This is a genomic window from Pedobacter sp. ASV1-7, from assembly GCF_040203335.1.
GTDB lineage: Bacteria > Bacteroidota > Bacteroidia > Sphingobacteriales > Sphingobacteriaceae > Pedobacter.
Window position 1 is genome coordinate 1 of sequence record NZ_JBEHBV010000008.1, and the last position, 57,671, is coordinate 57,671.

Annotated in this window: 50 protein-coding genes (1 of these 50 running past the window's edge); 25 read left to right on the forward strand and 25 right to left on the reverse strand. The window is 36.6% G+C overall.

Annotated features, from left to right (window positions below; genetic code table 11):
- The 6 genes from ABDJ41_RS17390 to ABDJ41_RS17415 form a co-directional block, all read left to right on the forward strand.
- A partial coding sequence (locus ABDJ41_RS17390) for a protein-disulfide reductase DsbD family protein (protein ID WP_349787354.1) occupies positions 1-1,404 on the forward strand: 1,404 nt, incomplete at its 5' end.
- A 269-nt stretch (positions 1,405-1,673) separates the two neighbouring features.
- The gene (fabF, locus tag ABDJ41_RS17395) at positions 1,674-2,927 is read left to right on the forward strand and encodes a beta-ketoacyl-ACP synthase II (RefSeq protein WP_349787355.1); all 1,254 of its coding nucleotides are present in this window, start codon (positions 1,674-1,676) and stop codon (positions 2,925-2,927) included.
- Between the two features lie 162 nt (positions 2,928-3,089).
- Positions 3,090-4,718, forward strand: coding sequence for an acyl-CoA carboxylase subunit beta (locus tag ABDJ41_RS17400; protein WP_349787356.1), 1,629 nt, complete (start codon positions 3,090-3,092; stop codon positions 4,716-4,718).
- A gap of 122 nt (positions 4,719-4,840) precedes the next feature.
- Positions 4,841-5,803, forward strand: a complete 963-nt coding sequence (trxB, locus tag ABDJ41_RS17405; RefSeq protein WP_349787357.1) for a thioredoxin-disulfide reductase — start codon at positions 4,841-4,843, stop codon at positions 5,801-5,803.
- 115 nt (positions 5,804-5,918) lie between these two features.
- Positions 5,919-7,823 carry a beta-N-acetylhexosaminidase gene (locus tag ABDJ41_RS17410; protein WP_349787358.1) on the forward strand — a complete coding sequence of 635 codons (1,905 nt, stop codon included), beginning with the start codon at positions 5,919-5,921 and terminating at the stop codon, positions 7,821-7,823.
- 39 nt (positions 7,824-7,862) lie between these two features.
- Positions 7,863-8,498 carry a hypothetical protein gene (locus tag ABDJ41_RS17415; protein ID WP_349787359.1) on the forward strand — a complete coding sequence of 212 codons (636 nt, stop codon included), beginning with the start codon at positions 7,863-7,865 and terminating at the stop codon, positions 8,496-8,498.
- Here ABDJ41_RS17415 and ABDJ41_RS17420 read toward each other — a convergent pair.
- Positions 8,495-9,127, reverse strand: coding sequence for a response regulator (locus ABDJ41_RS17420; RefSeq protein ID WP_349787360.1), 633 nt, complete (start codon positions 9,125-9,127; stop codon positions 8,495-8,497). The genes ABDJ41_RS17415 and ABDJ41_RS17420 overlap by 4 nt on opposite strands.
- Positions 9,128-9,190: 63 nt before the next feature.
- Positions 9,191-12,085, reverse strand: a complete 2,895-nt coding sequence (locus ABDJ41_RS17425) for a ligand-binding sensor domain-containing protein (protein ID WP_349787361.1) — start codon at positions 12,083-12,085, stop codon at positions 9,191-9,193.
- A gap of 142 nt (positions 12,086-12,227) precedes the next feature.
- On the opposite strand from ABDJ41_RS17425, the gene ABDJ41_RS17430 reads away from it, so the two are divergent.
- The gene (locus tag ABDJ41_RS17430) at positions 12,228-13,085 is read left to right on the forward strand and encodes a helix-turn-helix domain-containing protein (RefSeq protein WP_349787362.1); all 858 of its coding nucleotides are present in this window, start codon (positions 12,228-12,230) and stop codon (positions 13,083-13,085) included.
- 159 nt (positions 13,086-13,244) lie between these two features.
- On the opposite strand, the gene ABDJ41_RS17435 is transcribed toward ABDJ41_RS17430, so the two are convergent.
- Both ABDJ41_RS17435 and ABDJ41_RS17440 read right to left on the reverse strand, forming a co-directional pair.
- A complete protein-coding gene (locus tag ABDJ41_RS17435; RefSeq protein ID WP_349787363.1) occupies positions 13,245-13,841 on the reverse strand; it encodes a hypothetical protein in 597 nt (198 codons plus the stop codon).
- Positions 13,828-14,325, reverse strand: a complete 498-nt coding sequence (locus ABDJ41_RS17440; RefSeq protein WP_349787364.1) for an RNA polymerase sigma factor — start codon at positions 14,323-14,325, stop codon at positions 13,828-13,830. The genes ABDJ41_RS17435 and ABDJ41_RS17440 overlap by 14 nt, the downstream gene beginning before the upstream one ends.
- 132 nt (positions 14,326-14,457) lie before the next feature.
- Between ABDJ41_RS17440 and ABDJ41_RS17445 the strand changes: the two genes are divergently transcribed.
- The 4 genes from ABDJ41_RS17445 to rpmA all read left to right on the forward strand — a co-directional run bounded on the left by ABDJ41_RS17445 (position 14,458) and on the right by rpmA (position 17,274).
- Positions 14,458-15,888 carry a dicarboxylate/amino acid:cation symporter gene (locus tag ABDJ41_RS17445; RefSeq protein WP_349787365.1) on the forward strand — a complete coding sequence of 477 codons (1,431 nt, stop codon included), beginning with the start codon at positions 14,458-14,460 and terminating at the stop codon, positions 15,886-15,888.
- Positions 15,889-15,891: 3 nt separating this feature from the next.
- Complete coding sequence (locus tag ABDJ41_RS17450) at positions 15,892-16,416, forward strand: hypothetical protein (protein ID WP_349787366.1); 525 nt, start codon at positions 15,892-15,894, stop codon at positions 16,414-16,416.
- 82 nt (positions 16,417-16,498) lie between these two features.
- Positions 16,499-16,810, forward strand: a complete 312-nt coding sequence (gene rplU / locus ABDJ41_RS17455; RefSeq protein WP_048904572.1) for a 50S ribosomal protein L21 — start codon at positions 16,499-16,501, stop codon at positions 16,808-16,810.
- 56 nt (positions 16,811-16,866) lie between these two features.
- Positions 16,867-17,274, forward strand: a complete 408-nt coding sequence (rpmA, locus tag ABDJ41_RS17460) for a 50S ribosomal protein L27 (protein ID WP_349787367.1) — start codon at positions 16,867-16,869, stop codon at positions 17,272-17,274.
- Positions 17,275-17,352: 78 nt separating this feature from the next.
- Here rpmA and ABDJ41_RS17465 read toward each other — a convergent pair whose 3' ends face one another.
- The 3 genes from ABDJ41_RS17465 to rnr form a co-directional block, all read right to left on the reverse strand.
- Positions 17,353-17,718 carry a helix-turn-helix domain-containing protein gene (locus ABDJ41_RS17465; RefSeq protein ID WP_349787368.1) on the reverse strand — a complete coding sequence of 122 codons (366 nt, stop codon included), beginning with the start codon at positions 17,716-17,718 and terminating at the stop codon, positions 17,353-17,355.
- A gap of 140 nt (positions 17,719-17,858) precedes the next feature.
- Positions 17,859-18,827, reverse strand: coding sequence for a polyprenyl synthetase family protein (locus ABDJ41_RS17470; RefSeq protein WP_349787369.1), 969 nt, complete (start codon positions 18,825-18,827; stop codon positions 17,859-17,861).
- A gap of 35 nt (positions 18,828-18,862) precedes the next feature.
- A complete protein-coding gene (gene rnr, locus ABDJ41_RS17475; RefSeq protein WP_349787370.1) occupies positions 18,863-20,995 on the reverse strand; it encodes a ribonuclease R in 2,133 nt (710 codons plus the stop codon).
- 101 nt (positions 20,996-21,096) lie between these two features.
- Here rnr and ABDJ41_RS17480 point away from each other — a divergent pair, with 101 nt between their 5' ends.
- Positions 21,097-21,978, forward strand: a complete 882-nt coding sequence (locus ABDJ41_RS17480; RefSeq protein WP_349787371.1) for a mechanosensitive ion channel family protein — start codon at positions 21,097-21,099, stop codon at positions 21,976-21,978.
- A gap of 34 nt (positions 21,979-22,012) precedes the next feature.
- On the opposite strand, the gene ABDJ41_RS17485 is transcribed toward ABDJ41_RS17480, so the two are convergent.
- Positions 22,013-23,698, reverse strand: a complete 1,686-nt coding sequence (locus tag ABDJ41_RS17485) for an ABC transporter ATP-binding protein (RefSeq protein ID WP_349787372.1) — start codon at positions 23,696-23,698, stop codon at positions 22,013-22,015.
- Positions 23,699-23,794: 96 nt separating this feature from the next.
- Between ABDJ41_RS17485 and ABDJ41_RS17490 the strand changes: the two genes are divergently transcribed.
- Positions 23,795-25,108 (forward strand): nicotinamide mononucleotide adenylyltransferase, encoded by a 1,314-nt coding sequence (locus ABDJ41_RS17490; protein WP_349787373.1) that lies wholly within the window; start codon positions 23,795-23,797, stop codon positions 25,106-25,108.
- Here the strand turns inward: ABDJ41_RS17490 and ABDJ41_RS17495 are convergent.
- Both ABDJ41_RS17495 and ABDJ41_RS17500 read right to left on the reverse strand, forming a co-directional pair.
- Positions 25,105-25,548 carry a GNAT family N-acetyltransferase gene (locus tag ABDJ41_RS17495; protein WP_349787374.1) on the reverse strand — a complete coding sequence of 148 codons (444 nt, stop codon included), beginning with the start codon at positions 25,546-25,548 and terminating at the stop codon, positions 25,105-25,107. The two genes, ABDJ41_RS17490 and ABDJ41_RS17495, sit on opposite strands and share 4 nt — an antisense overlap.
- On the reverse strand, positions 25,549-26,040 hold the full coding sequence (locus tag ABDJ41_RS17500) for a YajQ family cyclic di-GMP-binding protein (protein ID WP_349787375.1): 492 nt from the start codon (positions 26,038-26,040) through the stop codon (positions 25,549-25,551).
- Positions 26,041-26,131: 91 nt separating this feature from the next.
- On the opposite strand from ABDJ41_RS17500, the gene ABDJ41_RS17505 reads away from it, so the two are divergent.
- The 3 genes from ABDJ41_RS17505 to ABDJ41_RS17515 all read left to right on the forward strand — a co-directional run bounded on the left by ABDJ41_RS17505 (position 26,132) and on the right by ABDJ41_RS17515 (position 30,002).
- A complete protein-coding gene (locus ABDJ41_RS17505) occupies positions 26,132-26,923 on the forward strand; it encodes a hypothetical protein (protein WP_349787376.1) in 792 nt (263 codons plus the stop codon).
- 128 nt (positions 26,924-27,051) lie between these two features.
- Positions 27,052-29,109: a polyphosphate kinase 1 gene (ppk1, locus tag ABDJ41_RS17510; protein ID WP_349787377.1), complete on the forward strand. Its 2,058-nt coding sequence runs from the start codon at positions 27,052-27,054 to the stop codon at positions 29,107-29,109.
- A gap of 5 nt (positions 29,110-29,114) precedes the next feature.
- Positions 29,115-30,002 carry a Ppx/GppA phosphatase family protein gene (locus ABDJ41_RS17515; RefSeq protein ID WP_349787378.1) on the forward strand — a complete coding sequence of 296 codons (888 nt, stop codon included), beginning with the start codon at positions 29,115-29,117 and terminating at the stop codon, positions 30,000-30,002.
- Here the strand turns inward: ABDJ41_RS17515 and ABDJ41_RS17520 are convergent.
- The 11 genes from ABDJ41_RS17520 to ABDJ41_RS17570 are packed head-to-tail and all read right to left on the reverse strand — an operon-like array spanning position 29,965 to position 39,772.
- Complete coding sequence (locus ABDJ41_RS17520; protein WP_349787379.1) at positions 29,965-30,459, reverse strand: 4'-phosphopantetheinyl transferase family protein; 495 nt, start codon at positions 30,457-30,459, stop codon at positions 29,965-29,967. The two genes, ABDJ41_RS17515 and ABDJ41_RS17520, sit on opposite strands and share 38 nt — an antisense overlap.
- Positions 30,456-30,710, reverse strand: a complete 255-nt coding sequence (locus ABDJ41_RS17525) for an acyl carrier protein (protein ID WP_349787380.1) — start codon at positions 30,708-30,710, stop codon at positions 30,456-30,458. The genes ABDJ41_RS17520 and ABDJ41_RS17525 overlap by 4 nt, the downstream gene beginning before the upstream one ends.
- Complete coding sequence (locus tag ABDJ41_RS17530) at positions 30,711-31,979, reverse strand: beta-ketoacyl-[acyl-carrier-protein] synthase family protein (protein WP_349787381.1); 1,269 nt, start codon at positions 31,977-31,979, stop codon at positions 30,711-30,713. It abuts the gene before it with no gap.
- Positions 31,972-32,418, reverse strand: coding sequence for a 3-hydroxyacyl-ACP dehydratase FabZ family protein (locus ABDJ41_RS17535; protein WP_349787382.1), 447 nt, complete (start codon positions 32,416-32,418; stop codon positions 31,972-31,974). Before ABDJ41_RS17535 ends, ABDJ41_RS17530 begins: the two co-directional genes overlap by 8 nt.
- Before the next feature lie 43 nt (positions 32,419-32,461).
- Positions 32,462-33,514, reverse strand: a complete 1,053-nt coding sequence (locus ABDJ41_RS17540; protein WP_349787383.1) for a type III polyketide synthase — start codon at positions 33,512-33,514, stop codon at positions 32,462-32,464.
- 1 nt (position 33,515) lies between these two features.
- The gene (locus tag ABDJ41_RS17545) at positions 33,516-34,256 is read right to left on the reverse strand and encodes a methyltransferase domain-containing protein (RefSeq protein WP_349787384.1); all 741 of its coding nucleotides are present in this window, start codon (positions 34,254-34,256) and stop codon (positions 33,516-33,518) included.
- Positions 34,253-35,380, reverse strand: a complete 1,128-nt coding sequence (locus ABDJ41_RS17550) for an NAD(P)/FAD-dependent oxidoreductase (protein WP_349787385.1) — start codon at positions 35,378-35,380, stop codon at positions 34,253-34,255. The genes ABDJ41_RS17545 and ABDJ41_RS17550 overlap by 4 nt, the downstream gene beginning before the upstream one ends.
- Positions 35,381-35,409: 29 nt before the next feature.
- Entirely contained in the window at positions 35,410-36,393 is a 984-nt protein-coding gene (locus tag ABDJ41_RS17555; RefSeq protein ID WP_349787386.1) for a PorP/SprF family type IX secretion system membrane protein, read from the reverse strand.
- A 2-nt stretch (positions 36,394-36,395) separates the two neighbouring features.
- Positions 36,396-37,343, reverse strand: a complete 948-nt coding sequence (locus tag ABDJ41_RS17560) for a T9SS type B sorting domain-containing protein (protein WP_349787387.1) — start codon at positions 37,341-37,343, stop codon at positions 36,396-36,398.
- A 19-nt stretch (positions 37,344-37,362) separates the two neighbouring features.
- Positions 37,363-38,082, reverse strand: coding sequence for a hypothetical protein (locus tag ABDJ41_RS17565; protein WP_349787388.1), 720 nt, complete (start codon positions 38,080-38,082; stop codon positions 37,363-37,365).
- Positions 38,083-38,113: 31 nt separating this feature from the next.
- Positions 38,114-39,772, reverse strand: coding sequence for an immunoglobulin domain-containing protein (locus tag ABDJ41_RS17570; RefSeq protein WP_349787389.1), 1,659 nt, complete (start codon positions 39,770-39,772; stop codon positions 38,114-38,116).
- A gap of 469 nt (positions 39,773-40,241) precedes the next feature.
- On the opposite strand from ABDJ41_RS17570, the gene ABDJ41_RS17575 reads away from it, so the two are divergent.
- Positions 40,242-40,556, forward strand: a complete 315-nt coding sequence (locus ABDJ41_RS17575; protein ID WP_349787390.1) for a hypothetical protein — start codon at positions 40,242-40,244, stop codon at positions 40,554-40,556.
- The gene (locus tag ABDJ41_RS17580) at positions 40,514-40,909 is read left to right on the forward strand and encodes a DUF6266 family protein (RefSeq protein WP_349787391.1); all 396 of its coding nucleotides are present in this window, start codon (positions 40,514-40,516) and stop codon (positions 40,907-40,909) included. Before ABDJ41_RS17575 ends, ABDJ41_RS17580 begins: the two co-directional genes overlap by 43 nt.
- 138 nt (positions 40,910-41,047) lie before the next feature.
- Here the strand turns inward: ABDJ41_RS17580 and pgl are convergent, their stop codons facing one another.
- The 4 genes from pgl to ABDJ41_RS17600 are packed head-to-tail and all read right to left on the reverse strand — an operon-like array spanning position 41,048 to position 45,481.
- Positions 41,048-41,773 carry a 6-phosphogluconolactonase gene (pgl, locus tag ABDJ41_RS17585; protein ID WP_349787392.1) on the reverse strand — a complete coding sequence of 242 codons (726 nt, stop codon included), beginning with the start codon at positions 41,771-41,773 and terminating at the stop codon, positions 41,048-41,050.
- Entirely contained in the window at positions 41,774-43,285 is a 1,512-nt protein-coding gene (gene zwf, locus ABDJ41_RS17590) for a glucose-6-phosphate dehydrogenase (RefSeq protein ID WP_349787393.1), read from the reverse strand.
- Positions 43,286-43,297: 12 nt separating this feature from the next.
- The gene (gnd, locus tag ABDJ41_RS17595; RefSeq protein ID WP_349787394.1) at positions 43,298-44,713 is read right to left on the reverse strand and encodes an NADP-dependent phosphogluconate dehydrogenase; all 1,416 of its coding nucleotides are present in this window, start codon (positions 44,711-44,713) and stop codon (positions 43,298-43,300) included.
- A gap of 3 nt (positions 44,714-44,716) precedes the next feature.
- On the reverse strand, positions 44,717-45,481 hold the full coding sequence (locus tag ABDJ41_RS17600; RefSeq protein ID WP_349787395.1) for an ROK family protein: 765 nt from the start codon (positions 45,479-45,481) through the stop codon (positions 44,717-44,719).
- 186 nt (positions 45,482-45,667) lie between these two features.
- On the opposite strand from ABDJ41_RS17600, the gene ABDJ41_RS17605 reads away from it, so the two are divergent.
- From ABDJ41_RS17605 to ABDJ41_RS17635, 7 genes are all read left to right on the forward strand, one after another.
- Entirely contained in the window at positions 45,668-46,354 is a 687-nt protein-coding gene (locus tag ABDJ41_RS17605; RefSeq protein WP_349787396.1) for a sterol desaturase family protein, read from the forward strand.
- Between the two features lie 168 nt (positions 46,355-46,522).
- Positions 46,523-48,031, forward strand: coding sequence for a PQQ-dependent sugar dehydrogenase (locus ABDJ41_RS17610; RefSeq protein ID WP_349787397.1), 1,509 nt, complete (start codon positions 46,523-46,525; stop codon positions 48,029-48,031).
- A gap of 128 nt (positions 48,032-48,159) precedes the next feature.
- Positions 48,160-51,324, forward strand: a complete 3,165-nt coding sequence (locus ABDJ41_RS17615; RefSeq protein WP_349787398.1) for a SusC/RagA family TonB-linked outer membrane protein — start codon at positions 48,160-48,162, stop codon at positions 51,322-51,324.
- A gap of 12 nt (positions 51,325-51,336) precedes the next feature.
- Complete coding sequence (locus ABDJ41_RS17620; protein WP_349787399.1) at positions 51,337-53,196, forward strand: RagB/SusD family nutrient uptake outer membrane protein; 1,860 nt, start codon at positions 51,337-51,339, stop codon at positions 53,194-53,196.
- A 16-nt stretch (positions 53,197-53,212) separates the two neighbouring features.
- Positions 53,213-54,199 (forward strand): DUF5017 domain-containing protein, encoded by a 987-nt coding sequence (locus ABDJ41_RS17625; RefSeq protein WP_349787400.1) that lies wholly within the window; start codon positions 53,213-53,215, stop codon positions 54,197-54,199.
- Between the two features lie 351 nt (positions 54,200-54,550).
- The gene (locus ABDJ41_RS17630; RefSeq protein ID WP_349787401.1) at positions 54,551-57,535 is read left to right on the forward strand and encodes a SusC/RagA family TonB-linked outer membrane protein; all 2,985 of its coding nucleotides are present in this window, start codon (positions 54,551-54,553) and stop codon (positions 57,533-57,535) included.
- Between the two features lie 21 nt (positions 57,536-57,556).
- Positions 57,557-57,671, forward strand: partial view of a SusC/RagA family TonB-linked outer membrane protein gene (locus ABDJ41_RS17635; protein ID WP_349787402.1) — the 5' end (the start) only. The gene runs 3,143 nt beyond the window's last position; 115 of the gene's 3,258 nt are visible here — the first part of the coding sequence; the start codon lies at positions 57,557-57,559; its stop codon lies beyond the right edge, outside the window.

The window sequence follows — 57,671 nt, forward strand, 5'->3', positions numbered from 1 at the left end:
GGCTTTCTGGCTTTCCTGATGCCTTGTATATTCCCAATGGTACCTTTAACCATTAGTTACTTTACAAACAGGGCCGGGAGCAAAAGTAAGGGGGTTGGTCAGGCTTTAATTTATGGACTTTCTATTATTGTGATTTATGTAGCTTTCGGCTTGCTGATCACTGTGATCTTTGGTTCTGCAGGGTTAAACGCTTTAAGTGCCAGTGGATTATTTAACTTCCTGTTCTTTATCTTGCTGGTGGTATTTGCGGTTTCCTTTTTTGGTGCCTTTGAGATTACTTTACCAAGCTCTATTGTTAACAAGATAGATAGTAAGGCCGACAACAGTAAAGGTTTAGGCGGTATTTTCTTTATGGCCGCTTCTTTAGCTTTGGTATCTTTCTCTTGTACAGGTCCAATCATCGGTACTTTATTAGTGCAGGCCAGCTCTAAAGGGGAGTTGTTAGCTCCGGCAATAGGTATGTTCGGATTTGCATTGGCTTTAGCTTTACCATTTACTTTATCTGCAATCTTTCCAGGCTTTTTAAGCAGCATGCCTAAATCAGGTGGATGGTTAAACAGTGTAAAAGTATGTCTGGGTTTCCTGGAACTGGCTTTAGCTTTAAAATTCCTTTCATCGGCAGATCTGGCCTGGCATTGGGAATGGTTCGACAGAGAAATTTTCCTGGTACTGTGGATTGTGATCTTTATCCTGATGGGGATCTACCTATTGGGCAAACTCAAGTTTGCACACGATAGCGAGCTGAAATATGTTTCTGTACCGAGGTTGTTCTTCGCTATCCTGTCGTTCTCATTCGCTGTATACATGGTTCCCGGATTATGGGGAGCTCCTGTAAGTGTACTAAGCGGACTTGCACCTCCAATGAACACTCAGGACTTCATTTTAAATGCACATGGATCTGCAGCTTCAGCTGGATCAGCAGATTTCCCAACTAAGGTGAAACATAGCGAATCATTAAAAGCACCTGTAGGCTTCAATGTATTCTTCGATCTGGATGAGGGAGTTGAATATGCCAAGAAAGTGAACAAACCTGTTTTGTTAGACTTTACCGGACATACCTGTGTAAATTGTCGCAGAATGGAAGATCTGGTATGGATTGACCAGGAGGTTGGACGACTGATTAAAGAGGAATATGTACTTATTCAATTATATGTTGATGACCGTAACATTAAGATGCCTGCAGAGAAAGTTCATTATTCTAAGATCCTGAAACGCAATACCGATGACCTGGGTTATTGGAACCTGGACTTTCAGGCTACAAGATATGCTTCCAATGCACAACCTTTATACGTACTGGCCGGACAAGATCTTAATCCTTTAGTGGCCCCACAGGGTGCTAATTTTAACGCAAAAGAATACGCAGATTATTTAAGAAGCGGTGTTACTGCCTTCAAGAATAAGTAAACGATACTATCCATAAAAAAACTAAAATGGTAGTTAATAATTAGACAATGGCCGGCATCCACCGGCCTTGTTTATTTTATAAGTTTTCGATTTGATATAATTTGTCGCTAATTCATTAAAAATCAGCCCGAAAGAGATAAGGGGTAAAGTGGTAATAGCTTTAATGGTGAAAAACAACTATTTTTGGCTTGGGAAAGAGTTGGCAGGGTGATAAATATTAAGATAAATTGTTCAAAGCACATTGTTTTGACATAATGTAACAAGTAAATATGAAAAGAGTAGTAGTGACAGGATTAGGTGCTGTAACTCCGGTGGGAAATACAGTAGAAGAATTTTGGAAGAACATTGTAGCCGGTAAAAGCGGTGTAGGTGCGATTACAAAATTTGATACTTCAAAATTCAAAACTAATTTTGCTGCAGAAGTTAAAGATTTTGATGCTGAGGCATATATCGACAAAAAGGAACTGAAAAAATACGATGTATATACTCAGTATGCTATTGCTGCGAGTGATCAGGCTATCAAAGATGCCGGACTGGACTTTGAAAATATGCCAGAAGTGGAACGTTATGAAGTGGGGGTAATCTGGGCATCTGGTAACGGTGGTATCGGTACATTTGAGCAACAACTTAAAGAATATCACTTAGGTGATGGTACGCCAAGATTCAGTCCTTATTTTATTCCTAAAATGATTGTTGATATCGCTGCGGGTGTGATTTCAATCAGACATAAATTACATGGGCCAAATTATGCAACTGTTTCTGCATGTGCATCTTCAAACACAGCAATCATCAGTGCATTTGATACTATTCGCTTAGGAAAAGCAACTATTATGGTTGCTGGTGGATCAGAAGCGGCTATTACTGAGTCATCAGTAGGTGGATTTAGTTCTGCGCAGGCATTATCGAAAAGAAATGATGACCATGCTACAGCGTCTCGTCCATTCGATAAAGACAGAGATGGCTTTGTGATTGGTGAAGGTGCAGGTGCATTGATTCTGGAAGAATATGAACATGCAATTGCTCGTGGAGCAACTATCTATGCTGAAATGGTAGGAGGTGGTATGGCTGCAGATGCTTATCATTTAACAGGTACGCCTCCGGATGGTTTGGGAGCCTCTTTAGGTATATCTAAGGCATTGGCTGATGCAGGAATTACTGCAGATAAAATTGATTATATCAATGCACATGCTACTTCAACTGGTTTAGGCGATATTGGCGAATTGAACGGTATTAAAAAGATCTTTGGTGATCTGCCTGTTGCCATCAGTGCGACAAAATCTATGACGGGTCACCTTTTGGGTGGAGCCGGTGCGATAGAAAGTATCATTAGTGTTATGTCTGTAAAGGATGATATTATTCCAGGTACGATTAATACACAGGAGCTGGATGAGGCTATACCTGCAGGACTGAAAATAGTTTTAGGGAAATCACTTCACCAGCCAGTTAATTATGTATTGAACAATACCTTTGGTTTCGGTGGTCATACTGCTACATCAATATTTAAAAAATATACTGGTAAATAAGGTAAAGCTTTATTGCCATAATTTTAAAGGCCTGATTGAAAAATCAGGCCTTTGTTTTATATCTTTTTTTGGGAAAGTACATTTGCTGGAGAGAAATAGAATTTTATACCAAAGCCCAAAACGGACTTTTGTTCCATAAAAAATATAATTTAACTTGCCTTCATGAATATAGAATTCAACAAAAACGAAGACATTAACAAGCAATCGGTTTATGAGCTCCAAACCAGGCTTAAGAAAATATATAAAGGTGGGGGAGAGAAGTCTGCGGCAAAACAGAGGGAGAAGGGAAAGTTGCTTGCGAGGGAACGGATTGCTTATTTGATCGATCCGGAAACTGAGTTTCTGGAAGTAGGTGCTTTTGCTGCTGATGATATGTATGTAGAACAAGGTGGTTGTCCTTCTGCCGGGGTAATTTGTGGGATTGGTTATGTGTCAGGCCGACAATGTGTGATTGTTGCTAACGATGCAACAGTTAAGGCAGGAGCATGGTTCCCTATGACTGCTAAAAAGAATTTAAGAGCGCAAGAAATTGCAATGGAAAACAGATTGCCAGTTATTTATCTCGTAGATAGTGCCGGTGTTTATCTTCCAATGCAAGATGAGATTTTTCCTGATAAGGAGCATTTTGGACGCATGTTCAGAAACAATGCATTGATGTCTTCTGATGGTATCGTACAAATTGCGGCTATTATGGGCTCTTGCGTTGCTGGTGGCGCTTATCTTCCCATTATGAGTGATGAGGCTATGATTGTGGATGGAACAGGTTCCGTATTTTTAGCAGGTTCATACTTAGTTAAATCGGCTATTGGAGAGGAAGTAGATAATGAAACTTTGGGTGGGGCGACTACACATTGCGAAATATCAGGTGTAACAGATTATAAACACCCAAACGATCAGGCTTGTCTGGATAGTATTCGTAATATAATGAGTAAGTTGGGGGCACCGCAGGTAGCAGGGTATGACAGAGTAAAAGCAGTATTGCCTAAATTAGATCAGGAAGGGATTTATGGAGTATTGCCTGAGAACAGAGAAAAACCCTATGATATGTTGGAAATTATTCATCGATTGGTAGACGATTCAGATTTTGAAGAATACAAACAATTATATGGGCAAAGTATAATTTGTGGGCTTGGACGAATTGATGGTTGGGCAGTAGGAATTGTGGCTAATCAGCGTAAGGTGGTAAAATCTAAGAAGGGAGAAATGCAGTTTGGTGGGGTCATTTATTCTGATAGCGCAGATAAAGCCACCCGATTTATCATGAATTGCAACCAAAAAAAGATTCCTCTTGTATTTCTGCAGGATGTTACCGGTTTTATGGTTGGTAGTCGTTCTGAACATGGTGGTATTATTAAAGATGGTGCAAAAATGGTTAATGCAGTAGCTAATTCAGTAGTACCTAAATTTACCATTGTGGTCGGTAATTCTTATGGCGCCGGGAATTATGCGATGTGTGGGAAAGCTTATGATCCCAGGTTAATATATGCCTGGCCAAGTGCTAAAATAGCAGTAATGGGTGGTTCGCAGGCAGCAAAGGTATTGTTGCAGATTCAGGAAGCTTCACTAAAATCCAAAGGGGAAGACATTACTCCCGAAAAGGAAGAGATCTTGCTCAATGAAATTACAGACAGGTATAACCGTCAAACCACTCCATATTATGCTGCAGCAAGGCTATGGGTTGATGGAGTAATAGATCCAATAGACACCCGAAAAGTTATTTCTATGGGGATTGAGGCTGCAAATCAGGCACCGATTAAAAAGCGGTTTAATGTAGGAATTATCCAAACCTGATCTCATTTATAATCCGGATATCACAATGTTGCATTTGTTACATTTTTGCTATTTGTGTATCGTTGGAAAAAGGGTAATTTTGTAATACAATATCAAATTTGTAATACAATTCATAAAAATATATGTCAGAAGAAATAGAACACGTTGAATGTTTAATTATAGGTTCAGGACCTGCAGGTTATACTGCTGCAATTTATGCTGCTCGTGCAGATCTTAAACCAGTTATGTATACAGGTATGGAGCCTGGAGGTCAGCTTACTCAAACTACTGAGGTAGATAACTTCCCTGGCTACCCGGCGGGAGTAACAGGACCTGATATGATGGAAGATTTCCGCAAACAAGCTGAACGCTTCGGTACAGATATTCGTTTCGGTTATGTAAGTTCAGTTGATTTTTCTTCATTACCACATAAAGTTGTTGTTGATGAAATCAAAACTATCACAGCTGATACAGTAATTATTTCTACTGGTGCTACAGCTAAATACCTTGGATTACCAAGTGAACAAAAATATAGTGGTTTCGGTGTGTCAGCATGTGCTGTTTGTGATGGCTTCTTTTTCAAAGGACAGGATGTAGCAATTGTTGGTGCTGGGGATACTGCTGCTGAAGAAGCAACTTATCTGGCTAAACTTTGCAAAAAAGTTTATATGCTGGTACGTAGAGATGAATTCAGGGCTTCAAAGGCGATGGTTCACAGAGTACTAAATACACCAAATATTGAAGTGATTTATAATACTGAAACTAAAGAAGTATTGGGTGATGGTAAAACTGTTACTGGTGTTAGGGTTGTAAATAATGAAACTGGTGTTGAGCAGGATTTAGATGTTCAGGGCTTTTTTGTTGCCATTGGACATAAACCTAACACTGATATCTTTAAAGGTCAGTTGGATATGGACGAAACTGGTTATCTTAAAACAGTTCCTGGCTCAACAGTAACAAATGTTGAAGGTGTTTTTGCAAGTGGAGATGTACAGGATAGTTATTACCGTCAGGCTATAACAGCAGCCGGCTCTGGTTGTATGGCGGCATTAGACGCCGAGCGTTATCTGGCTGCCAAAGAGCATGGTGTTAGTGCTACAGCTTAATTATTAAGAAAAAATAATATTGAGCAGGATCATTTAGTGGTCCTGCTTTTTTTGTGTAATCATTATTAAGTTTTTTTTAACTTAGATTAGAAATCATAATCTTAGCAACTTAGTAATGAAGAAACTATTATCAATTGTTTTATTGGCATTTTTGTATGTCAGCACTTCTGCGCAAAGTGATTTAAATATGGGAATTATTCCAGCTCCGGTATCGATCAAAAAGAACTCAGGAACCTTTAAATTGGATAAAACAGTAGTGTTGGTATCCAATGATATTAAAAATGCTAAATCTGCGGATTTGCTTAATGCATTTATTGTTACCAAGGCTGGTTTTTCATTTAGAGAAGTTAAGTCGACGACAGCTAGTGATCGTAGCATTGTTTTGAACTCTGCAGGAGCCGAAAAATTACCTGATGAAGGCTATAGTATTCATGTCAGCAGCAAAAGTATTACTGTTACAGGTAAAGGTGCTGGTTTGTTTTATGGCGTTCAGTCTTTAATTCAGATGATGCCTGAAAAGCGAAATAATGAGATTTTGATTGGCGCAGCAGAAATTAATGATTACCCACGTTTTAAATACAGAGGATTGCATTTAGATGTTTCACGTCATATGTATCCGGTATCATTTATCAAAAAATACATCGATCTGATGTCAACCTATAAACTCAATAACTTTCACTGGCATTTAACTGATGATCAAGGATGGAGAATTGAGATAAAAAAATATCCTAAGCTGACCAGTATTGGTTCTAGTAGAAATGGAACAATTATCGGTCATCATCCGGGGGTAAATAATACCAATGAAGTTTATAAGGGGTTTTATACACAAAATGAAGCTAAAGAAGTGGTTGCTTATGCGGCTTCAAGGTTTATCAATGTGATTCCGGAAATTGAAATGCCCGGGCATGCCTCTGCAGCAATTGCAGCTTATCCGGAGCTAAGCTGCTTTCCTAAAAGAGATACGTATGTTGCAGACAATACACCATGGGCTGGCTCACGTAAAGGAAAATATGTGCAACAAACATTTGGTGTTTTTGATGATGTATTTGTACCATCAGAGAATACTTTCAAGTTTCTACAAGATGTACTTGATGAAGTGATTGCAATTTTTCCTTCAAAATATATTCATATAGGAGGGGATGAAAGTCCTAAAGAGTATTGGAAGGAAAGTGAATTTTGTCAGAAATTAATAAAGCAGCTTGGCTTAAAAGACGAGCATGAATTGCAGAGCTATTTTATTCAACGCATGGAAAAACATGTAAATTTAAAAGGTCGCAGGATTATAGGCTGGGATGAGATTTTAGAAGGTGGACTAGCGCCAAATGCTACAGTTATGTCCTGGAGAGGCACAGAAGGTGGTATTGCTGCTGCAAAGCAAAATCATGATGTGATCATGACTCCGGGTGGACCCGTAGGTCTTTATTTTGATCATGCGCAGTCCGATTCAAAAGATGAGCCGACAAATATTGGAGGTATGGCACCTTATTCATTGGCTTATAATTATGAACCAATTCCTAAAGAATTAACTGCTGATCAGCAGAAATATATTATCGGTGTGCAAGCTAATTTGTGGAGTGAATACCTTCCTACCTCTTCTAAAGTAGAGTATTTCGTGTTACCAAGAATGATTGCTTTATCGGAAACAGCCTGGACCCAACCTTCTCGTAAAGACTTTAAAAACTTTTCTGAGGAACGTTTACCAATTCATTTTTCTAATCTAGATAAAAGTGATGCAAACTATTGGGTACCAACCCCATTGGGGCAAAATGATAAGGTATTAAATGGTGAACAATTTGAAATTAGTCTGAAGGAGCCTATGCCGGGTTCTAAAATTTATTATACTTTTGACGGCACAAGGCCTTCTGAACTTGCTGCTTTGTACACTAAACCGATAAAAACTACTGTTTCAAAGGGTAAGAAACTGGTTTTGAAAACAATTGTAATAACACCTTCGGGAAAGCAAAGTGTTGTAAAAGAAACGATATTAAACAATGGTGCTGCTGATGTGAAAACAAAGTAATAATACATTGATATAATTAGAACCGAATTAATTAGATAGATGAAAAAAATGATAAATGTAATAAAGCATTCCCTGTTATTTGCAGGGGTGCTTTTAATGGCTTCCTGCGGTAATAATAATGAAGAAAAAGTAGCAATTGAAAAGCCTGTGGCTGCACTTGCTGATAGTAAGACAAGGGGACCATTTGCATTTTATAAAGATATTAGTGTAAAACCCGGGCTTAATTTCGAGATCGTGAGTTGGGGTAAAGGAGTTGACAGTATAGGGGGATATTTGATTCTGATGTCAGATTCTGTGAAAAATAAGTACAATTCATTCTCTGCTGAACGCAAGGGGATTATTACCGATGCATGGAATATGGATATGGATAATGACGGAAATCCGGAGATTTATATCGAGTTACTCAGCAAGAAAAATGTACTGGACTTAAATGTTTATGAATACTCTGGTGGTGATTTTAGAAAAATCAGCTTTCCGCCATTAAGTAGTAGTACAAAAAAAGATTACGCAGGTAATGATAAATTCCTGATTAAGGATGGCAATCTCTTCCGTTCTTTTCCTTTGGTTAATCCAAAAGATACGTCGATCAAAGCTGGTGATGTTAAGATGCTGGTATACCAGTTAAATGGTAACAGTTTTAATGTAAATGAGGTGAAACAAGAAAAGCAAAACTAGACAAGTCTGTTTTTCCGGGCTACTTTAATGGCATCGGATTTTGAATTGACATCTAGCTTAGCGTAGATATTTTTGATATGTGTTTTCACTGTCTCTGTTTCTATAAATAATTCTGATGCAATTTGTGAACGGTCTTTCCCTTTTGTAATGAGTCCAAGGATTTGGGTTTCTCTTTTTGTGAGTGGTGAATCAAAATTCTTTTGTAGAGATGTAATTACTTTTTTCGCTACGTTGGGGCTCATTGGTCCGCCTCCCTGCAATACCTCTTTAATTGCTTCAATGATTTTTGAAGAAGGAGTGTTTTTTGTGAAATAGCCGTTCGCTCCGTTCGCTAACGCTTCAAGAATAACCTTTTCTGTATCATGAACGGTTAGCATAATGATGTGCACTTGTGGAAGCAGTTTTTTTAGGATTGGGATTGCATCTATTCCATTGGTACCCGACATCTGTATATCAAGGATAATCACATCAGGATTATCTTTGATAATTAAATTTCTGGCATCATCAAATGATGGATAACTATTTACCACCTGGTATGAGGAGGTGTGGTCAATCAGGTATGTATAGCCCTCTCTGATAGTCTGGTCATCTTCTATAATTACAATTCTTGCTTCTGCTTTTATATCCATCTTTACATTTTTAATTTATAACGTAGAACGTTAAAATATCTGAGAACGTTAAGATCGAATGTGTTAAAGTACAATGGAGAGTGTTATTTTTGTTCCTTCGCTGCTGGAAGTTATTTTTAGATTTCCTTTTATTCGTCCTGCCCTTACCTGCATGTTGTTTAGTCCACGACCACTTTTTTCTATGCTGGTATCAAATCCTTTTCCGTTATCCTTAAGCTGAATCTTTAAAAGGTTATTAATCATCTTAGCCGTAAAGTCAATCTGGTCTGCTTTAGAATATTTCAATGCATTATTTATGGCTTCTTTAAAAATCATCAATATATTTCTGCTCAGCTCTAACGGAAGCCTTTTACTGGTATCATTTACATCTATTTTATCCTTAAAACTAATTGGAGTATCATCAAACATTTCAGAACCGAAATCTTTAATATTTGTTAATAGCTCTCCTAAAGTATCATTCTTTGGATCAAGTGACCATAAAATATCTTTTGCACCACTATACAATTCATTAACATTGGTTTTTATTTTTTGTATAATGGCTCTTTTTTCATGGTCATTATCATTAGTCATGCTACTTAGTACTTCTGATAAGACTGTAATCCGGGTCAATTTGTTACCGATATCATCATGAAAATCTTCTGCAGTTTGTTTTCTGACTTTAAACTGCTCCTCAAGCTTAATTTTAAGCCTTAATTTACGCTGTCTTTCATTTAAGTTAATGATTATGTATACAGAAATCATTATAAACAACAGGATAATGACTAAGATAAAGGCTTTGAAAATGGTGCTCTGGTAATAAGGTGGGGTAATCTCCAGATGGAATGATGCATAATTCTCTGATCTGATACCTGACATTGTAATTGCCCTTACCTGAAAGGTGTAATTTCCAGGAGGAAGTGCTGTGTAGTTGACTGAGGAGGTTGTACTGGGCTTACTATACTTGTGATCTAATCCGCGAAGTTTGTATTGATACATTACACTTTTTGGATTACTGAAATAGATGCCGGTAAAACTAATATTCAAATGGTTGTGGTTATAAGGTAGTATAATCTTTTTATCCAGTTCATGCTCTTTGTAAATAACCTGGGTTGCATTTTGATTACCCGTTTTATTTTGAGCTAAAATGCTTACTGAATTTATAAAAATGTGAGGCTTATTAGAAGTCGTGCTTATATTCTTATTGTTGTAAACCAGAGCACCTTTGGTTGTCCCAACCCAGACATTATCTCCATTCTCCAATATCGCATTCTGATTGCATTCCATCAGTAAGTTGTTCTCTTTTTTTAAGACCCTGAAACCTTTTGTCGTTATCTTATTCACTCCACGACCTGTTCCGATCCATATTATTCCTTTTTTATCAAGGAGTAAGCTGTATACATGATCAGAAAATAATCCATTTTTAGAGCTGATCTGTTTTGTTTTTCCTTTTATAAAATCCCATATAATAAGACCATTATCTGCAGTTCCAAAAAATATATGATCATCATATTTAAGCATTGATAAGATATTGGATCCGATTAAAGGCTTAAATGATAAAGGTGTTAAGTTTTTATTATTCCGGACTAATGTGGCACCATCCTGACTACCTATTATCATCATATTGTTGCCAATTTCCAGTAGGCTGGTACTGGCCTTTTGAGTAACCCTATTTATCTTTTTCGTTGAGCTATCCAGGAAAAAACAACCCATGTTTGAAGATATCCAAATATTTTTATGCCTATCCTCTAGTATAGCGTTACAGTAGAAAGACCTGCTTCCTGCGTCTACTCTTTCAAAAAAATTGTTGCTATAGCGCCACAACCCACCGCCAGCAGTTCCAACCCAAATTTGGTTTCTGCTATCTTTAAACATAAAACTTATGCGTTTAGTGTCATCGTCCTCGGAAGTGATCGCGACCGGTTTAACCTGATTGTTTTTATGTGAAAAAATGCCATTGTAAGTTCCTATCCAAATCTCATCAGGTTCAGGACCATTAATTACACTCATTACAATGTTGCTTTTCAGTCCTTGCGAATCATCGTAAGTCACATAGTCGTTGCTATTAAATTTAAATATTCCAGAGCCATCTGTACCCAACCAGATATTGTTTTCCTTATCTCTGAATATCCTGTTGACAACATTGTCTGTAAAACCATTCTTTGCATTAAAATGAATGGTTTTGTCTTTCGAAATTAACCATGCACCGTGGTTTGTGCCTAACCATAAATTTCCTTTTTCATCCTGGTTTAAAGTCGTTATTCTTTTTATAGTGTTCGCAAAAGCAGGTTTTATTTCATTATTTTCAGCTAAGAACAAACCGTTAATAGTCAGTATCCATATTCTGTCTTTTACAAATGCGTCTACAAGGAAATTGCCAATGATTAGCTGATCATCTTTTTTGGATAGTACTTTTTTATGCCATTTATCACCTTGTAAGTAATACAATCCATTTTTATAAACTGCTGCCCAGGTTTTTCCCTTTGCATCTGTTTTTAATGCAGTTACAATTTCAGTTGTATCGCCGGTAACATACACCAATTCTGCCTTTGCACCTTTTATTCTAATCAGATTCTCACCAGACAGGCCATACATGGTGCCCGAAGCTGCCAGAGTCAGTCCTTCAGTCCAGACTTTTATTCCTGGATAATTGTAAAGGCTATCGTTTTTATAAATCGATAAGCCTTTTTCTGTTCCAATAAATAAGCTGCCTTCTTTATTAAATGCACAGGAAAGAACAAAGTTGCTACTTAATCCATCGGTTTTGCTCAGGTTTGTAAACTCGTTACCGTTAAACCGACTTAAGCCTCCGAGCGTAGCAATCCAAAGTCGGTTTTGTTTGTCCTGAGTAATGGCTGTAATCTGTGACTGTACTAATCCGTCTTGTATGTCGTATTGTTCAAAATTATAACGCTGCCCAAAACCTCTCATGATAGAGATGAGCAGGAGCAACATCGTAAATAATGATTTGAGGTAAGTCACGAGTTTAAATAAAATAAATTTATGTGATTGTAAATATAATTAAAAAGAAAAATACCCCTTTAGGGGTTAGGGTTTTTTATTTATCATATATTAAATTTGTTTCATCCTCAGTTAGTTATAGGGACTAATTCAGCGTGAATATATGAAGTATAATAAGACATTGGTTAATGGAGCCGAGATTATAAGAGAATGCACTTATAATTCTGTCTGTCATGACCTTACCGGGAAGTATGCGCTGCATGTTGTACTGACAGGTGAGGTAAACTTCACTATTGAAAAACGTAATATAACGTTAGTGCCCGGGAGTTTTATTTTTATAAATCCGGGTAGCTGTTATACTAAGGAAATTGCATCTGAAGAGGAAGTTAATATGCTTTCTGTATTGTTTGAGCCGGTTTTTATACAAGGATTTGAGTGCTCTAGTCTTTTTAAAGAATATTTATCACCCGAATATTCAGTGAGCTTTTATCACAGGGAAACTCCATTGTTAGAGTTTATTTGTCCTCTATTGGGTGACATGAAGTTTAATGTGATGCAGTTGATTAAGCAGTTGGAAACTGAAAATACCGATCCTCTCGTTTTAGAAGAATATCTGAATCATGCTTTACTTGATTATTATGAGCTGTATGAAACAGAGGTGATTAAAAGAGAGGCTTCTTTGCCGTTTTTAAACGGAAATACCAAAACAGAAATTATGAGGCGTTTGTCTGTAGCGAGGGATTATATGATCAGTAATTATAAAGAACGCATTCAGCTGGATAAAATAGCACAGATTTCCTGTTTGTCAGTAAATCATTTGTTACGTACCTTTAAACAGGCTTATCAGCTTTCTCCACATCAATTCCTGACCAAAGTAAGATTACATCAGGCAAAGTATCTACTCAGAAATACCGATTTTCCGGTTAGTGAGATTGTGGATATTGTGGGCTTTGAATGTCCTAGTTCGTTTATCAGGTTGTTCAGGAATTCTTTCAATGTAACACCAGGCCAATACAGGTAAAATTCAGTTTAATGGTGATTTTCGCTTATCGTTAAATGAAAGTTTAAAGCTAGATTTGAAGCAGGAAGCCCAGTATATAGATTTGGATGAATTTAATTTGGGTTAGTTAATAATAAAGTCATCCGACTAAGTTCGGATGACTTTTTTTATGGCTTGATTTTACTGTCCCTTGAGCTGATTTTCAATACGTTCAAATTTTTCTATCAAGAGTGCAATTCTTTCTTTTTCCTTTTTCATAACTGATTTGCGTACTAACGTTGAACAGAAAATAATCCATCCAAAACAAAATAATATGATCAGTAACTGTGCCCATAAGTCAAAATAACTCAGGATCTCAAAAAAGTACATGGTAATTCCGAAACTTAGAAGTATTGCATATACCCAATACATTTTACTGTAAAGATTATACCTGCTAAGTTGATAACTTTTTAGGCTCTTCAGAAACTCATTAGGATCTGTTGTGAAATCGTGTTGCGCAAGCAGGCGATGGCTTCTGTATAATGTAAATGTAGATACGGCAATTGCAGATAGGAAAAGAGTTAATCCTGCATGTGTAGTCCAGGAGTTGAAGTCAAAAAATAACCATAGTACAGCTATTGCTACAAATGATACCATCATTCCTATTATATTGAAAAAGGATTTATTGCGAATACCGTTTACCTCTTTTTTTGCTTGTTGAAGCATTTCATCAGATGAGATCTTAACCTCAACCGAATGTGACTGCCAAAGCGATTGTATGTGATCAAATTCTTGCATGCTGATTGTATAATTCGGTAAGTTTTAATTTAATACGGTGAATTTTGACCCTGAGGTTTCCTTCACTTATTCCTGATATCTCTGCTATTTCATTGTATGGTAGTTCATCAAGTACCATAGTAATAATCAGACGGTCGTTTTCTTCCAGTTTTGAAATAGATTTATAAAGAAGAGCAATTTGTTCATTTTTCTCTGAGAACTCTTCTGGTCTGCTTTCAATAATGTTGTCAGTAAGCTCATCTTTTGCCTGTCTTTTTTCAGACCTTAAATAAGTTAAACATGTGTTTACTGCAATCCGATATATCCAGGTAGATATGAGCGACTTGTTTCTGAATTTATCCAGATTTTGCCAGACTTTCAAAAAAGTTTCCTGGAGTAAATCGTTCGCAGCATCCTCATCTCCGGTATAACCATAACATAAATGGAATATCTTTTTAGAGTTTGTATCGAAAATCTGCTTAAATAGTTGATCTTTTTTTTCCATTAATTAACGGCTAATGGTGGTTTGATTGGAATAAAGCTATATTGTTACAAACCAGCTCAGTTCAAAAATAATAAATGTTTGCTGGCTTCAGGCAAATAATTACTTTTGTTGCGAATCAAACAAACCTCTTTTATGAAAAAAAACCGTGTCGGGTTGATTACTTTCTTGTTTATTACTATAGCTTCATTGCTTGGTGTTTTAAATGATTTTAATATTGCTGATATTCCTGATAATGTGATGATGGCCACAAGATGGATACTAGCTATACAACTTGTTATTTTTGCTTTATTTAGAAAAAACCTTACTACCTGGATTCTGGTATGTATGTTATTGGGGGTTTTTGTTGGGATAGATTATCCACATGTAGCAGTGGCTTTGCAGCCTTTAAGTAAGGGGTTTATTAAGTTGGTTAAAACCATTGTCGGCCCTATTTTATTTGCTACCCTTGTGTATGGAATTGCCGGACACTCAGATTTAAAGCAGGTAGGTAGAATGGCCTGGAAATCCATGCTTTATTTTTATTGCGCTACTACAATAGCTTTATTTATAGGGCTTGCTGCAATTAATATTACCCATGCAGGAGTAGGCGTGAATGTACAGAATATGCCACATAACGAACTTCCTAAACCTGTTAAAGATCCTATTGATGAAAGTATATTGAGTACACTACCAGATAGTGTACACTGGTTGTATAAGACACTGGCATTTTTCAGGAATATTTTTCCAGAGAATATTGTTAAATCAGTATATGATGCACAGATTTTACAGATTGTAATTTTTTCTGTTATTTTCGGTATCGGTCTTGCTATGGTGGATGAAAGGAAACGGAAACCAATGGTCGATTTCTGTGAGAGTTTATCGGAAACGATGTTTAAATTCACTAATATCATAATGTACTTTGCTCCGATTGGTGTGGGAGCTGCTATGGCATACACGGTAGGACATATGGGGGTTGAAATTTTGAAACATCTTTTTATGTTGGTTGCTACACTTTATATGGCCCTGATCGCATTCATTTTGATTGTATTACTCCCTATTGCACTGTATCTGAAAATACCGATATTAAAGTTTATCAGTGCTATTAAAGAACCGGTTTCTATCGCATTTGCGACTACAAGTTCTGATGCGGCTTTGCCTAAGGCAATGAGTGCGATGGAGAATTTCGGGGTTCCACGTAAAATTGTTTCCTTTGTAATTCCCACCGGGTATAGCTTTAATCTTGACGGCACAACATTATACTTATCGCTCGCCTCAATTTTTGTAGCGCAGGCGGCTGGGATGCATTTAAGCTTTGGCGAACAGTTGCTGATTGTATTTACACTGATGATTACGAGCAAGGGGGTGGCAGCGATACCAAGAGCATCGTTAATTATTTTGATTGCGACAGCAGATCAGTTTGGATTACCAACTTTTATTATTGCTGCAATTTTAGGAATAGATGAATTAATGGATATGGGAAGAACGTCATTAAATGTAATAGGGAATTGTTTGGCAACAGTAGTAATTGCCAAATGGGAGGGAGAATATAATCCAGATCAGGTAGTTGAAATTAAAGAAGCATAAATTATGAGTGATAAAGCAAAGAAAATATTCCTGGCATTAACGATTATCGTTCCTTTTTTAATCTATTGTGTGGTTTATTATACACCAATGTTGCGTAATGCCCCGTACAAGTTAAAGGAATTTGAGTCGATTGAGTTTAAGTGGGGAGAGGGAAATAATCTGGAGAATTCTTATAATTCAGCGACGGGTGATTACCAGTATGTAAACGCAAAGGATTCTATAATCAGAACTAATGTGAAATTGAGGAAAGACGATATTTTATATTTGCATTCAAAGGCAAATGAGTTAGGCTTCTGGAATTTTCCAGATCTGATGGCGAATTCAGGAACTGACCTTAAAACTTCTACAGTGCCCCGTTATGTGATGAAGTTTAATTATAAAAAGAAGTCTAAAGAGGTTGTTTTTCTTGCAGATTATAATGGCAATCAGAAGCTTAAAGGACTTGCAATGCAGATGAAAACCCTTTTAACGCAGAGTATTAACGAAGCAGAGGAACGTTATGGTAAACAGTTGCCATCAAAAAACTAATTCGTTTGTGAATTTAGAAAATAAAGTTCTATATTTGCACCTCAATAAAAATAAACAATTTCAAATAAATAACTAATTAACAATGTACGCAATAGTAAATATAGCAGGGCAGCAATTCAAAGTTGCAAAAGACCAGCACCTTTTTGTACACCGTTTGCAAGGAGATGAAGGCGCTAGTATTGAATTTGACAATGTATTGTTGGTTGAAGATGGTGGTAAAATCTCTGTAGGAGCTCCTACATTGAAAGGTGCATCGGTTTCAGCTAAAATCGTGTCTCATTTAAAAGGTGATAAAGTAATCGTTTTCAAAAAGAAACGTAGAAAAGGTTACAAAAAGAAAAATGGTCACCGTCAATATTTCACCAAGATCCAGATTTCTGGTATCAGTTTATAATTATTGTTGAACAAAAAATACCGTTCATTTCGGTAGTTAATAAAATATAAAACAAGATGGCACATAAAAAAGGAGCCGGTAGTTCCAGGAACGGACGTGAATCGCATAGTAAACGCCTTGGTATTAAGATCTTTGGTGGACAAGATGCAATTTCTGGAAACATCATAGTACGCCAACGTGGTACAAAACATCATCCTGATAAAGGAGTAGGTATTGGTAAAGATCATACGTTATTCGCTTTGGTTGATGGTACTGTAATCTTCAAAAAGAAACAAGATAACAAATCTTATGTTTCTGTTTTACCTGCAGCAGTTGTTGCTGAAGTTGTAGAGAAAAAAGCACCTGCAAAGAAAGCTGCGGCAGCACCTGCTGTTAAAGCTGAAAAGGCACCTGCTAAAAAAGCACCTGCAAAAAAGGCAGTTAAAGCTGAAACAGAAGCTACTGACGCTGCATCTGCAGAATAGTCAAGAAACACTTCTATATAAAATAAATAAGGCCTGATCATATTATGATCAGGCCTTATTTATTTTTGACATTTAGGACTAGCTACGTGTTTTATATTTTCTGGATTTAACCATATTTAATTCGTGTTCTAGCTTCTTTAAGGAAGAACTAAAGCTTTTAAATGCTGTTTCCAGCTCATTTAAAATCAGACCAATCTTTTCTGGAGTTTCATTGGATTGTTCTATGGTAGTCCCATGAAGAAGCCATTCATAAGTTTTTGAATAATATGTTGCTATTTCATGGAGCGTGTTGAAAGTAGGGTACTGGTTACCAAGTTCGATCTGTGAATAGTTACTTCTGGATAAGTTTAAAACATTCGCTATGAACGCTTGTGATAATCCATTATTCACCCTGAGTTCCTTAATTCGTTCGCCTATGTTCTTTTTGGACAGAATTTCTTGCATAGCTCATACAAGACAATTTTGGAACCACAAATTAAACGCCTTTTCAAGCGTTTAATTTGGGTATTATGCGTTAAAAATCCCGTGATTTGGGTATTTTTTGTGGAAAAAATTACTCAATAGTAAAGCTGGTTTAATTAATTCTAATGTTCTCTGTTAAGAATCTGTTCTGCCAGCTTAAATAATTCGGATTTACGTTCTTTAGCAAGATCTAATGATTCTAAAGCATGAAAAGCTTTGTCAGAATAGTTTTTCATTTCAGCAATGGCCAGACTTCTTATGTCATATTTATCATATAGATCTATTACATGATTGATTTTTTCTGTAAGGTCTTTATTGTCGCTTTGTATTGCAAGTTTCTCAAGATCTAGGCTATTGGCTAACTCTCGTAGTTTTAGCAATAATAAAGTTTTTTTATTGGCGATGATGTCGCCTCCAACTTGTTTTCCAAATTTGTTAGGATCACCATAAACATCCAGCAAATCATCCTGTAGCTGATAAGCAATTCCCAGATTTTCGCCGAATTCATACAGCTGTTCAGCTTGTTGTTCTGTAGCACCGGCAACCTGTGCACCTAGTTTCATTGCACCTCCTAGTAATACTGCCGTTTTTAAGCGAATCATATTGATATAGTCTGCAATGCTTACCGTTTCCTGTTCTTCAAATTCCATATCAAGTTGCTGGCCTTCACATACCCCCTGTGCAGTAGCATTAAAAGTATGTAATGCAGCTTTCAATATATTATTGTCCAACTCTGAAAGATGTTTGTTGGCTTCTACCATCATCACATCTCCACTTAAAATGGCATTATTCACACCCCATTTTTCGTGTACCGTTTGCTTCCCTCTTCTCAAAGGAGCATTATCCATAATATCATCATGAATCAATGTGAAATTATGAAAGGTTTCAATAGCTAAAGCAGCAGGCATTGCTTTATCGAGATTATCATCAAAGAGTCCTGCTGCCATTAAAGTAAGTGCAGGTCTGATTCTTTTTCCTCCTAAGCTCATGATATATCGGATAGGCTCGTAAAGTCTTTCCGGATGTGCAGGATATTTTATGTTTTGAACAGCGTTTTCTATAGCTTCTTGTAATTGATTAGGAGTATACATTTTTTAAAAACGGGTTAACCGGAATATTATATTTTTTATTGTTGAATCAATGAAAAGTCTATTTGTCGTTTCGACAGATCTACTTTTTTTACTTTTACCATTACCTCATCACCTAATTGGTATTTTTTCTGTTTGCGCTGTCCCACTATACAGTAGTTTTTTTCATCCAGGACATAAAAGTCATCAGTTATGTCTCGCAAACGAATCATACCTTCACATTTGTTTTCAGTCAGCTCCACATACATACCCCATTCAGTAACCCCTGAAATGATACCAGCAAAGATATTGCCTACATTTTCTTCCAGATATTCAGCTTGTTTGTATTTAATAGAAGCACGTTCTGCATCTGCTGCACGTTTTTCCATAGCGGAAGAATGAGAGGCCGCTATTTCATATTCTTCTTCATTGGCCGACTTCTCGTTGTTTAAATAAGCAGCCAGTAGCCGATGAACCATTATATCAGGATATCTACGGATTGGAGAAGTGAAATGTGTATAATGATCAAATGCTAAACCATAATGGCTGGTTTTTTTTGTAGTATAAATTGCTTTTGCCATTGACCTTATTGCTAATTGTGTAAGGACGTTCTGTTCTTTTTTACCCTCGACATCTTCCATTAGATAGTTCAGAGATTTTGCAATCTCTTTATCTGATTTCATGTTAATTTTATAGCCAAAACGAGCAGCAAATAAGGCAAAGCTGTTTAAGTTTTCCAGGTTTGGCGAATCATGAGATCGATATACAAAAGTATATTTTTGTTTGCCTTTACCTTTTTTTGCTATAAATTCCGCTACTTTACGATTAGCCAGAAGCATGAAGTCTTCAATGAGTTTATGAGCATCCTTGCGTTCTTTTACATAAACACCAATAGGTTTACCATGTTCATCCAGTTTAAACTTCACTTCAGTACTTTCAAAACTAATTGCTCCATTTTTAAACTTTCTTTCACGTAATGTATGTGCTAACTCATTGAGTTTTAAAATTTCTTCTGCATGGTTCCCCTTTTTCTTTTCGATAATAAGTTGTGCATCTTCATAACTGAAGCGCATGTTAGAGTGGATAACTGTACGTCCGAACCATTCTGAAATAATGTTTGCTTGATCATCCATTTCAAATACAGCAGCAAAGCATAGTTTATCTTCATTAGGGCGTAGGGAGCATACTCCGTTACTCAACCTTTCTGGCAGCATAGGAATCACTCTGTCTACCAGGTAAACAGAAGTTGCTCTGGCATAAGCTTCTTTATCAAGGTTACTATTTGGTTTTACATAATGTGAAACATCAGCAATGTGTACACCTACTTCATAATTACCATTTTCTAAAGTTTTGAAAGATATAGCATCATCAAAGTCTTTGGCATCTGCCGGGTCTATGGTGAAGGTAACCGTGTTTCTAAAGTCTCTTCGACCTTCCATTTCGGCAGGGGTTACCGTTTCCGCAATGGCGTTGGCTTCATTCTCTACTTCTGGAGGGAAACTAAGCGGGAAGCCATATTGTGCAAGAATGGCGTTCATTTCGGTGTTGTTTTCACCTTGTTCGCCCAGGATATTCATAATTCTTCCAATTGGATTTTTAGCACCATCTGGCCATTCTGTTATGCTTACCTGTACTTTTTGTCCATTTTTAGCCCCATTAACATCACTTAAAGGTATGAAAATGTCATGTAACATTTTTCGGTCATCGATATTTACAAAAGCGTAACGGTCTGATATTTTGATGACTCCAATGAAATCGGTTTTATTTCGGGAAATAATTTCTACAACTTCACCTTCATTTTTTCGTCCTCTCTTTTTTGCATAAACATATACTTTTACCTTATCTCCATGTAATGCATTATGCAGTTTCCTGGCAGATACAAATATGTCTTTTTCGAATTCATCATCAGGAATAACAAATGCTGATCCATCGGCAGTCATATCTATTTTACCAGTCAGGAATGTTTTTAGGTCTTTTAACTTGAATTTTCCTTTTTCGGTTTCTGTAAAGACACCTTTTTTAGTTTGATCTTTCAGTACCTCAAGAATGGTTTCTCTGGATGCTGCGTCTGTAATATTTAATTTAGCAGATACCTGTTTATAGTTCAAAGCCTCATTATTACTTTTTTCCAGTACGTCGCTAATTAATTGTGTTAAAACGAGTTCTAGATGAGAAGATTTCTTTTTTGCCATAATCTATATATGAATCACCCGAAGGTAACAATTTGAAGCGAGTATTGTTGGATTTTGTATCTTTGATTACTCAGGTATTGACGAAATTAAAACGATTTAACATGATTGAATACAGAGAAAGGAAACCAGGTAAAGAGCTCCTCATTATTGGAATAAAAGCTGTTGTTTACTTATTTCTGGCCTATTTATATATTAATAAACCAACTTTTTATGTTGAATATCCGAGTATAAGGAAGGTTGCCGGGGCGGCAATGGTATTCTTTGGCCCTAGTTTGCTGATATCAATTTTGCGAATGGTTATCATTTATTTGTACATCCGTAAGCAGAAGTTTAAAAGTAATATTAAGGATAATTTTATTTTAGGGATAGATCGGATAACCTCAATTCTAGATACGGTATTCTTAGTAATGGCCTTTGTATCACTGTTGGATGTGACATTGCAGGAATTAGTTTTTAGTGTTTCCATTGTTGCAGCTGCAGTAGCGCTTACGTTTAAGGATTATGTAACCAACATGATTAATGGTTTGATCATTATGTTTTCTGATCGTTTATCACTGGGCGATCATATCAAAATGGGGGAGCATGAGGGAAAGATTCTGGATATTACGTTGATCAATATGATCCTGCAAAACGAAGATAGCGATATGGTGATTATACCGAATTCCGTTGTTTTTAGTTCTGTAATCATCAATCAGTCTAAACAGAATATTAAAAAACTAAGTATAGAGTTCGATATGTCTTTGAAGAATGGCTATACTCCAGAATTTTTAGAGAATTATCTAAACAAGGTAATTGCCGGTTATTCAGCAAATGTAATGGATAATGGTTTGACAGTTAAAACCATTCAGCTAAACAAAGATGCTGCTGTTTTTAAAGCGATGGTGTTGTTAAGACATTACAATAAGGTTAAAGAAAGGGAGATTAGAAGAGCAATCAATACAGCATTGATCCGTCTATCTGCCAAGCTGAAGGAAGACGAGTAGAAGGAATTTGCTTTAAGGATTAAATACGAAACGCTTATATTCCAGGAATTGCAGCGATTAGCTTTTTAGTATATTCAGCTTGGGGATTATTGTAAATATCTTCAGGGAAGCCTTGTTCTTCGATTTTACCTTTATTCATAACAATCATTCTGTCGGAAATGTGTTTCACAACAGCCAGGTCATGAGAGATAAATATATAGGTTAATCCAAATTCCTGTTGGAGTTCTCTAAGCAGATTTAACACTTGAGCCTGGACTGAAACATCCAATGCAGAAACTGATTCATCGCAAATGATAAATTTTGGTTGTAAAGCCAATGCCCTTGCGATTACAATACGCTGCCTTTGTCCCCCTGAAAACTCATGTGGATATCTGTTAAAATGTTCAGGTTTTAAATCCACACGACTTAATAAATTTAGTACATGACTCTTACGTGCGTAGTCTGTTTGAAACATATTATGTACTTGTAATGGCTCCATTAATGCGGTTCCTACTGTGAGACGTGGGTTAAGTGCTGAATAGGGATCCTGAAAAATAATCTGTACATCGCGTCTCAGCATTCTTAACTCAGTTGCTTTTAAATTGGTTATATCTTTATTCTCGAAAATGAGCTTCCCTGAGGTTGGCTCTACCAATCTGATAATGCTCCTGCCCAGTGTAGTTTTGCCGCATCCAGATTCGCCAACCAGGCCGAGTGTTTCACCAGGAAATACATTAAAAGTAACGTCATCAACTGCTTTTACGTATTCTTTTGCTTTGCCGAATAATCCAGTTTTTATGGGGTACCAGGTGCATAGATTTTTTATCTGCAATAAAGGATCTGAACCATAAAGTAATGTCCGACGAGCTTCAATCTCACTAATTGTATAAGTGTTTATTTCATCTTCATTTTTTCCTTCTAAAAAATCAGCTACTACAGGGAGTTTTTTTATTAGCTTGTGTGGATTTGGCCTGCAGGCGAGTAGTCCTTTGGTATAAGGATGCTGAGGGTTATCGAATATTTTTTTTGCTAAACCTTGTTCTACAATCTGACCTTTATACATCACCGCTACTTCATCTGCAATTTCACTGATTACAGAGAGGTCATGAGTAATAAAAATCATAGTCATGCCACGTTCATTTTTAAGTTTCAGGAGCAGTTCAAGAATCGTTTTTTGTACGGTTACATCCAGTGCAGTGGTAGGTTCATCTGCTATAAGTAATTCCGGATTGCAGCTTAAAGCCATTGCAATCATTACCCTTTGTTTTTGTCCACCCGACAATTGATGTGGATAACTATCAAAAATGTTTTCTGGTCGTGGTAATTGCACTTCTTTGAACAAAGCAATGGTTTTTTCTTTTGCTATATGCTTATCGACGTTTTGGTGTAAAATTATAGCCTCCTTTACCTGATTACCACATGTGAAAACAGGATTTAAGGAAGTCATAGGCTCCTGAAATATTATGGCAATTTTATTTCCCCGGTATTTTCTGATTTCATCTGAGGTTAAATTGAGGAGGTTGACCTCTTGAAAGTTAATTTCACCAGTGATTTTTGTACTTTTTCTATCGTGTAGTCGCATAATAGAAAAAGACGTTACAGATTTTCCTGAACCTGACTCACCTACTATTCCTAGTACTTTTCCTTTTGCTATATTGAAATTGACCTGATTTACAGCCTTAAGCCATGACTGATCTTCTTTATTGAAAAATTGTATGTCGAGATTTTTAACGTCTAGCATAGTTAAGATATGATCATAATAAAAACACACAGAAGAAATTTGAGATCAAGATAGTTATTTATCGTCTAAACCCGGTGTTTTGCTTAATTTTGCAATATGGAAAGAGAAATTCTTGATACGAAGCGCAAGGCTTTAAAGATTAACTTAAACCCTAAAATTTACGGGACTTTTGCGGAGATTGGGGCAGGCCAGGAAGTGGCACGTAATTTTTTTACAGCCGGTGCCGCATCGGGTACTGTTGCTAAAACTATGTCGGCCTATGACATGACTTTTAGTGATGTTATTTATGGTGCTGAAACTTCTGGAAGGTATGTGAGTGAGTCGAGGCTATTAAAAATGTTAGAGCATGAATATAGTTTGTTAACAGAACGTTTAAATGGGGCTAAATATGAGGGTCGTACTTTTTTTGCTTTTGCAGATACGGTAACTACATTAAATTACAATAAATCAAATGATCCACATGGTTGGATTGGTATTCGTTTTCAGGTAGAACCAGGAGGGGAGCCCAATGAAATATTTTTCCACGTACGGTTACTAGATACTGATGCTGCATTACAGCATAATGTGTTGGGAATTATTGGTGTAAATCTCGTTTATGCAGCTTTTTATTTTAATCAGGATCCTAAAACAATGATCGAATCTCTGGCAGATAACCTTACAGTAGGCTCTGTTGAAATTGATCTGATTTCGGTAAACGGTCCTGTATTTGCAGGTGTAAACAACATTCTGCTTAATTTATACCTGATTGTTAAAGACTTCTCTGATGCAGCGATATTCGATTCAAAAGGCAAGCCTTGCCTGCCTAAGGACCTGCTGTACAAGAAAGATATTATGATTCAACGTACTAAATATGCCCAAAAGTCGAATCCCAACTTCAGTATGTTGAATAAGGCTGTTGACCAGTTTGTTCGATCCGAAACTGTAGAGCAAGATAATTTGAGTGTATTGATTGAGGTGCTGATGTCGAACGTATTAAATGCTAATGACGAATTACCAGAGAATATAGATTTAAGAGCTGTTGCAAAAAGAGCTGAAGAGATGTGTAATACAGGCAATCTTGTTATTGTGTCCAATTTTGCAAGGAACAATAAGCTGGCAAAGTACCTAGATCGTTGTCGTCCGAAAAGTGTTGGGATTTCTACTAACATCAACAACTTGAAGTTTGTATTTAATTCTAGCAACTTTGGTGGTAACTATTCAAGTCAGCTACTTAACTATGTGAGTGATATGTTTAGCAAGAATGTTAAACTTTTTGCATATCCATTTCTTGATAAGAAAACAAATCAGGTTATTACCACAGCAAACATGCCGGTGACTCCAGATGCTAAGCCACTTTTTGACTTCCTTATTATCAATGGTTATATTACAGATATTGAAGATTATAGTGATAGTGACGTGAAAACGGTTTAATCCTTTTTCTTGTAAGGATCAGGTACAACAACTGCCATCAGTCTGTCGGGATGTTCTATCGCTTTAAAACCAAATTGGGCATATAAACCATGTGCGTCTAATGTGCCCAGCATGTATCTTCTGAGACCTTGCAGGTTTTTATGAAAAAGCATTAATGACATTAATTTTTTAGACAGACCGTTTCCGCGATATTCTGATTTAACATATACATCAGCCAGGTAAGCAAAAGTTGCTTTATCGGTAATCCACCGTGCAAAGCCTACCTGCTGTTTGTCTTTGTAAATTCCAAAGCATAATGAATTCTCTATAGATCTTTGTACTATATCTAGAGGAATGTCCTTTGCCCAATACGATTCTGTACTTAAATACTGGTGGACTGCCGATACGTCTATCTTCTGTTTGTCATCAGAGAAGATAAAACCATTATCTTCGATTTCCATTTAGTTACGCATATTAATAAATTGTAACGGTTGTCCAAAATCTTCGCTTCTGCAAAGTGCAATTACGCTTTGAAGGTCATCAATGTTTTTGCCTTGTACGCGAACTTGATCATCCATCATGGAAGCCTGAACTTTCAATTTGCTTTCTTTAATTTTAGCAACAATTTTTTTAGCAGTTTCTTTGTCTATACCTTCTTTAATTGAGATTTCCTTTCTAATCATGTTACCAGAGGCATATTGTTCCTTACCAAAATCCAGACTTTTAGGATCTAGTTTTTGTTTTACCATTCTTGAAATAATAGAATCTTCGATAGCTTTCAGCTTCATGTCATCCTCTGTAACTATGGTAATCACATTTGTTTTTTTATCATGATCAATGGTGCTTTTTGAAGAACTGAAATCGTAACGATTTAAGATTTCTTTTTTAGCATTATTCATCGCGTTATCAAGTGTCTGTGCATCTATTTTGCTTACAATATCGAAAGTGGGCATGATTATTATGGCTTAAGTATTAAATAATTAGTAATTTTTAGCTGTAAAAGCAAAAGTATATCACAAATATAGACAATTAAAGTAAAAGCGTATGAAAACCAAAAATCCAAAAGTGCAAAAAAAAGTGGCAAAGAAAGCCGTTAAGAAGCAATTTGAGAAAAGTCTGGCCGATAAAATACTTGAAACAGTTAAACAGTTAGGACAGGACGCGGGGAAGATTGGTGACGATATTGCTTTGGTAAGTAAGTTTGTAACGAAAAAATTATCAAAGAAATTTAAAGGTGTTAAAGCTATCGTAGATAGTAAAATTGATACAGCTAAAGCAGCAAGTAAAAAAGATATTAAAAAGGCTAAAAAGAAAGCTGAAACAGTTAAGAAAGAAGTTAAAAAAGAGTTATCTAAAGATGCTAAAAAAGCTAAAAAAGCCGTTAAAGTCATAGCAGCTAATGTTAAGCCGGTAGTACACAGTGTTAAAGTTGCTGCTATAGCCACAGAGAAAAAAGCTGCAGATGCAATAGCTAAACCTGTAGTAAAGGCTGCTAAAGCTGTAAAAGCTAATGCTGAGCCGACAGTGAATTCAGCGATTAAAAAGGTTGAAAAAGTTGTAGAAAAAGTAGTAAAACCAGTTGCAAGTGCAACAAAACCAGTTGCAAAAGCTCCTGTTAAAAAAGTAAGTACTGCAAATAAAATAGTCGGTACAAAAGCAAAGAGTACTAAGCCAGTAACAGCTAAGACAATTGCAACGAAAACTGTTGCTAATAAAGCGGCTGTTAAGCCAGCTGCAGCAACTACAGTAACCCAAAAAACAGCAAGTACTCCAGTAGCATCTACAAATGCAACAACTGAAAATAATGCTGTAAAAGGTGATACTGAAGCTAAATAATAAGAGGTTATTAAGGAGTGTTTAATTAGCTGATAATTAACAATTTCTTAACAATAAAATTTGCAGTTTTGTACCAGGTTGTATCATAGGTTCTTATTTATGATGCTATCTGGTTTTTTGATTTAATAATGACGAAAAAAAAAGCTCCATTTCTAAATAGAGAGATTAGTTGGTTGTATTTTAATGAACGTGTTTTACAGGAGGCTGCAGATGAGACAGTTCCTTTAATAGAGCGTATTAAATTCCTGTCTATCTTTTCTTCTAATTTAGAGGAATTTTATCGAGTTAGGGTAGCTACTCTTAGCCGATTGTCTAATCTGAATGATAAAGCCAAAGCTTTACTTGGTTTTAATCCTAAAAAGGTATTAAACGAGATCAAAAATATTGTTGTAAAACAAGAGCGTAAGTTCGAGCAGTTGTTTAAAGCAACATTAATCAATGAGCTTGCGCAAAATCGTATTTTTATATTAAACGAAACGCAACTCAATGTTTCCAGGGGAGAATTTGTAAGAAATCACTTTAGGGATAGGATTCTTTCAAATCTTGTACCGATTATGATCGATCCTGAACGACCATTTCCAGAACTCAAAGACCGTTATCTTTACTTCTTTGTACGTCTTTCCAGAAAGTCATCGGCTAAACATGAAAAATATGCACTTATTGAATTACCGAACGATTTGCCAAGATTTCTAGTATTACCTGAAACTAATGGATTAAAGTTTATTATTCTTGCCGAGGATATTATTAAATATTGTCTGGATGATATTTTTTATGTCTTTAATTATGATATTCTTGAAGCTTTTTCAATTCAGCTTACCAGGGATGCGGAGCTGGACATAGATAAGAATGTCAGTGATAAGTTTGTTGAAGAGCTGAAAGCAAGTTTAGATAAGCGTAAGAAAGGTAAACCAATGCGTTTGTTGTACGACGTTGAAATGCCTTTCGATATGCTGAGTGTCCTGATCAGTAAAATGAAAATTGATGCGGAGAATCTGATTCCAGGTAACCAGTACCATCGTTTTGGAGATTTTATTGCTTTTCCAAACGTTGGTAGTCCTGAACTTGAATATAAACCCAATGTGCCGTTAAAAGTACATGGATTACATCGTACAGAAAGTATATTTAACAAACTTCAGGAACGCGATTATGTAATTAATCTACCTTATCAGTCATTTGACTATATTATCTTATTTCTTCGTGAAGCTGCAATTGATCCTAAAGTAACAGAGATCAATATCACTTTGTACCGTCTGGCTCAAAACTCAAGAGTAATCAATGCATTGATTAATGCAGTAAAGAATGGGAAAAAGGTAAACTGTTTGGTCGAATTGAAAGCAAGGTTTGATGAAAGTGCCAATATTTTCTGGACAAACAGATTGCAAGAGGAGGGGGTAAATGTAAATTACGGTCTTACAGACTACAAAGTTCATTCTAAAATTTGCCTTGTTAAAAGAATGGAAAAGGGAAGGGCTGTTTATTATGCTAATCTTGCAACAGGCAATTTTAATGAAAAAACGGCGAAGTTGTATTGTGACCATAGTATTTTTACAGCAAAGAAGGAGATTACCACAGATTTGATTAAGCTTTTTAAAGCACTTAATAAGAAGACCGTAACAAAGGGATTTAAACACCTGATCGTCTCTCCTCTGGAATCCAGGACCAAATTCTTTTTAGCAGTAGACCGGGAGATTAAGAATGCCAGACAGGGAAAGCCGGCCTATATGATTTTAAAGGTAAACAGTCTGGCTGATGAAGGTATTGTATCTAAACTATACGAAGCCAGTAATGCAGGAGTTAAAATAAAACTAATTGTCAGGGGTATTTGTTCACTTGTTCCGGGAATAAAAGATTTCAGTGAGAATATTACCGTGATCAGTATTGTAGATAAATTTCTTGAGCATGCCCGGGTATTTATATTTGGCAATAATGGCAAGGAAGAAATGTACCTTTCATCAGCCGATCTCATGACCCGGAATTTTGAACATAGGGTAGAAGTGGGATTTCCGGTGCTTGATGAAGAGGTGAGGCAGGAGATCAGAGATATAATAGAATTTCAATTACAAGATAATGTAAAGGCGAGAGATATTACTCGTTTAAATAATAATAAATACCATAAAAATAACCTGAAAGTAAAAATCAGAGCTCAGGTTCAAACCTATAATTACTTAAAAAATAAACACCAATAAATCCAATGTTAAGATACGCTGCCATAGATATAGGTTCCAATGCTGTCAGATTATTAATTGCTGATATTTCTAAAAATGAGAATGGTTATGATTTTAAAAAGAATACATTGGTAAGAGTACCGCTACGCTTAGGTGATGATGCTTTTTTAGATGGACATATTTCAGATCGTAAAGTTGAAGAACTGTTAAAAACCATGTCGGCCTTTAGAAATCTGATGGACGTTTACCATGTCTCAGAATATCTTGCATGTGCAACTTCAGCAATGCGGGAAGCTGATAATGGCGCTGAGATCATTAAAAAGGTAAAGGAGCTTTGTAATATTAAACTTGAAATTATTGCCGGACAGCGTGAAGCTAATATCATTTATGCGAATCATATTGAGCATAAGCTGGATATTAAGAAAAGCTATTTATACATAGATGTAGGTGGAGGTAGTACTGAACTTTCTGTTTTTGTAAATAGGGTACCAGTTGCCTCTAAATCTTTTGATATTGGTACGATCCGTATTCTGGATAATAAGGATAAGGATGAAACCTGGGATGAAATGAGGGATTGGGTAAAAGAGAATACTAAGTCTTTGAAAAATATTGCAGGAATCGGTACTGGTGGGAATATCAATAAGCTTTTTAGGATGTCTGACGAAAAGGAGGGGATGCCATTAACTTTTCTTAAATTAAAAGGGCTTTACAATCAGCTCAATTCACATTCTCTAAAAGAACGGATCAGTGTTTTTGGCTTAAATCCGGACCGTGCTGATGTTATTATTCCTGCATGTGAGATTTATATTACTTTATTGAAATGGACAGGGATTAAGCAGGTTTATGTTCCTAAAGTTGGCTTGGTTGATGGTATAATCAGCTTGCTGATTGAAGAGAACCTGACAGATTTATAAGGGCCAGATATCGGCCATGGTGACTTACTGAATCTGGCTTAAGGGCTCTGTATGACTGGTCTGCTATGTTATATGTTTCTATTTTTAAAGTGATAAGCCCCAGTGTTTTTTCGCAGTCTGCCGCAATAGTATGTATATAGTCCCGTGTTAGAATACTATTACAATAATATCTTTTGCCCTTATATTCTACTGTCCCGCAGGCCGAATTTTCATGTAAAATCAAATTGTTGCAGCTTAATGTACCTGGAGAAAAAGTTTTTGTATGTGTCTTGTACTCTGCAGCTTTGTACACAGCTTCTTTCATGGTCCAGAATAACCATACCATTACATTTGCATCTTTTGCTGTATGAATCAGAAATCTTTCAGTTTCCGTAAATATTTTTTCAAGGTAACCTTTTCGTTTCCAGTTGCTTTCCACTTCAGCAGCGGCTAGATCAACGATGTCATTACCGATCAATTTTCATTTAATTTAGCCTGAATAATGCTTATTGTTTCATCAACATTCAGCATGCGTTCCATTTCCAGATTGTCTATTTCAATATCGAACTCTTCTTCTACATCCAGGATGATATCTACCATGTTAGAAGAGTTGATTTTCAGGTCTTTAATGAAATCTGTTGCTGGACTAATGTTTGTTAAAGCCTCTTTATCATGGGTGTAGGGGGTAACAATCTCTTTGAGTTTTGCTACCAGTTGTTCTCTTTCCATTTAGTACTTTTTTAAGATTAAACAGGCATTCACATCACCAAATCCAAAACTTGCTTTGGCTAATATATTAATGTTTTGATTAACAATCTGATTTTTAATTTTGTTTTTGTTAACTATTTCTGCTATTTGAAGATGTAGGTCTTCACAGTTTACAGAAGGAAATATAAAGCCATATTTCAGCTGTAGTACGGAGGCTACAGATTCTATACTTCCCGCAGCACTCAGACAATGTCCGGTCATAGATTTCAGACTGTTAATGTAAGGGAAGTTTTCTGGCGAACTATTTAGTGCTATGGCCCAGTTATGTATTTCCATTGCATCTTTTGCTGTAGCGGTGAGGTGTCCGTTAATGGCGTCAATCTGATTAGCATTGATACCCGAAGCTTGTATGGCACTACGGATACAACGTTGTACGGCAATGCTATTTGGTGCAGTCATACTTCCGCTACCGCGTTGTCCACCTGAGTTGATGTGTCCGCCCAGAATTTCAGCATAAATATCTGCTCCACGTTTTAACGCACTTTCCAGTGATTCTATCAGCAATGCTCCTGCGCCACTTCCAGGTACAAATCCACTGGCACTGGCACTCATAGGTCTTGAACCCTTTTGGGGATCATGGTTATGTTTATATGTACAAACTTTCATTGCATCAAAGCCTGCCCAGATATAAGGGCCACTATCGCTTGTGCTACCAGCAAGCATTCTTACTGCCTGCCCGCTTTTTATCCGTTCATAAGCCATTAAAATACTTTCTGTTCCTGTTGTGCAGGCAGAAGAGTTGCTGCTGACCTGATTACCTAGTCCCAGTTTACCAGATAAGTAGGCGCTAATTCCACTAGCCATAGTCTGTACAACCACACTGCTGCCTAGTTTACGTAATTGCAAGTCATCAACTTTATAGATAGACTCTCTGAATTTGTCAATTCCCGATGTTCCTGTACCGAATATGGTTCCACTATCCCAATCGGGTTCATCAGTTAGGGGAATGGATAGCCCGGCATCCTGCCAGGCATCCATTCCGGCTATTATGCCATAAAGTATTCCGTTGCTGTTGAAATTTCTACGTTCCAGATCGTTCATGTATCTGGAAATAAGTTCGTCTGAAAGTTCCGGTTTACCAGCAATCTGACAAGCAAATTGTAATCTTTCCAGTTCAGGATCATGTTTAATGCCTGAAGTCCCATTCTTAATGGCTTCAGTAAACGTAGTTAGTCCAACTCCATTTGGTGCAACTACTCCTAAACCGGTTATGACTACACGTTTATGCATTCATTTTATTGGTCACCATTCCGGCAATGGTGCCTTTACAAACCACTTCGCCGGAAGCATTGGTCATTTGAACAGTACAGTTTAATTTTTTGAAACGGAAGTACACTTTTTGTGCAGTTACAGTAACCTTCTCTCCAGGAAAAACGGGCTTCATGAAATCTATAGCTGTTGAGGTAAGCATCACATGCCCTGGCATTCCACCTTCAGCACTGCCAGAAAGGTAAATACCCAGACATACCAGTCCGATTTGAGCCATTGTTTCTGTTAAAATTACACCAGGAGTAACCGGGTTGTCTTTAAAGTGACCTTTGTAAAAATCAAGACCAGCATCAAAAGTATAGGAGCCGGTAACACCATTTTCGTCAATTTCCTCTAGCTCGTCTACAAATAAAAATGGTGTGGAATAAGGTAAATGGGATAAGATATCTGCTTTAGTCATGTTATGATTTCGTTTAATATTTTCGTCTAATTTACCAACTATTCTACCATTTTAACAATATTCGTTGTGCAGAAAACCCTGGCCCAAAGCTGAGCATTAACCCAAGTTCTCCTGTGCCCAATGGTCTTTTCATATATTGTTCCAATACATAAAGAACTGTGGCGCTCGACATATTTCCATACTCTTTTAATACATTTTTGGTTTCGTGTATGTTTTTGCCCAGTTCACTAAATAAATCTTCGACAGTATCGATAATTTTTCTTCCTCCCGGATGGAATATCAAGTGGTCTATGTTTTTAATTTTAAGTCCATGCTTTTCAAGGAAAGGATTAATGATTTCCGGGAAGTGCTGTTCAATATTTTCAGGGACATCTTTATCTAAAACCATTTGTAAGCCATTGTTTGTCAGGTTGAAACCCATCATTGGTATAGCGTTGTAAAAGTGATACATTTCTTCAGCAATTATTTCCGGACCATTATCATGCAGATGCGAAGACAACAATACACATGCGGCACCATCGCCAAAAATAGCAGCGCTAACGATATTGGCCATAGAAAAATCATTGAGCTGGAATGTGGCAGTAGGAGATTCGATTGCAATTACTGCTGCACGTTTCCCGGGATTAGCTTTTAAAAAGTTCTTAGCATAGATAATACCTGAAATGCCTGCAGCGCAACCCATTTCTGTGACAGGTAAACGTACAATATCCTGGCGCAAATTTAATGTGTTGATAATATACGCATCAATAGAAGGAATCATAATGCCAGTACAGCTTACTGTTATGATATAATCCAGATCAAGAGGTTTCCAGTTCGCCTTTTTCAATGCCAGTTGAAGACAATCAGTTCCCAGTTTAATACTTTCTCTAATGTAAATATTGTTCTTTTCTTCGAATGAGGTCTGAGTGAAAACCTCTTCTGGTGACATGATTGAATATCTTTTATCTACAGCTGCCTGCTCAAATATTTTTTTTACTTTTTTAATGAAACGAGGCTCCTGTCCGAATAACCAGACATCCAGAAAGGGTATGATCTCTGCAGTAGTTCTGGAATATTGCGGAAGCTTTTTAGCTACTGTGATTATTTTAACACCCATATCAGCCTTTTCTATTTGGAATTATCCATTGGTATCGGAATGCCCATTTCCATTTAAGGATATAGAACTTAAAATTCAATTGCTTGGAAAAGGATTGAAGATCATGCTTTTTAAAACCTCTTAAAATAGATGTCAATCCATCATCTCTGGACATTTTATTGAGGGGGAACAGAAAACACAATATGCTGAAAAGATAATAAGCAATCTTGCTTCTATGCAGATCGTTCACTACAATTCCTAAGGTCGACTGTTCATAAAAGGCATTCATCAGCGTTAAAATTTCCTCATTTTTAAAATGATGCAAGGTCAGTGTACAAAGAATAACATCATAAACCCTTGCTTGTTTACATTCCTCAAAAATATCTGCACACAGGAAGCTGATGTTACCGTAATTAACTGACAATTGTTCAGCATGTTTAATGGTAAAAGCATTGGCATCAATGCCAATCAATTTAAAATTGAAACCTTTTTTCGTGGAATAATCGGCCAGAGATCTCAGCATATCACCATTTCCACAACCTACGTCTAAAATGGTAATTTCTTTTTTAGCAATATTGCTCTTAAGAGCACTGTTATCATCTTTCAGCAATATTTTAAGCCCCTGTAAAGTAACCTTATTGCCTCCCAGTAACCTATTTATACCTGCGATTTTATCCAGGGCATCCCTCAATATTTCACCTTTTAAATTAAAGTCGTCCATTATTTCCGGAGCTTCAGATCTTGTTCTGGTATCTATTCTCATACAATGGGTTTTCCGTGAGTCATTTTAACAATCAGGGGCAATGCAGCAGGAAAGGAATGTAATAAACGTTGCATAGGGTTAAACAGCTTGTCTTTTCTCATCATCGCTGATAAAAACCTTCCCATTAATAAACGATTTCTGAAGTTTTCATTCCAGCTGACTGAATATTGTTTTTCCAGCATAGCTCTGGAAGTTATGGAGCCACTTAAGTATTTTATACACTGTTCTGCCACAATTTTTGCACTATGAATAGCCATAGCCATTCCATTTCCGCAAAGCGGATGAATCAAGCCTGCAGTATCACCAATCATGAGCACATGATTACTAACCAGTTCTTTTTTGGCGAAAGACACCTGGCTAATGGTTAGTGGTTGATCAAAAAGCATTGTGCTTTCTTCAAAAATCTTTTGAAGCTGAGGATTTGCATACAATACTTTTTTCTGGAAGTCATCCAGGTTTTTACAGGCTTTAAAGCTATTATAATCTGCCAGATAGCAAATATTAATGAGCTTGTTTTCTACTGTGGATACCCCACAATAGCCACCACTAAAGTTATGCAGCTGTACCAGATCTGTTGGGATAATGCCGCTGTAATGCGCTTTTACCGCAAGCCATGGCGATTTTCGCTGTATAAACCTACGATCCAGCTTTTGGTCTAATGCAGATCGTTTACCGAAAGCACCAATCACAAGCTTTGCCTTTAATAAAGCAGTAGAGGAGGGTATTTCAAATTCATCATTTTTAAATACAATATCCGTTACCCGATCTTTGATTATTTTGCAACCACGTAAGACTGCTTTTTCATAAAGGAAATTATCCAATGCAAATCGGCTTATTCCGAAGCCGCCGAGTGGTAGAGTACAGCCAATAATTTGTCCGTCTAGTGAAGAAACCAACAATCGCTTTATGGTAGCAGGAAGCAGTTCGTCAGGATCAATATTCAGCCATTGCAAATAGGGTAGAACCTCGTTTGAGATATATTCGCCACAAACTTTATGATGAGGGTAGTCATTCTTTTCAATCAATGTAACACCACGGCCTTCTTTGAGTAAATGTAGGGCACAGGTTAAACCCGCTAGTCCACCACCTACAATTACAACATCGTTACTTTGGTTTACAGTCATTGACATTTTCTAAGATAACGAAAAGGGTGTTAAAATTTATAACATCTCAGCTGCCTATCTCTGCTACCGGTATTGCGGTTAATGTAAAATCCAACAGAAATCTCATGGCTTCCATAATTATAATCGCGTAGTTTATTTAGCGAGTAATCATAAGAATAGCCGATCCGCAGATTATCTGTAGCAAAAACCTCCAGAATTGCACCTATAGCATTCTGTTTAGAAAGGGTTGATTTCTGGTAGTCTTTTTTATAAAGATCAAAAGAGTTGCGGTAGAAACCGCCGATCCAGACTGTTTCTTTTAGAAGTAGGAAAGCATTGATATCTAATGAAGAAGGACCTTTAGTGTCATCTTTAAATAAGATAACAGGTTTTAACTGCACATCTTCATTTAAAGGAAATAAAGCTCCGGCGGTAAAGTAAAAATGTGGTTGAGGTACAGGGACCATCATATCTTCTGTATTCTTTCTGGCCATATATTTAGCCAGCATATTAGTTGCAGAGAAACCTGCGAAATATTTTTTATTGGCGTAATAAACACCAAAACGAGCATCAGGTACTGTGTTCGATTGTGAACCTACTGGAATCAGACCATCACCAGGTCTGTAGCCTTCTAATTTATTGCCATCCAATCCTAGTTGCATCATCCCTGCTGCTATTCCAAATGCAAGCTGTGAATCCTCATCATCATCTATCCTGATGCGATAAGCGTAATTTGCATAAGCGGTGAGGTAAGTCTGGGCACCCAGCTGGTCGTTTGATACCATTAAACCAAGTCCCACATTGCCGTCATTAAATGCTCCATCGGCGGCAAGAGAAAAGCTTTTCGGTGCACCTTTTATGCCTGCCCATTGAGACCGATAAAAGGACTGTACATAAATATCTTCTTTATAACCAGCATAAGCTGGGTTAATATGAATGCCATTAAACAAGTATTGTGTAAATTGACTGTCCTGTTGTGCTTTTGTGCTGGATATCAGACCTAAGAGAAATAGCAAACTTATAATTTTCTTCATATCTATTTACTGCGTAGGATGGTTACATAACCCTTATAAACTTCCCATTTGTTATCAGCGGTTTTAATTTTCAGCAAGTAATAATATGTCCCCTCATTCAGGTTTGATCCGTCCCAATCATTTTTATAGCCTTTTTTGTCATATACTGTACCTCCCCATCGATTAACTATGGTTAACTCATTGGTTTCATACATTTGCAAACCAGGTATTTCAAATTTGTCGTTTAGTCCGTCGTTATTAGGTGTAAAAACATTAGGGATGATTATTCCTGCTATTGATTTAATATCTGTAGCACTATTGTTTTTCAGATCCGGATCAGTTTCATTGGCAGATGCACTAGCGGTATTTCTTATGATTCCCGCTTTTAAGGCCGTAACCTTAATTTTTAAATCGGCAGACTGTCCATTGTTAAGTTTGCTGATTTCCCATAAAATGGTTCTTGCACCGCTGTTATAGCTTACTGAGCCGAGGCTTGGGAAAGTCCATGTTTCCAATTTTAACTCTGGAGGTAAAACATCCACCACTTTTACCTGGGTAGCATCGTTCATACCTTTGTTACTAACGGAAATCAGGTATTCGAAAGGATCATTGACTGTTAAAGCGCGTTTTTCAGATGTTTTATCAATTTTAACATCGGCGATTAATAAGGGGTTAGGAGGACCTATACTGAGAATAACTTCATCAGAGATATCAGAGGCACAGCCTTGTGCATTAAAGGAAATAACACTGTATCTTCCGGCAAGCATTGCTGTATATTCAATTGAAGTTGAGCCAGTGATAAACACTCCATCTTTTATCCATTGATAAGTAACTGCGTTAACAGAATTGGCCCGCAATTTCACTGAACCACCCGGGGGGATGGTCACTGGTTGTGGGCCAGATTGCGCAAAGCCTGCCGTTGCTAAAAGCAACAGCAGGCTTGATACAAAACTTGTTTTTCTGTTAGGCATTTATCTATTTTGAATTTATTTATAGAACTGTAACTGTTGGTTTTCCTGGTTTAGATGTTACAGTAATTGGAATTGTAGATTCTATCACACAAGGTCCTGCTGCTTTAACAGGAACTGCTCCTGTGTCATATGAAGCTGTCACTCTGAAAATATATGCACCAGCGGTTACGTCAGGTTTAACAGTAAATACATTTGCGCTTGATGAACCTAGTGTAGCTATTGAAGCTACAGGTGATCCGTTTAAGGTTGCAGACCAGGTATAAGTTGGTGTAATATCGGCTACAGAAGAACTAGGAGTAGCTGTAATTACAGAAGAAGATGCAGTACCAGCGTCAGAACAGAAAGAAGCTACTGGTGAAGCTAATGCTACACTTGCAGGTAACTTATAAACAACATACTCAGTGGAAACATCACCCGGACATTTTGTTTCATCTGCAGGCGTAACATGTACAGTATAAGTATATGCACCATCATTAAGATTATTGGCAGTAGTGAAATTAACTGATGGATCAGTTCCAAAGGTATAGGTTGTTGCAACGGTATTGCCATCAGGGGCTTTTTCATTCCATACAACCTTATCTCCATTTACAAGTGTGTATGTTTTAAAATCGGGTTGCAAAGTCGCTGTTGCAGATCCACAAATGTAAACAGTAACTTGTGCTATTGCTCCAATTGGTAATGTAAATAACAAGAATAAGAATATTCCTAGTTTTAATTTTTTCGTAGTTTTTGATTTCATGATTTAAAATGTTAAGAGTTTGTAAAGTGGATTATTTTAATGTTACTGTTGGTTTTTCGGGTGTTTGTTTTATTATGACATTTATGGGGATTGAACTGCCTGTTGTTGAAGCATTTTTTACCGTTATCATGCCTTGGTAATTTCCATAGTTTGCTGTAGCTCTTCCGGGCACAGTGATTGGTATTGATAATGGTAAAGTGCCTGGTAAATTAATAAAGTCAACATTGGTGAAGCCTGCATTTAGGGCTTCCTGGCTCCAGATAATATTATATTGAGTTGGATTACAGTTTGATATGGTGAAAGGGAAAGTTGTGCTTAATACATCCTGGCATAAGCTCTGTGGACTTATAATGTTTATAGCTGGTTCATTTATTGTAACGGTTGCAATGCCCCTTGTTAAAAGCTTACAGCTATTTCTAATTGGCTGGATATAGAATTTTTTTATTCCGGCACTATAAGATGAAGTGTTTATAGACGTTCCAGGTATTAGATTGCCATTAACAGGTGCATCATACCATTCAAAAGTAGTACAGGCATCCAAAGGAGTAGGCAAAGAAATTATAGCACCTTTGCAAACTGCTATGTTGTTGTCAATGTCAATGGCTGAAGGTAATTTGGTTGAGGTAACTCTTTGTACTTCATGGATATTTACTGTTGATAAAACTCCAGCGACTCCACCATATAAAATTTCAATTCTATCATAGGAAGAAGGTGTTGGTGCTAAAATAATTGCAGCCCTTGTGTTGTTGGCAAATAGTTTAACTATTAACAAGTTGCTGGAGGCATCAAGTGGCACCCCAACGGGTGTATCACCTAAGTATCTTTGTATAGAGAAACCAGTAAGTAAATTTATATTCAGTAAAGATGTCCCTGTAGAGGTTATAATTTTCACAGAATCTGTAGGTAAACTTGGGCTTGAAAAGATAATTTTTTCTCTGGCCTGAGCTAAAATACCTGCACCAGTATGCATAACAGCATATGTGTCAGGATTTCCATCCACAGAATTCCAAGGATTTTCTACGCCGACTGTTACGGATAATGCACCAATGCCGATATCTTTTACGCCATATATTATATCGAGAACATCTCCTTTTGTACAATCAAGAGTAGTGGTTGGCTGAAGAGTATAGACATCAAAAACTTTCGCTGTTTGAGCAAGCCCGACAACTGCACCTAGGTTAACTCTTATTGCAAAAGAATCTTCTTCAGGAGTATATGTGTATTCAACTGTATTGTCTCCTGGTAAAAGATTTAATAATGTAGGACTAACTGTAGATTTGTTGGAAATTTCAACGGTTGCCCCCAGAAAGCCCTTTTTTAATCCGACAACTGTTAAGTTAGGTAGGACTCCAAGTAAACCATTTCCCATACCTAATTTTATTTTTACCGCTGTGCCTGCTTTTATTGTAGGGCTGCTTGACCAACTAAAATCAAGCGATGCATTCCCAAGAGCACCTAAAACTCCAACAACACAATTTAAAGTCGCCGCAGTTTTTGGATCAGCATCTATAGCAAGGCCACTATTATCGATACTACTTAATAGTAAGGTAGTATTTGCTGATACATTATTTGCATAAACTCTTTTTGTAAGCGCTGGACACTGCCCCTTAGCCACATTAAACTCACTAATTACTAACAAGGATGTTAATAACGTTAAAGTGAATATTTGCTTAATGCGAAATGAGTGCATATTAATTTAGTAGTAATCCCTACTACAAACCTAGCCTACAATAGCGTCTTATTCATTGTTCATTATGTTCATTTTTAGTGTCTCGTTGGCCTTTTTACAAGATTGAATTTTGCTTTTTAGTTGTAGTACGTTTTGTAATGTATTTATTTTTATGTGTTTAATAATTTAAAAGTATGTCGTTCATTTTGTTCACTTAATGAATATGTAAGAATATTCTATTCATTTATGTGACTTGATTTACCGATTTAACAGAGGTAAAAATTTTTCGTAGGTGCAGATTTCTTTTGCTATTCTTTTGCTATCCTTTTGCTACTCTTTTGCTATCCTTTTACTCTTACCAATAAAAACGCATAATCAAGGCATGTTAATTAGTGTAGAAAAACAAATTAAGGTTTGGAGGATGCTTATCGTAATTCTATGCTTATCTTAGCTATTAAGGATAATAAAGTCCTGGTTAAATATTATATATATGGCTAGAATGAATTACGGTATATTAGGACCCTTGCTTGGCAAGATTTCAAATCTGGTGACATACATAAGACGTGGTCAGCCTGTGGTCAGAACAAAACCTAAGCAGACGGGAAAGAAAAAAGAAAGATCCATTGCACAGAAAGCTGTGAATCTAAAGTTTTTAATGGTAAAAAGATTCGTTGCTGTAATTGATGAATTTATTAATGTTGGATATAAGATTGATGTTGCCGGTACACCAAGAATTCCAGAAAATGGAGCTTTATCTTATCTTTGGAAGAAGCTGTTACTGGCGTATATCCAAATTTTAAAATAGATTTTAGTAAAGTTCTGGTAATTAGGGGGAAACTGCTAGGGCCTTTAAATGCTGCGGTTAAACTTGAGGGGGATGTGTTAAAATTTACATGGGATGTTGATCGGAATTGGGGTTATAAACTAAACCGTGATCAGGTTATGCTTCTTGCTTATAAACCTGCAAATGATGAAGCTGATTATCTGGTAAGTGGAGCACGTAGAAAAGAAGGAACTGAAGAGTTAAAGGTTTCTTTGAGGACTAAAACAGATTCAAACTCGGTAAAAGATGAATTTATAGAAACTTATATCGCTTTTATTTCAGATGATCGTGAAAGTATCTCTGATAGTGTGTATCTGGGTAGGGTATCTGTTTGATTTATAGTGTGATATGTTTGTTTTTTTTTGCATTTTAAATATCCTTGTGAATTCATCATTATCATCAAGGGTTATATGATAATTAACTAAATAAGGCCGGATATACCGGCCTTATTTAGTTAATATAAAACAGCTTTATTAGTTATCTAATAATTTAGCTGCGGCATCATCTAAAAACCATGTTACCTTACCATCAATTGGCTTGATCAACTGGGCAGGGTATAGTTTTGAATTTTTCTTATCTGTTTCAATTACATGTTTTACAGCCTCGGCTTTGCTATCTCCAAATACCAGGAAAGCTATATTTTTAGCCTTATTGATTAGTGGTGCTGTGAAACTGATTCTATAAGTAGATAGCTTTTCAACCCATACAGAGTCTATTTCAACATTATGATTGTTCAGGATATCTGTTCCGGGAAATAATGATGCGGTATGTGCATCATCACCCATACCCAATAAAATAAGGTCAAATACCAAATCTGCACCATCAAAGTGTTTTACTATTGCTTTGTTGTATTCAATAGCTGCTTTTTCTGGAGCAAGGGTCGTATCAACATAAAATATATGATCTGCTGCGATATTTAAAGGATCAAGAATCGCCTGTTTTGCCATCAGACCATTATAGCTGTCATGGTTTGGCATTACGTTACGCTCATCACCAAAAAAGAAATATACTTTTTTCCAATCTATTTGATCTTTATAAGTAGTGGCCAGCATTTCGTATAATGCTTTGGGCGAATTGCCGCCAGTTAGTACAAAATTAAAGCTTCCTTGCTCATCAATAGATTTGTTTGCTATGTTGATGATGTAAGCCGCAATATCTTCCAGTAACTCACTTTGAGTTTTATATATCAATAAATTCATTTATTCTTGTTTTAAAGGTAGGGTAAACCAATGGAATCCATCTCTTGCAATTAATGCTTCAGCATCTTCTGGTCCCCATGAACCTGCAGTGTAATTAGGGAAGCTTAACGATTTTTTAGTCTCCCATGCATTTATAACAGGCATTAATAATTCCCATGCTATTTCTACCTGATCTGCACGCATAAACTGGGTCTGATCACCAGTCATGACGTCAAGTAACAGGGTTTCATAAGCCTCCGGAGATTCTGTTGTATAAGTTCCTTTATAGTCAAAAACCATGTCAACAGGATTTAGAATCATATCTAATCCCGGACGTTTACCTTGTACCTGTAAACGGATACTCATTTCTGGCTGTATACTAATGATCAGCCTGTTTTGCTGCCAGTGTTCGGCAACTGCTTCAGGAAATACTTGATGTGGTACATCTTTAAACTGAATGGTAATCAGCGAAGAGGTTTGAGCAAGGCGTTTTCCTGTACGGATATAAAAAGGAATACCTTTCCAGCGCCAGTTGTCAACAAAAAACTTAATTGCAGCAAATGTTTCTGTATTAGAATCATCGTCTGTATCTTTTTCAGAACGATATCCAGGAACCTCTTCCCCTTTAATCCAGCCTTTGGTATATTGTCCGCGAACGGTATTAAAACGGATATCTTCAGCAGAGAATGGGCGCATAGCCTTTAATACATCTACTTTCTTATCCCTGATCTCATCAGCATCAAAGTTGATTGGAGTTTCCATACCAATGATACATAGTAGTTGTAGCAAGTGGTTCTGAATCATATCGCGTAAAGCACCTGAACCATCGTAGTAACCACCACGATCTCCCACACCCAATTGTTCTGTTACAGAGATCTGTACGTGATCAATGTAGTTTCTGTTCCAGAGTGGTTCAAGAAAAGAGTTCGCAAAACGGAAGGCCATGATATTCTGAACAGTTTCTTTGCCCAGATAATGGTCGATACGGTAGATTTGCTTTTCTTTGAAACGCTCTTTTAATAATGCGTTTAACTCACGTGCAGTTTCCAGGTCCTTACCAAAAGGTTTTTCAACTACAATTCGGCAATTATCTTCGTTTTCTGCCATTTTAAATTTAGCTAAACGTTTGGCGATTGCCGGGAAAAGATCCGGAGAAACAGCTAAATAAAATACGATTTGTGTATCTGCACCAAATTCGGTTTTAAACTGATCAACCATTACTTTAAGTTCATCAAAAGAAGCTGAGTCCTGAACATCAGTTGGCTTATAATGAATGTTTTGAGAGAAGTTTTCCCATTTGTCCTTTTCTACTTTACCGGTACGTGAGAAACTGTTTACACCATCCATCAGGGCTGTCCTGAATTTTTCGTTTGTAAGGGGTCTTCTGGCTGTGCCGATGAGGGCAAACTTATCTGGCATGTAGTTCTCAGCGTATAGGTTATAAAGCGCTGGTGCAAGTTTGCGTAGGTTTAAATCACCGGTGCCTCCAAAAATTACGATTATGGTTGGGCTAAGGTTGATACTTGTCTTCATTATTAGGGGTTTTTACAAATTATCTGAATTCCAGTCGGCATGGAAAATCCCAGGCTCATCTGTCCGTTCAAAAGTATGAGCACCGAAGAAATCTCTTTGTGCCTGTGTTAAATTAAGTGGTGAATTGGCAGTTCTAAAAGAATCATAATAAGTTAATGCCGAAGCAAAGGCTGGCAACGCAAAGCCATTTTGTATGGCATTACCAATTACTTTCCTTGTACCTGGGACAATTTCTTTTAGTTTATTTTGGATTCCTGCATCGGCATATAAGTGAGCCAGATCAGGTTGTTCTGAATAAGCATGATAAATATCTTCCAGCAATGCGGCTCTGATGATACAACCACCACGCCAGATTTGTGAGATCTCCTGTAAATTCATGTCGTATTTATATTCTGTAGATGCCTGACTGAGTAGATGTAAACCTTGAGCATAGCAGGTAATCATGGCAAAATAAAATGCTTGTTCCAGTTGTACTTCAAAATCTGCTGGATTATCTATTTTCTCTGTCTCGTGAGGCAAAGCATTTGCAAGGACAACACGTAATTGCTTAAATTTTGAAAGATCTCTGCTGCTAACAGCTTCGTTAATAATAGGTATAGGCAATTGCAAATCCATGGAAATCTGTGATGTCCATTTTCCAGTACCTTTTGATTTAGCTTCGTCTTTAATGACATCAATTAAGTAACCACCAGATTTAGCATCTTTTACTTTGAAAATATCTCTGGTTACTTCTAGAAGGAAGCAATGCAATCTGCCTTCGTTCCATTTTTTGAAGGTATTGTAAATTTGCTCATTGTTGTAGCCCATTCCATTTTTAAGCATGTAATAAGCTTCGGCAATGATTTGCATGATCGCATATTCAATACCATTATGTACCATTTTTACAAAGTGACCAGAAGCTCCGGGACCTATATAGGCAACACAAGGATCTCCATTCACTTTGGCTGATACCGCTTCGAGGATAGGTTTCACAGTATTGTAAGCTGTTTTATCACCACCAGGCATCATACTAGGTCCAAAACGGGCACCTTCTTCACCACCAGAAATACCCATCCCGAAGAAATGGATACCTTGTTTAGAAAGGTCTTCAGCTCTTCTGCTGGTATCGGTAAAATGCGAATTTCCACTGTCAATGATCATATCGCCTTTATCCAACAAAGGAACAAGTTCCTGAATTACACTGTCAACAATCTGACCCGCAGGTACTAATAACATAACCCTTCTAGGTAATTCTAAACTTTGTATAAAATCCTCCACTGAAGCAAACCCTTTTAAATTATGGGCTTTTCCATCTTCTTCAAGTTTTTGTAGCATCCTGGCATCTTTATCATAACCCGTTACAGAAAAGCCATTGTCGGCCATATTAAGTAATAAGTTACGACCCATGGTGCCAAGGCCGATCATTCCTAAAATATACTTGTTATTCATTGTCTATTTTTTTGCTGGATGATTGGTGAAAACATGATATTTTTCTTCCAGATCCCATAGCTTTGCGCCCCCTTTTATTCCGTCTTTATTTGTTGACAGATGAATATTATGATCGAGTGTAAATGTAATATGCTTGGAATTACCTCCACCAATGTATAACGTATCGTAGTTAAATACTGTTTTATATATTTCTATAATATGTTGTAATCGCTCGTTCCATTTTTCTACGCCAATTTTTTCAAAAGCTTTATCACCTATATAATCATCGTAGTCTTTGGTTTTTGTGATTGGCATGTGTGCCAATTCTAGATGGGGTAGCAGATCTCCATCAAATACCAATGCTGTCCCGAAACCTGTACCAACAGTAAATACTATTTCAAAACCTTTGCCTGAAACAATACCTAGGGCTTGCTGATCAGCATCATTAATAAGCCGCACAGGTTTACCGAAAAGATCACTTACCTGCTGTGCAAGGTCTATATCGATCCATTTATTTTTAGCCAGATTAACTGCAGTCTGCACTCTGCCACATTTAACATAGCCCGGAAAGCCAATAGATATTTTCTCGAAAGGATCATTTAATGTGGCTACAAGTTCTTTGATACATTTTAATACAGCAGCAGGAGTAGCATTTTCTGGCGTAGGTAATTTTTTGAATTCCGAAATCAGGTCACCCTTTGAACTTAAAATACAAGCTTTAATGCTGGTACCACCAATATCAATAGATAAAATGTTAGTGTTGCTTTTGTCTTTTTTGGTAACTGGCATGTTTTGTTTGTTGAAATAAAAAAAGGCCTGTTCGTTAATATGTTTCAAAATAACAAAATTAAGATCAATATTCGTCTATACAATCTGCTTATTCATCAGTTATACTGTTCTTTTTTTAGTAATCATTGCTTTCAATACCTGTTTCAAGGCAGATCAGGCGGATTAAAAATGACCAAAATTTAATAAATGAAACTTTTTGAAAACAAGAAAAGCTGTAAATTAGCGTTTCTTGTTAGCAAGGCAGCAGAATTAGTTATTATGAAAAAGAATTTTGTATCCAACTCCCGGGAATCAATAAGAATGTTCAAGAACCCTTTGTTCGAAGCATTGTCTAAAGTACCGTTTTATGTTCCTTTAATCGTTTATATACCAGTGATATTTTATTTTAGCTGGATTTCTGTTCAGTTGAATGGGTTGGGGCTTTTTATAGGGCAACTATTGTTGGGATTGCTGATTTGGACTTTGACGGAATATGTTCTTCATCGTTTTGTCTTTCATTTTTATCCTTCATCCACATGGGGGAAACGGATTCACTTTATATTTCATGGAGTACATCATGATTATCCGAATGATGCACAAAGGTTGGTGATGCCGCCGTCGGCTAGCATACCACTTGCCGCAGCTTTTTATTTAATGTTCAAATTGATATTTCCAGCATATATGCTGGATGGTTTTTTTGTGGGATTTATTGGTGGTTATCTTTTTTATGATATGACTCATTATATGTTGCATCATGCTCAATTTAAAAATGGGGTATGGAAGAAGATCAAGCAGCATCACATGTTACATCATTATGATGATTCAACGAAGGGGTACGGGGTAACTTCAGCATTATGGGACAGGATTTTTGGCTCAGACTTTATTAAGAAATAAAAAATATAATATCTGTTTTAAGCTTTTCGAAGGCTTAAAGGGGCATCTGGAAAAGGAAAGCTGATAATAAATTATAAATTAAAACGATTTGGTAAAAAAACTGTAAAAATAATTTGTTTTATAGTTTTTCTGTTTCTATCTTCGGGTACGTACCCATCATTTTGATATATGAAGAGACTTTTACCCTTTCTACTTTTAATTGCTGCCTTTGTATTGAATGGTAATGTTAGTGGTGTGGACAATCAGAGTTCTGTTACTGATTCTGTTTACCTGAATACAAAAACTGTTATTTCTGGTTTAAATGTTCCATGGGAGATACAATGGGGACCAGATAATTGGATTTGGTTTACGGAACAGTCTGGTACTTTAAGTAAGGTTAATCCTGAAACAGGTGAGCGGAAAGTATTACTTAGGCTTCCTGAAGTATATAGGTATCGATCTTTAGGTCTATTAGGTATGGCAGTTCATCCTGATAAGTCAAAACCTTACGTTTTTCTTGATTATACATATAAGAATGGTACAGTCATTCTTTCAAAATTGGTTAGATATACTTATACCGCTGACACCTTAATAAATCCTTTGGTTTTGTTGAATGATATTCCGGGTAATACAGGACACAATGGCTCGCGTATCACTATAGCACCAGATGGAAAGGTTATGATGACAACAGGTGATGCTGTTAAAGGAGCAAATGCTCAAAATGTTAATTCTATAAATGGTAAGATACTCCGTATTAATATAGATGGCTCAATACCAGCTGATAATCCTTTTCCTGGAAATCCGGTTTGGTCAATGGGACATCGCAATGCACAAGGACTGACATTTACAAAACATGGACATCTTTATAGTTCGGAGCATGGAGATGCAATAGAAGATGAACTTAACCTGATAAAAAAAGCTGAGAATTACGGCTGGCCTAATGTAGAGGGAATTATTGATGTTGAAAAAGAAAAGGAGTTCATTAAGAACATAAAAGTGACTGAACCAGCTAAAGCATGGACACCGGTTATTGCTCCTGCAGGCATTTCGTATTATGGGGCGACAGCTATTCCTGAATGGAATAATTCGATATTGCTAGTTACATTAAAAACACAAAGTTTAAGGGTACTGAAGTTATCTGAAGATGGAAAAGCTGTAAAATCGGAAAAGATTTATCTTGACCATGAACTGGGACGCTTACGTGATGTATGTGTGTCTCCAGCAGGTGATGTATATGTTTCTACTAGTAACAGGGACTGGAACCCTGGTGAGGGGTATCCAAAAAAGGATGATGATAAAATTGTAAAAGTATTTAAGGTAAAGAAACCAGCTGCTTCGAAAGTAATTGTTAAAAATGAGGTGAAGCCGGTAGCTTTACCGGGTGCTGTGATTTATAATAATTACTGTGCTTCCTGCCATAAAGCTGATGGTAAGGGGATTGCTGGAGTTTTTCCTCCGTTAAAGGGAACATCACGTGTGTTGGGAGATAAAAACGCATTGATCTCTGTGATGTTAAAAGGGTTGTCGGGTCCAATAGTTGTAAAAGGACAGAAGTATGACCAGGAAATGCCATCATTTAACTTTTTAAGTGATAAGGATATTTCACTTGTTGCCAGTTATATTAGATCCCAGTTTGGGAATAAAGCAACTGCTGTGACTGCAGCTGATGTTAAGTTAGTGAGGAGTGCAAAAAAGTAACGCTTTTAGAGGTATAGGGAGTTAGTTTAACCAACTAATATACCTTTTGTTAATTTTCGTGTACGTACACATTTTGTGTGCACATTATAAATAGGGAGATATCAACTAAAAACCAAATTAACCAAAGTATGGAGAGACACTTTACTCAACATGTAAAACCAATTCATTTGTTTTTATTGCTTGCACTATGCCTGATAATGCCAGATATCAGTTATGCACAGCAACTAAAAAATATGACTGGTACTGTAACGGATGAATCTACGGGTGAGCCCATGCCGGCAGTAAGTATTAAGTTAAGACGTACAAATGCAGTAGTTCATACTGATAAAGATGGAAAGTACGCAGTTCGTGTAAACAGCTCAGACGTTTTGATTTTTTCATACGTAGGCTATCAAACCAGGTCTATTCTTATTGGCGATAAAAAAACGCTGAACGTGGCCCTTAAGGAATCTGCATCAAGCTTATCTGAAGTTGTTGTGGTGGGCTACGGCCAGGTTAATAAGGTAGATCTGACAGGGTCAGTTGCCCAGGTTAAATTGCAGGACATGGAAAAGGCACCTGTTGGTTCATTTGATCAGGCACTTCAGGGTAGGGTAGCAGGGGTAAATATTTCCGCTACTGATGGTCAGCCTGGTGAGGGGTTGAACATTGTGATTAGAGGTGGTAACTCATTAACCCAGAGTAACTCACCGCTTTATGTTATTGATGGTTTTCCAGTTGAAGATTTTAGTGCTGGTGCAATTAACCCTGATGATATTGAGTCGATCAATATCTTAAAGGATGCATCCTCTACTGCAATTTACGGTGCCAGAGGGGCAAACGGTGTAATTTTGATTGAAACAAAGAAAGGAAAAGTGGGATTGCCGATTATAACATTTAATAACACTGTTGGTATTCAGCAACGACAGAAAACTATGGAAATGATGACTCCGTATGAGTTTGTGAAATATCAGATGGAACTTGATATGAATTATGCAAATACTTATTATTTATCCAGTAAAGGTAGAACACTTGAGGATTATTTGACTATACCTGCTGTGGATTGGCAGGATCAGGTATTCAGAACCTCATTAAACCGTATTCATACCATAGCTTTACGTGGAGGAACTCAACAAACAAAGTATTCAATTTCTGGTTCAAATCAGGAGCAAAATGGTATTTTGTTAAATTCTGCTTATACCACATATCAAGGCAGAATTGGTTTAGACCAGGAAATAAGTAAAAAGCTATCTGCAGGTTTCAATGTAAATATTTCCAAAAGGAAATCTGATGGTTCAGTCATCAGAGAAGGAGAAGGTTCTACTTTGACCTCGTATTTGTTAACCAGAGCTTGGTCATTCAGACCTGTTACAGGTAGTGTAGATCAGAATCTATTGGAAGAAGATTTGGATGAAGATGCAATAAACCAGTATGATGCAAGATTTAATCCTGTAGCAACGAGCAACAATGCTTACAACATCCGAAGTAATACAGACATGTCAGCTAATGGTTATATTAATTATAAAATAAGTCCATCTTTATCATTAAAAACTACTGGAACTGTTTATAATAGTTATATTTCTATAGAAAATTTTTATAACTCTAAAACTCCACAAGGCTCACTCATTAGTTTGTTAAATTCTAGAAAAATTAATGCTTCTGTAAGTAACGGGGAGAGAATGACATTATCTAATAATAGTGTGTTGACCTATAATAAAACTTTTAACAAGTCACACAAAATAACCGCATTGGGTGGTTTTGAAATCCAGTCTTCTCATTATAAAGGGTACGGATTTTCTACTCAACAAATTCCTAATGAGGAAATGGGGATGTCGGGAATGGATCAGGGAAATCCGCTAAACACATCTGCTATTGATACTGAATATTCCTTACTTTCAGGTTTCGGGAGATTGAGCTATGGTTTTAAATCGAAATATTTGTTTACAGCAACGTTTAGAGCAGATGCTTCTTCTAAGTTTTCTGAAGAAAACAGATGGGGATATTTTCCCGCAGTTGCTGCAGCATGGAATATGCATTCTGAAAAATGGTTCAAGGATAACCTGAAATTTATAAGCACTTCTAAATGGAGGTTAAGTTATGGATTAAATGGTAACAACAGGGTGTCGGAATATACAAGGTTTACCAGTATTACGCAGCCTTTTGGTGCTTCTTATTCATGGGGGAATGGAACTCCTACATTGGGAGCTTATATTTCTAGTCCCTCTAATAAAAATTTAAAATGGGAAACTACTGAATCTTACGATTTGGGATGGGATCTGGCTTTTTTGAAAGGTAATATCGAGCTTACTGCAGAAGTATATAGAAAAAATACACGTGACTTACTGTTAAATGCTTTGTTACCTACTAGTTCTGGGTTTTCTTCTGCTATGAAAAATGTGGGTAGCATTAGAAATCAAGGATTGGAGATCTCATTGAGCACAAAAAATATTAAAACTAAAAAGTTCTCATGGAACTCTGATTTTAACATAACATTTAATGAAAGTAAGATTTTATCCTTAAATGAATCTCAGGATAAATTATTTAGTACTCCTGCATATATCAGTCAATTTAATGCTAATCCACTATATATTTCTGAAGTTGGACAACCAGTAGGTATGTTCTTTGGCTTTATATGGGAAGGAACTTATAAATATGCGGATTTTGATAATCCATCTCCAGGTGTTTACAAACTAAAAACCGGAATTCCAAATAATGGTACCGATAATGTCCAGCCAGGTGATATCAAGTACAGAGATTTAAATAATGATGGAACAATAGACCCTTTTGATATCACAATTATTGGTAGAGGGTTACCTATTCATACCGGAGGTTTTAACAACAATTTTTCTTATGGTAACCTTTCATTGAACGTATTCCTTCAATGGTCTTATGGAAATCAGATTTATAATGCTAACCGTAATCCATTTGATGGAAATTCGAATACTTTTCGCTTATTTAATCAATTTGCATCTTATACTGATAGATGGTCTCCAGAAAATCCTGACTCTGATATATATAGGACAAGAGGTCAGGGCGAAATTGGTTGGCATTCATCAAGGGTAGTTGAGGATGGGTCATACTTGAGGTTAAAAACTGTAGCATTGGATTATAGAATTCCTGCTAAATACTTAAAACCATTAAATATTAAAAGTTTAATTTTTGGGGTAGCTGGACAGAATTTATTCACCTGGACAAAATACTCGGGTATGGATCCGGAAGTATCGGTACGAAACACGACATTGATGCCAGGGTTTGATTATTCAGCATATCCAATAGCGAGAACAGTAGTGTTAACATTGAAGACAACATTTTAAATCAGCAGCGTAATGAAATTTATAAAATATATTTTGATAGTTGTAGTGGCAATGACTACATTATCGTGTAAAAAATTTTTGGATAAGGAACCTAAAGATTTTTTATCAGATCCTAAAGCGTTTTATGATACTGAGGATAGACTAAATTCAACGATTGCCTCTGTTTACGATAAAATGGGAGCTATACATGGTACAGGTTGGTTATATACTTATGGGAATGAGGCTGATGAAGGATATTATGCCAGAGATAACACAATGACCATGCCTGCTTTTTTTGATTTTACTCCTGGTCACTCCTATGTGGCTGGTGTATGGAGAGATTGTTACGATGGTATTAATAGGGCGAATGCTTTCTTAGAAAATGTAGATAATAATCCTGCAATCGCTGCATCTTTTAGAGATAGACTTAGGGGAGAGGCTCATTTTCTAAGGGGATATTATTATTTTTTATTGGTTCAGTTTTATGGAGGTGTTCCTATTCGGACTGAATCTACAAGTGATGCTACTCAAAATTTAAACAAAAAGAGAAGTACTGTGGCAGAGGTATATGAACTGATTCTAGCTGATATGAAAAAGGCAGAAGCTTTAGTTCCTACTATAGATGATATTGGTCACGGAGGAAGAATAAGTAAGTCGGCCGCAAGAGGATTACTTGCCAGAATTTGTCTTACAATGGCTGGATTCCCATTGAAAGATGAATCAAAGTATGTAGAAGCGAGAGATTGGGCAAAAAAAGTTATTGATGATCCAATACATGGTTTAAACCCTGATTTTACCAATATATTCGTGAAGTACGCAAGAGATGAGTACGACATAAGAGAAAGTATTCTTGAAGTTGAGTATTGGGGTAACAGAACAGATGTGTATACCGAAACAGGTTCTGTTGGTTTTGCAAATCAGCCTATTAATACTAATCCAAATACCGGTAATGGTTTTGGAGGATTAAAGGTCACTTATAAATTGTGGAGACAGTTTGCCAGTCCAAATGACATGAGGAGAGATTGGTCCATTGCAAATTTTGGTTATACTACTTCTGGGCCTAATGGAGCTAAATCACCAGTTACTACCGCTTCAGAATCTACGATTTACAATAGACAAGTAGCAAAATGGAGAAGAGAATATGAAACTTTATTACCTAAAGCGATTGGGGCCACTCCACAAAACTTCCCTTTACTAAGATATTCAGATATCTTATTGATGTTTGCAGAGGCTGAAAATGCGGTTAATAATGGGCCAACACAAGAAGCATTCAATAAGCTAAATGAAGTGAGAAGAAGAGCTTACGGTACGGGGTACAGAATTGCGACCATTGTTAAGGGTGCTTCCGGAAGTGGATATACCGCTGCACCAATGATTGTAATAAAAAATAACGATGGACATGAGGGGGCTCAGGCCTATGCATACGCAACTTTAGGTACTAGTGCAGCAGCAGGTACTATAAACACAGTTACATTATTAAGCAAGGGAGCTTTTTATAGTGCTACACCTCCAAGTGTTTCTTTTGTATCGGTTAATGGAGTTGGGTCTGGAGCTACTGCAACTGTTACAATGGAGGCTATAAATCCTGCAGAAGCAAATATACCAGTGGATTTAGGACTTGATAAACTTAGCTTTTTAGAAATTATCAAAGCAGAAAGAATGAGGGAATTATCTTTTGAACAAATGAGAAGATTTGATCTTATCAGATGGGGGACTTTTGCAGATGCCATGAGAGAAGTAGCAGACGCAATGTCTTCTACTCCACCTTCAGCAACTAATCTTTATGCAGCTGTCAGATTTCAAAAAGCACAAAATATAAAGCATATTTTATGGCCTATTCCATCTGTAGAAATCATGATGAATTCAGATATGGTTCAAAATCCAAATTGGTAATTTAATTTATATAGACATGAAAATTAAATATTTAATCCTATTGCTATTGGCGTTCCAGTTGTGTGCATGCGACAAATCTTTAGACGTTAAGGAACCTAAATTTGATGTTACTACGGATAAAACTACTTACAAAGTAGGAGATAATATACAATTCAATATTTCTGGTGATGCCAAGTATATTACGTTTTATTCTGGTGAAGACGGCTCTAATCGTGATTTTATTAGTGCACCAAGAATGGTAGCTTACGATAAGTTAAACCTATATTATACCATATGGTATCAACGTCGTTTGGCATATCCTCAAGTTTCAATATTAGTGTCTACAAACTTCACTGGAGACAGGGCTAATTTAAATGACGTAAAGGCTGCAACATGGATAGACATAACTGACAGGTATCCTTTTCTTATGGGACAAGCTGCTTTAGATGGGCATACAGCATCTAATCGAGTAGATATATCAGATATAGTTAAACCAGGAGATAAAATGAATTTTGCTTTTAAATATATCAAAAATGAAGGGTCGACTTCGTTTGCTACAGTTTGGCTAAGTAAAGTAAATTTAGCTTATAGCAAAGGTCTTAGTTCAATAGATATTGGTGGTGAAACTGGCAAAAACCTTGGAGACCTTTTTCTTATTAGGCCTGCGATGAATGAGAATAAGATTCCTGACAGATCTGACAACAGATGGTATACTAGAACTCCTCCTGTTGATAATATTATCCTATGGGCAAATAGTTCAAATACAACTATAGATGGTAAAGCTTATACCACAACCTCATATCAGGAAGAATATTGGGTCTCTAAATCATTTGATATTGCTGAAACTTTTGAAATTCAAGACGTAGGTTTACCTTTAAAAGGGTATTCGGATTCAAGAGTAAATTATCATACCTGGACGTACACAAAGCCAGGGACTTATAAAGTTGTATTTGAAGGCTCTAATGCAACTATAAAACAGACTATTACAAAAACAAAAGAAATTATTCTCACTATAACGGAGTAACATTGTAATCTATATCTGATTAATTATATTAAGTCCTATAGTATAATACTACTGATTTTGTTTTAAACGAGTCAGTAGTATTTTTTATTATCATGTTTTCCATTGTAAGAACAATCAGAGACATTATTACCAATTGTTTTTTACTTACTATTAATTTTCGTGTACGTACACTATATGTACACAATTTATTTTTAATACCAACTAACCAAACCAACCAAACTATGAACAAAAATATTACTCAACACTTAACTCTTATAGAAGAGCATTCTTAAACTAACCAAATTAAACCTTATGATTATAAAAAAGAAAAGAAGCCAAGGTTTTTTAGTGCTCCTATTTATTATTTTTTTAATGCCTGTAACCGTTATTGGTCAACAGATAAAGAACATAGTGGGAACAGTAACTGATGGCGATACCGGGAAACCAATTGAAGGTATTAGTGTCAAAGTTAAAAGGACTAATGCCATAGTATTTACAAATGCAGATGGTAAATATGGATTAAAGGCGAACAGCAAGGATGTACTCATTTTTTCAGGTACAGATTACCAGACCCGTTCATTAGTTCTTGGGACAAAGACTGTCCTGAATGTCTTGATGAAACAGAAACAAGATGAAGAACTCAAATTAGTCGATATAGGTTATGGATTAATCAGGAAAAGAGAACTAGCTGGTGCTATGGCTCAGGTGAGAATGGGCGATCTGGTGAATGTTCCGGTTGAATCCTTTGATCAGGCTTTGGCAGGTCGATTGGCCGGAGTTCAGGTATCTTCTACAAATGGACAACCAGGGACAACTGCTAACATTGTTGTGCGTGGAAACAACTCATTATTGAAAAGTAGTGCTCCTCTTTATGTTATTGATGGTACTGCATTGGAAAACCCTGATCTAGGGGCTTTAAATCCAGAAGAAATCGAATCAATTAATGTTTTAAAGGATGCCGGGGCTACAGCTATTTACGGCTCAAGGGGGGCTAATGGAGTAGTAATGATTCAGACTAAAAGAGGCAAAGTGGCTACGTCCATCATTAATTTCAATGCTGCTGCTGGTTTTCAACAGCCAATAAAGCAGATTGAAATGATGAATCCGTATGATTTTGTGAAATACCAGATTGAGCGGAATGGTAATCAGGCTAAACAGATCTATACTCCGGCAGAACTTGCCACCAATGATCCTTTGTATGTTGCAAGTGGCAGGAAGCTTGAAGATTATAGATTTAAAGAAGGTTTCGACTGGCAGGATCGGATTTTTAGAAACGCACCTATTCAGAATTATAATATTTCTATGAGGGGAGGGGATTTGCAAACCCGATATGCTTTATCTGGTTCGATGTTCGATCAGGAAGGAATTATTGTAAATAGTGGCTCCAGACGATATCAGGGAAGGGTTTCTTTAGACCAGACCTTAGGAAAAAGTGCCAGAATTGGGCTTACCTTGAATTATAGCCGCAATACCAGAATTGGAGAAGCAGTAAGTGTTGATGGAAGCAATGACTTCTCTTCTTATGCTTTATATAGAGCCTGGGCATACAGACCAATTTCTGGTGTGCGTGGAGAGGATCTGACTGCTTACAATACTGATCCGCTTTATAGTACTGCAGGTACGATAAGGATTAATCCGGAAGTGGCAGCATTGAATGCTTATCGACATTCTAATACCAGAAACCTATTTGCAAATACTTATCTGGAGATCGACATTGTAAAAAATCTTCAGTTTCGTACTACAGGATCCATCAATACAAGTAAAAACCGTTTAGAGGTTTTCAATAATTCACTTACCCCTCAAGGTAATGCTAATAATATATTAGGGGTAAATGGAACCTTCGGTAAAATCGAACAAAGAGATTTATCAGTTGAAAATATACTCACCTATACTAATACTTTTGATAAAGTTCATCACCTGACGGTATTGGCTGGTTATTCTTATAGAGAAAGTCAGGACGAAGTATATGGATTCTCATCAAGTAATCTCCCTCAGGAAAAATTGGGTATATATGGATTATCGGAAGGGATTCCTTATGACGGTGTGTCAAAGGGTAGAAGGTTTGCCTTTAAATCGTATTTTGGAAGAGCAAACTATGATTACAAGTCTAAGTATTTGTTAAGTGCTACGCTTCGTGCAGATGAATCATATCATTTTGCTAAAAGAAGAGCTTTAGGGTATTCGCCTTCTGTAAGCTTAGCCTGGAATATGAAGCCAGAAGATTTCATGGCTAACTTAAAAGCTATTTCTGCTTCGAAGATTCGTTTTAGCTTTGGTGCGGCTGGTAATAATAGAATAGAAAGAATGGATCATGATCCATTTTTTGCAAATTCATTTGTACAAGGTGGTGATTTATCTGGTTTAAGTGTATTGAGCTGGACAAATCCATATCTATTATGGGAAAGCACTAAGCAATTAGATGTAGGATATGACTTGAGTCTGTTTAATGATAGGATCGGATTTAATTTCGACTATTATAGAAAAGTAACTGGATTTAGCAGGTATTACACCGATATGGCTACAGTTAAAAATTCTGGCTTTGAGTTTAATTTGAATACTATTAACGTAAGAGGGAAGAACTTTAGCTGGTCATCTAATTTTAATATCAGTTTTAACAGAAATGAATTACTTGAATTAGAAAAAGATGCAACGGCAATTCATTCCGGAGTAACCTCGGCAACAAATGCAGATGCTTTATATATTTCAAAAGTTGGAGCGCCTATCGGTCAATTCTATGGGTATATTTTTGATGGAATTTACCAGACAGGTGAAGCACAGCCAGGATTCGTGAAATATAGGGACCTGGATGGAAATGGAATTATTGATGATAATGATAAAACGGTAATTGGAAGTAGCTTACCTAAGCATACTGGTGGTTTTTTCAATAACTTTTCATACAAAGCATTTGATTTGAATGTTTTCTTACAATGGTCTTACGGCAATGATATTTACAATGCCAATCGTGCTGTGTTTGAAGGGAACCCAGGTATGAATGATGTGAATCAGTATGCAGATTATGCAAACAGATGGAGCGTGAAGAAGCCTTCAAATGAAATCCCCATGACAGGCGGTGAAGGTTCGGACAGGTTTCAGTCTACAAGATTTATTGAAGATGGCTCGTACTTGCGTATTAAGTCGGTTTCATTAAGTTATGCTTTACCTAAGAATTTAATTAAGCCGCTTTATCTGACTAGCTTAAAGTTTCATGTCTCGGCTCAGAATCTATGGACATTTACTAACTATACTGGTCTTGATCCTGAAGTTTCTGCCCGTCATTCGGTATTGACTTCTGGTTTCGATTATTCAGCTTATCCACAGGCCCGTACCATTTCATTCGGAATTAACGCAGCATTTTAACAGCTGATTAAAACAATTATTATGGGCTTTAAAAAAAATAAGAATATGCTGATTGAACTATTTAACATTCACAATTATAAAATACTCAACAAGTGTATTGTAACATGCTTTGTTTTAGTATTTACGGCTGGCTTTA

Excerpts from the sequence above, each read along its gene's own strand:
- fabF (WP_349787355.1), top strand. The coding sequence starts at position 1,674 with ATGAAAAGAGTAGTAGTGACAGGATTAGGTGCTGTAACTCCGGTGGGA.
- ABDJ41_RS17400 (WP_349787356.1), top strand. The coding sequence starts at position 3,090 with ATGAATATAGAATTCAACAAAAACGAAGACATTAACAAGCAATCGGTT.
- trxB (WP_349787357.1), top strand. The coding sequence starts at position 4,841 with ATGTCAGAAGAAATAGAACACGTTGAATGTTTAATTATAGGTTCAGGA.
- ABDJ41_RS17410 (WP_349787358.1), top strand. The coding sequence starts at position 5,919 with ATGAAGAAACTATTATCAATTGTTTTATTGGCATTTTTGTATGTCAGC.
- ABDJ41_RS17415 (WP_349787359.1), top strand. The coding sequence starts at position 7,863 with ATGAAAAAAATGATAAATGTAATAAAGCATTCCCTGTTATTTGCAGGG.
- ABDJ41_RS17420 (WP_349787360.1), bottom strand. The coding sequence starts at position 9,127 with ATGGATATAAAAGCAGAAGCAAGAATTGTAATTATAGAAGATGACCAG.
- ABDJ41_RS17430 (WP_349787362.1), top strand. The coding sequence starts at position 12,228 with ATGAAGTATAATAAGACATTGGTTAATGGAGCCGAGATTATAAGAGAA.
- ABDJ41_RS17435 (WP_349787363.1), bottom strand. The coding sequence starts at position 13,841 with ATGCAAGAATTTGATCACATACAATCGCTTTGGCAGTCACATTCGGTT.
- ABDJ41_RS17440 (WP_349787364.1), bottom strand. The coding sequence starts at position 14,325 with ATGGAAAAAAAAGATCAACTATTTAAGCAGATTTTCGATACAAACTCT.
- ABDJ41_RS17445 (WP_349787365.1), top strand. The coding sequence starts at position 14,458 with ATGAAAAAAAACCGTGTCGGGTTGATTACTTTCTTGTTTATTACTATA.
- ABDJ41_RS17450 (WP_349787366.1), top strand. The coding sequence starts at position 15,892 with ATGAGTGATAAAGCAAAGAAAATATTCCTGGCATTAACGATTATCGTT.
- rplU (WP_048904572.1), top strand. The coding sequence starts at position 16,499 with ATGTACGCAATAGTAAATATAGCAGGGCAGCAATTCAAAGTTGCAAAA.
- rpmA (WP_349787367.1), top strand. The coding sequence starts at position 16,867 with ATGGCACATAAAAAAGGAGCCGGTAGTTCCAGGAACGGACGTGAATCG.
- ABDJ41_RS17465 (WP_349787368.1), bottom strand. The coding sequence starts at position 17,718 with ATGCAAGAAATTCTGTCCAAAAAGAACATAGGCGAACGAATTAAGGAA.
- ABDJ41_RS17470 (WP_349787369.1), bottom strand. The coding sequence starts at position 18,827 with ATGTATACTCCTAATCAATTACAAGAAGCTATAGAAAACGCTGTTCAA.
- rnr (WP_349787370.1), bottom strand. The coding sequence starts at position 20,995 with ATGGCAAAAAAGAAATCTTCTCATCTAGAACTCGTTTTAACACAATTA.
- ABDJ41_RS17480 (WP_349787371.1), top strand. The coding sequence starts at position 21,097 with ATGATTGAATACAGAGAAAGGAAACCAGGTAAAGAGCTCCTCATTATT.
- ABDJ41_RS17485 (WP_349787372.1), bottom strand. The coding sequence starts at position 23,698 with ATGCTAGACGTTAAAAATCTCGACATACAATTTTTCAATAAAGAAGAT.
- ABDJ41_RS17490 (WP_349787373.1), top strand. The coding sequence starts at position 23,795 with ATGGAAAGAGAAATTCTTGATACGAAGCGCAAGGCTTTAAAGATTAAC.
- ABDJ41_RS17495 (WP_349787374.1), bottom strand. The coding sequence starts at position 25,548 with ATGGAAATCGAAGATAATGGTTTTATCTTCTCTGATGACAAACAGAAG.
- ABDJ41_RS17500 (WP_349787375.1), bottom strand. The coding sequence starts at position 26,040 with ATGCCCACTTTCGATATTGTAAGCAAAATAGATGCACAGACACTTGAT.
- ABDJ41_RS17505 (WP_349787376.1), top strand. The coding sequence starts at position 26,132 with ATGAAAACCAAAAATCCAAAAGTGCAAAAAAAAGTGGCAAAGAAAGCC.
- ppk1 (WP_349787377.1), top strand. The coding sequence starts at position 27,052 with ATGACGAAAAAAAAAGCTCCATTTCTAAATAGAGAGATTAGTTGGTTG.
- ABDJ41_RS17515 (WP_349787378.1), top strand. The coding sequence starts at position 29,115 with ATGTTAAGATACGCTGCCATAGATATAGGTTCCAATGCTGTCAGATTA.
- ABDJ41_RS17525 (WP_349787380.1), bottom strand. The coding sequence starts at position 30,710 with ATGGAAAGAGAACAACTGGTAGCAAAACTCAAAGAGATTGTTACCCCC.
- ABDJ41_RS17530 (WP_349787381.1), bottom strand. The coding sequence starts at position 31,979 with ATGCATAAACGTGTAGTCATAACCGGTTTAGGAGTAGTTGCACCAAAT.
- ABDJ41_RS17535 (WP_349787382.1), bottom strand. The coding sequence starts at position 32,418 with ATGACTAAAGCAGATATCTTATCCCATTTACCTTATTCCACACCATTT.
- ABDJ41_RS17540 (WP_349787383.1), bottom strand. The coding sequence starts at position 33,514 with ATGGGTGTTAAAATAATCACAGTAGCTAAAAAGCTTCCGCAATATTCC.
- ABDJ41_RS17545 (WP_349787384.1), bottom strand. The coding sequence starts at position 34,256 with ATGAGAATAGATACCAGAACAAGATCTGAAGCTCCGGAAATAATGGAC.
- ABDJ41_RS17550 (WP_349787385.1), bottom strand. The coding sequence starts at position 35,380 with ATGACTGTAAACCAAAGTAACGATGTTGTAATTGTAGGTGGTGGACTA.
- ABDJ41_RS17555 (WP_349787386.1), bottom strand. The coding sequence starts at position 36,393 with ATGAAGAAAATTATAAGTTTGCTATTTCTCTTAGGTCTGATATCCAGC.
- ABDJ41_RS17560 (WP_349787387.1), bottom strand. The coding sequence starts at position 37,343 with ATGCCTAACAGAAAAACAAGTTTTGTATCAAGCCTGCTGTTGCTTTTA.
- ABDJ41_RS17565 (WP_349787388.1), bottom strand. The coding sequence starts at position 38,082 with ATGAAATCAAAAACTACGAAAAAATTAAAACTAGGAATATTCTTATTC.
- ABDJ41_RS17570 (WP_349787389.1), bottom strand. The coding sequence starts at position 39,772 with ATGCACTCATTTCGCATTAAGCAAATATTCACTTTAACGTTATTAACA.
- ABDJ41_RS17575 (WP_349787390.1), top strand. The coding sequence starts at position 40,242 with ATGGCTAGAATGAATTACGGTATATTAGGACCCTTGCTTGGCAAGATT.
- pgl (WP_349787392.1), bottom strand. The coding sequence starts at position 41,773 with ATGAATTTATTGATATATAAAACTCAAAGTGAGTTACTGGAAGATATT.
- zwf (WP_349787393.1), bottom strand. The coding sequence starts at position 43,285 with ATGAAGACAAGTATCAACCTTAGCCCAACCATAATCGTAATTTTTGGA.
- gnd (WP_349787394.1), bottom strand. The coding sequence starts at position 44,713 with ATGAATAACAAGTATATTTTAGGAATGATCGGCCTTGGCACCATGGGT.
- ABDJ41_RS17600 (WP_349787395.1), bottom strand. The coding sequence starts at position 45,481 with ATGCCAGTTACCAAAAAAGACAAAAGCAACACTAACATTTTATCTATT.
- ABDJ41_RS17605 (WP_349787396.1), top strand. The coding sequence starts at position 45,668 with ATGAAACTTTTTGAAAACAAGAAAAGCTGTAAATTAGCGTTTCTTGTT.
- ABDJ41_RS17610 (WP_349787397.1), top strand. The coding sequence starts at position 46,523 with ATGAAGAGACTTTTACCCTTTCTACTTTTAATTGCTGCCTTTGTATTG.
- ABDJ41_RS17615 (WP_349787398.1), top strand. The coding sequence starts at position 48,160 with ATGGAGAGACACTTTACTCAACATGTAAAACCAATTCATTTGTTTTTA.
- ABDJ41_RS17620 (WP_349787399.1), top strand. The coding sequence starts at position 51,337 with ATGAAATTTATAAAATATATTTTGATAGTTGTAGTGGCAATGACTACA.
- ABDJ41_RS17625 (WP_349787400.1), top strand. The coding sequence starts at position 53,213 with ATGAAAATTAAATATTTAATCCTATTGCTATTGGCGTTCCAGTTGTGT.
- ABDJ41_RS17630 (WP_349787401.1), top strand. The coding sequence starts at position 54,551 with ATGCCTGTAACCGTTATTGGTCAACAGATAAAGAACATAGTGGGAACA.